The organism is Rheinheimera sp. KL1 (genome assembly GCF_001275035.1).
GTDB classification, from domain to species: Bacteria; Pseudomonadota; Gammaproteobacteria; order Enterobacterales; family Alteromonadaceae; genus Pararheinheimera; species Pararheinheimera tangshanensis.
Genome location: NZ_LAMX01000026.1, coordinates 229184 through 286854 on the forward strand (window position 1 = coordinate 229184; position 57671 = coordinate 286854).

Annotated in this window: 53 protein-coding genes and 2 pseudogenes (2 of these 55 running past the window's edge); 26 read left to right on the forward strand and 29 right to left on the reverse strand. The window is 45.5% G+C overall.

Annotated features, from left to right (window positions below):
* The 7 genes from WH43_RS15285 to yfcC form a co-directional block, all read right to left on the reverse strand.
* On the reverse strand, positions 1 to 717 hold the 5' portion of the coding sequence (locus WH43_RS15285) for a DUF2804 domain-containing protein (protein WP_082335814.1). It extends 324 nt beyond the left edge of the window; 717 of the gene's 1041 nt are visible here — the first part of the coding sequence; the start codon lies at positions 715 to 717; the stop codon falls past the left edge of the window.
* 29 nt (positions 718 to 746) lie between these two features.
* Positions 747 to 2657: a propionyl-CoA synthetase gene (locus WH43_RS15290; protein ID WP_053425451.1), complete on the reverse strand. Its 1911-nt coding sequence runs from the start codon at positions 2655 to 2657 to the stop codon at positions 747 to 749.
* 311 nt (positions 2658 to 2968) lie between these two features.
* The gene (locus WH43_RS15295) at positions 2969 to 4381 is read right to left on the reverse strand and encodes a glutamate synthase small subunit GltD family protein (RefSeq protein WP_053425452.1); all 1413 of its coding nucleotides are present in this window, start codon (positions 4379 to 4381) and stop codon (positions 2969 to 2971) included.
* Positions 4382 to 4392: 11 nt separating this feature from the next.
* Positions 4393 to 8859, reverse strand: coding sequence for a glutamate synthase large subunit (gene gltB, locus WH43_RS15300; protein WP_053425453.1), 4467 nt, complete (start codon positions 8857 to 8859; stop codon positions 4393 to 4395).
* Positions 8860 to 9290: 431 nt separating this feature from the next.
* On the reverse strand, positions 9291 to 10217 hold the full coding sequence (folE2, locus tag WH43_RS15305) for a GTP cyclohydrolase FolE2 (RefSeq protein WP_053425454.1): 927 nt from the start codon (positions 10215 to 10217) through the stop codon (positions 9291 to 9293).
* 228 nt (positions 10218 to 10445) lie between these two features.
* Complete coding sequence (gene iadA, locus WH43_RS15310) at positions 10446 to 11627, reverse strand: beta-aspartyl-peptidase (protein WP_053425455.1); 1182 nt, start codon at positions 11625 to 11627, stop codon at positions 10446 to 10448.
* Positions 11628 to 11646: 19 nt separating this feature from the next.
* Positions 11647 to 13128, reverse strand: coding sequence for a putative basic amino acid antiporter YfcC (gene yfcC / locus WH43_RS15315; RefSeq protein WP_082335815.1), 1482 nt, complete (start codon positions 13126 to 13128; stop codon positions 11647 to 11649).
* Between the two features lie 438 nt (positions 13129 to 13566).
* On the opposite strand from yfcC, the gene WH43_RS15320 reads away from it, so the two are divergent.
* Complete coding sequence (locus WH43_RS15320; protein WP_053425456.1) at positions 13567 to 15852, forward strand: ATP-binding protein; 2286 nt, start codon at positions 13567 to 13569, stop codon at positions 15850 to 15852.
* Positions 15853 to 15948: 96 nt separating this feature from the next.
* Here the strand turns inward: WH43_RS15320 and arcA are convergent, their stop codons facing one another.
* The 3 genes from arcA to WH43_RS20815 form a co-directional block, all read right to left on the reverse strand.
* Complete coding sequence (arcA, locus tag WH43_RS15325; protein WP_053425457.1) at positions 15949 to 16656, reverse strand: two-component system response regulator ArcA; 708 nt, start codon at positions 16654 to 16656, stop codon at positions 15949 to 15951.
* A 184-nt stretch (positions 16657 to 16840) separates the two neighbouring features.
* Positions 16841 to 18058, reverse strand: a complete 1218-nt coding sequence (locus WH43_RS15330; protein ID WP_286049813.1) for a HAMP domain-containing sensor histidine kinase — start codon at positions 18056 to 18058, stop codon at positions 16841 to 16843.
* 11 nt (positions 18059 to 18069) lie between these two features.
* Positions 18070 to 18468 (reverse strand): hypothetical protein, encoded by a 399-nt coding sequence (locus WH43_RS20815; RefSeq protein WP_286049814.1) that lies wholly within the window; start codon positions 18466 to 18468, stop codon positions 18070 to 18072.
* A gap of 127 nt (positions 18469 to 18595) precedes the next feature.
* Here WH43_RS20815 and WH43_RS15335 point away from each other — a divergent pair, with 127 nt between their 5' ends.
* Positions 18596 to 18991 carry a DUF3293 domain-containing protein gene (locus tag WH43_RS15335; protein ID WP_053425458.1) on the forward strand — a complete coding sequence of 132 codons (396 nt, stop codon included), beginning with the start codon at positions 18596 to 18598 and terminating at the stop codon, positions 18989 to 18991.
* Positions 18992 to 19006: 15 nt separating this feature from the next.
* On the opposite strand, the gene WH43_RS15340 is transcribed toward WH43_RS15335, so the two are convergent.
* From WH43_RS15340 to trmB, 3 genes are read right to left on the reverse strand one after another with little or no spacing between them, the layout of a single operon-like run.
* A complete protein-coding gene (locus WH43_RS15340) occupies positions 19007 to 19300 on the reverse strand; it encodes a hypothetical protein (RefSeq protein ID WP_053425459.1) in 294 nt (97 codons plus the stop codon).
* Between the two features lie 12 nt (positions 19301 to 19312).
* Complete coding sequence (locus WH43_RS15345; protein WP_053425460.1) at positions 19313 to 20341, reverse strand: class I SAM-dependent methyltransferase; 1029 nt, start codon at positions 20339 to 20341, stop codon at positions 19313 to 19315.
* Between the two features lies 1 nt (position 20342).
* The gene (gene trmB / locus WH43_RS15350; RefSeq protein ID WP_053425461.1) at positions 20343 to 21077 is read right to left on the reverse strand and encodes a tRNA (guanosine(46)-N7)-methyltransferase TrmB; all 735 of its coding nucleotides are present in this window, start codon (positions 21075 to 21077) and stop codon (positions 20343 to 20345) included.
* A 169-nt stretch (positions 21078 to 21246) separates the two neighbouring features.
* On the opposite strand from trmB, the gene mutY reads away from it, so the two are divergent.
* The 6 genes from mutY to rlmM all read left to right on the forward strand — a co-directional run bounded on the left by mutY (position 21247) and on the right by rlmM (position 25818).
* Positions 21247 to 22272 (forward strand): A/G-specific adenine glycosylase, encoded by a 1026-nt coding sequence (gene mutY, locus WH43_RS15355; RefSeq protein WP_286049817.1) that lies wholly within the window; start codon positions 21247 to 21249, stop codon positions 22270 to 22272.
* A 62-nt stretch (positions 22273 to 22334) separates the two neighbouring features.
* A complete protein-coding gene (locus tag WH43_RS15360; protein ID WP_053425462.1) occupies positions 22335 to 22607 on the forward strand; it encodes an oxidative damage protection protein in 273 nt (90 codons plus the stop codon).
* A gap of 105 nt (positions 22608 to 22712) precedes the next feature.
* Positions 22713 to 23645, forward strand: coding sequence for a transcriptional regulator GcvA (locus tag WH43_RS15365; RefSeq protein ID WP_053425463.1), 933 nt, complete (start codon positions 22713 to 22715; stop codon positions 23643 to 23645).
* A gap of 3 nt (positions 23646 to 23648) precedes the next feature.
* Positions 23649 to 24293, forward strand: coding sequence for an alpha/beta fold hydrolase (locus WH43_RS15370; RefSeq protein WP_053425464.1), 645 nt, complete (start codon positions 23649 to 23651; stop codon positions 24291 to 24293).
* Positions 24271 to 24666 carry a DUF423 domain-containing protein gene (locus tag WH43_RS15375; RefSeq protein ID WP_053425465.1) on the forward strand — a complete coding sequence of 132 codons (396 nt, stop codon included), beginning with the start codon at positions 24271 to 24273 and terminating at the stop codon, positions 24664 to 24666. Before WH43_RS15370 ends, WH43_RS15375 begins: the two co-directional genes overlap by 23 nt.
* 81 nt (positions 24667 to 24747) lie before the next feature.
* Complete coding sequence (gene rlmM / locus WH43_RS15380; RefSeq protein WP_053425466.1) at positions 24748 to 25818, forward strand: 23S rRNA (cytidine(2498)-2'-O)-methyltransferase RlmM; 1071 nt, start codon at positions 24748 to 24750, stop codon at positions 25816 to 25818.
* Positions 25819 to 25887: 69 nt separating this feature from the next.
* Here rlmM and WH43_RS15385 read toward each other — a convergent pair whose 3' ends face one another.
* The 7 genes from WH43_RS15385 to WH43_RS15415 all read right to left on the reverse strand — a co-directional run bounded on the left by WH43_RS15385 (position 25888) and on the right by WH43_RS15415 (position 33817).
* Complete coding sequence (locus tag WH43_RS15385) at positions 25888 to 26532, reverse strand: glutathione S-transferase family protein (RefSeq protein ID WP_053425467.1); 645 nt, start codon at positions 26530 to 26532, stop codon at positions 25888 to 25890.
* Positions 26533 to 26655: 123 nt separating this feature from the next.
* Positions 26656 to 27663, reverse strand: a complete 1008-nt coding sequence (locus WH43_RS15390; RefSeq protein WP_053425468.1) for an isocitrate dehydrogenase — start codon at positions 27661 to 27663, stop codon at positions 26656 to 26658.
* Positions 27664 to 27809: 146 nt separating this feature from the next.
* Positions 27810 to 29567: a hypothetical protein gene (locus tag WH43_RS15395; RefSeq protein ID WP_053425469.1), complete on the reverse strand. Its 1758-nt coding sequence runs from the start codon at positions 29565 to 29567 to the stop codon at positions 27810 to 27812.
* A gap of 1 nt (position 29568) precedes the next feature.
* Positions 29569 to 29955 (reverse strand): DUF3192 domain-containing protein, encoded by a 387-nt coding sequence (locus tag WH43_RS15400; RefSeq protein ID WP_229670287.1) that lies wholly within the window; start codon positions 29953 to 29955, stop codon positions 29569 to 29571.
* A 5-nt stretch (positions 29956 to 29960) separates the two neighbouring features.
* Positions 29961 to 30764, reverse strand: a complete 804-nt coding sequence (gene xni, locus WH43_RS15405; protein ID WP_053425470.1) for a flap endonuclease Xni — start codon at positions 30762 to 30764, stop codon at positions 29961 to 29963.
* Position 30765: 1 nt separating this feature from the next.
* Positions 30766 to 32121 (reverse strand): nucleotide 5'-monophosphate nucleosidase PpnN, encoded by a 1356-nt coding sequence (gene ppnN, locus WH43_RS15410; RefSeq protein WP_053425471.1) that lies wholly within the window; start codon positions 32119 to 32121, stop codon positions 30766 to 30768.
* Positions 32122 to 32263: 142 nt separating this feature from the next.
* Positions 32264 to 33817: a GGDEF domain-containing protein gene (locus tag WH43_RS15415; RefSeq protein WP_053425571.1), complete on the reverse strand. Its 1554-nt coding sequence runs from the start codon at positions 33815 to 33817 to the stop codon at positions 32264 to 32266.
* A gap of 463 nt (positions 33818 to 34280) precedes the next feature.
* On the opposite strand from WH43_RS15415, the gene WH43_RS15420 reads away from it, so the two are divergent.
* Complete coding sequence (locus WH43_RS15420) at positions 34281 to 36011, forward strand: M61 family metallopeptidase (RefSeq protein ID WP_152342876.1); 1731 nt, start codon at positions 34281 to 34283, stop codon at positions 36009 to 36011.
* 544 nt (positions 36012 to 36555) lie between these two features.
* A complete protein-coding gene (locus WH43_RS15425) occupies positions 36556 to 38649 on the forward strand; it encodes a TonB-dependent receptor (protein ID WP_053425472.1) in 2094 nt (697 codons plus the stop codon).
* A 117-nt stretch (positions 38650 to 38766) separates the two neighbouring features.
* Here the strand turns inward: WH43_RS15425 and queF are convergent, their stop codons facing one another.
* Positions 38767 to 39606 carry an NADPH-dependent 7-cyano-7-deazaguanine reductase QueF gene (gene queF / locus WH43_RS15430; protein ID WP_053425473.1) on the reverse strand — a complete coding sequence of 280 codons (840 nt, stop codon included), beginning with the start codon at positions 39604 to 39606 and terminating at the stop codon, positions 38767 to 38769.
* A 117-nt stretch (positions 39607 to 39723) separates the two neighbouring features.
* Here queF and syd point away from each other — a divergent pair, with 117 nt between their 5' ends.
* Complete coding sequence (syd, locus tag WH43_RS15435) at positions 39724 to 40251, forward strand: SecY-interacting protein (protein WP_053425474.1); 528 nt, start codon at positions 39724 to 39726, stop codon at positions 40249 to 40251.
* 8 nt (positions 40252 to 40259) lie between these two features.
* Here the strand turns inward: syd and WH43_RS15440 are convergent, their stop codons facing one another.
* Positions 40260 to 41036 (reverse strand): Zn-ribbon-containing protein, encoded by a 777-nt coding sequence (locus WH43_RS15440; RefSeq protein WP_053425475.1) that lies wholly within the window; start codon positions 41034 to 41036, stop codon positions 40260 to 40262.
* A complete protein-coding gene (locus WH43_RS15445) occupies positions 41036 to 41314 on the reverse strand; it encodes a hypothetical protein (protein WP_053425476.1) in 279 nt (92 codons plus the stop codon). The genes WH43_RS15440 and WH43_RS15445 overlap by 1 nt, the downstream gene beginning before the upstream one ends.
* Positions 41315 to 41471: 157 nt before the next feature.
* Between WH43_RS15445 and WH43_RS15450 the strand changes: the two genes are divergently transcribed.
* Complete coding sequence (locus WH43_RS15450; RefSeq protein ID WP_053425477.1) at positions 41472 to 41840, forward strand: DUF3192 domain-containing protein; 369 nt, start codon at positions 41472 to 41474, stop codon at positions 41838 to 41840.
* 57 nt (positions 41841 to 41897) lie between these two features.
* Here WH43_RS15450 and WH43_RS15455 read toward each other — a convergent pair whose 3' ends face one another.
* Positions 41898 to 42125 carry a DUF2789 domain-containing protein gene (locus WH43_RS15455; protein WP_053425478.1) on the reverse strand — a complete coding sequence of 76 codons (228 nt, stop codon included), beginning with the start codon at positions 42123 to 42125 and terminating at the stop codon, positions 41898 to 41900.
* Positions 42126 to 42250: 125 nt separating this feature from the next.
* On the opposite strand from WH43_RS15455, the gene WH43_RS15460 reads away from it, so the two are divergent.
* Entirely contained in the window at positions 42251 to 42910 is a 660-nt protein-coding gene (locus WH43_RS15460; protein WP_053425479.1) for a GNAT family N-acetyltransferase, read from the forward strand.
* Positions 42911 to 42913: 3 nt separating this feature from the next.
* Positions 42914 to 43234, forward strand: coding sequence for an Mpo1-like protein (locus WH43_RS15465; protein WP_053425480.1), 321 nt, complete (start codon positions 42914 to 42916; stop codon positions 43232 to 43234).
* On the opposite strand, the gene WH43_RS15470 is transcribed toward WH43_RS15465, so the two are convergent.
* Positions 43231 to 43527 carry a DUF3301 domain-containing protein gene (locus WH43_RS15470; protein WP_053425481.1) on the reverse strand — a complete coding sequence of 99 codons (297 nt, stop codon included), beginning with the start codon at positions 43525 to 43527 and terminating at the stop codon, positions 43231 to 43233. The genes WH43_RS15465 and WH43_RS15470 overlap by 4 nt on opposite strands.
* Before the next feature lie 114 nt (positions 43528 to 43641).
* On the opposite strand from WH43_RS15470, the pseudogene WH43_RS15475 reads away from it, so the two are divergent.
* The 3 genes and pseudogenes from WH43_RS15475 to WH43_RS15485 all read left to right on the forward strand — a co-directional run bounded on the left by WH43_RS15475 (position 43642) and on the right by WH43_RS15485 (position 45239).
* Positions 43642 to 43982 (forward strand): annotated as a pseudogene (locus WH43_RS15475) (YqcC family protein).
* On the forward strand, positions 43957 to 44772 hold the full coding sequence (gene truC, locus WH43_RS15480; RefSeq protein ID WP_286049821.1) for a tRNA pseudouridine(65) synthase TruC: 816 nt from the start codon (positions 43957 to 43959) through the stop codon (positions 44770 to 44772). The pseudogene WH43_RS15475 and the gene truC overlap by 26 nt, the downstream one beginning before the upstream one ends.
* Positions 44773 to 44798: 26 nt before the next feature.
* Positions 44799 to 45239, forward strand: a complete 441-nt coding sequence (locus WH43_RS15485; RefSeq protein WP_053425483.1) for a flavodoxin — start codon at positions 44799 to 44801, stop codon at positions 45237 to 45239.
* 163 nt (positions 45240 to 45402) lie between these two features.
* Here the strand turns inward: WH43_RS15485 and dapD are convergent, their stop codons facing one another.
* The 4 genes from dapD to map are packed head-to-tail and all read right to left on the reverse strand — an operon-like array spanning position 45403 to position 49694.
* Complete coding sequence (gene dapD / locus WH43_RS15490) at positions 45403 to 46227, reverse strand: 2,3,4,5-tetrahydropyridine-2,6-dicarboxylate N-succinyltransferase (RefSeq protein ID WP_053425484.1); 825 nt, start codon at positions 46225 to 46227, stop codon at positions 45403 to 45405.
* A gap of 4 nt (positions 46228 to 46231) precedes the next feature.
* On the reverse strand, positions 46232 to 47395 hold the full coding sequence (locus WH43_RS20820; protein WP_353504806.1) for an ACT domain-containing protein: 1164 nt from the start codon (positions 47393 to 47395) through the stop codon (positions 46232 to 46234).
* The gene (locus WH43_RS20825; RefSeq protein WP_286049822.1) at positions 47287 to 48855 is read right to left on the reverse strand and encodes a bifunctional uridylyltransferase/uridylyl-removing protein GlnD; all 1569 of its coding nucleotides are present in this window, start codon (positions 48853 to 48855) and stop codon (positions 47287 to 47289) included. The genes WH43_RS20820 and WH43_RS20825 overlap by 109 nt, the downstream gene beginning before the upstream one ends.
* 47 nt (positions 48856 to 48902) lie before the next feature.
* Positions 48903 to 49694, reverse strand: coding sequence for a type I methionyl aminopeptidase (gene map, locus WH43_RS15500; protein WP_053425485.1), 792 nt, complete (start codon positions 49692 to 49694; stop codon positions 48903 to 48905).
* A gap of 241 nt (positions 49695 to 49935) precedes the next feature.
* Here map and rpsB point away from each other — a divergent pair, with 241 nt between their 5' ends.
* The 9 genes and pseudogenes from rpsB to bamA all read left to right on the forward strand — a co-directional run.
* A complete protein-coding gene (rpsB, locus tag WH43_RS15505) occupies positions 49936 to 50664 on the forward strand; it encodes a 30S ribosomal protein S2 (protein ID WP_046519525.1) in 729 nt (242 codons plus the stop codon).
* A 112-nt stretch (positions 50665 to 50776) separates the two neighbouring features.
* Entirely contained in the window at positions 50777 to 51649 is an 873-nt protein-coding gene (gene tsf, locus WH43_RS15510; RefSeq protein WP_053425486.1) for a translation elongation factor Ts, read from the forward strand.
* Positions 51650 to 51869: 220 nt separating this feature from the next.
* Positions 51870 to 52606 (forward strand): annotated as a pseudogene (pyrH, locus tag WH43_RS15515) (UMP kinase).
* A 46-nt stretch (positions 52607 to 52652) separates the two neighbouring features.
* The gene (gene frr / locus WH43_RS15520) at positions 52653 to 53210 is read left to right on the forward strand and encodes a ribosome recycling factor (protein WP_053425487.1); all 558 of its coding nucleotides are present in this window, start codon (positions 52653 to 52655) and stop codon (positions 53208 to 53210) included.
* An 84-nt stretch (positions 53211 to 53294) separates the two neighbouring features.
* The gene (gene uppS / locus WH43_RS15525) at positions 53295 to 54062 is read left to right on the forward strand and encodes a polyprenyl diphosphate synthase (protein ID WP_008900627.1); all 768 of its coding nucleotides are present in this window, start codon (positions 53295 to 53297) and stop codon (positions 54060 to 54062) included.
* A gap of 5 nt (positions 54063 to 54067) precedes the next feature.
* Entirely contained in the window at positions 54068 to 54931 is an 864-nt protein-coding gene (locus WH43_RS15530) for a phosphatidate cytidylyltransferase (protein ID WP_053425488.1), read from the forward strand.
* Complete coding sequence (gene ispC / locus WH43_RS15535) at positions 54931 to 56124, forward strand: 1-deoxy-D-xylulose-5-phosphate reductoisomerase (RefSeq protein WP_053425489.1); 1194 nt, start codon at positions 54931 to 54933, stop codon at positions 56122 to 56124. Before WH43_RS15530 ends, ispC begins: the two co-directional genes overlap by 1 nt.
* A complete protein-coding gene (gene rseP, locus WH43_RS15540) occupies positions 56124 to 57476 on the forward strand; it encodes a sigma E protease regulator RseP (protein WP_053425490.1) in 1353 nt (450 codons plus the stop codon). The genes ispC and rseP overlap by 1 nt, the downstream gene beginning before the upstream one ends.
* 27 nt (positions 57477 to 57503) lie before the next feature.
* Positions 57504 to 57671 carry the start of an outer membrane protein assembly factor BamA gene (gene bamA / locus WH43_RS15545; protein WP_053425491.1) on the forward strand. 2325 nt of this gene lie beyond the right edge of the window, so only the first 168 of its 2493 coding nucleotides appear in the window; its start codon is at positions 57504 to 57506; its stop codon lies off the right edge, out of view.

Consider the following 57671-nt stretch of genomic DNA (forward strand, 5'->3'; position numbering starts at 1 on the left):
ATTCAGGCCAAAAGCCTGGCCTTCAATCACTGCATTGATACTGGCCCAGCGCCAACTGGTATGGCGGCGCATAAAACCTGCCGAGAAATCATAACCCGCTAAAGCCTGGGTTAAATCCAGCGACTTGCCCTGAAGTTCAAGCTTGCCTGATACCTTTAAAGCATTGGACTTTTCGGTGTAAGTGAAGCCGTTATAGCCTGTGGGCGCGCATAAAGCTAAAGGCATTTGGCCGGCTTTTTCTATGGTCAAAGTCGCCTTTAACTCTTTGGTATCAATAATTAACTGCCAGTGGGTGAGGCTGGCTTTTATCGCTACTTTATAAGCTCCAAAGTGTTGTTTGGCTTCGCCTTTCGATGGTGAGTCACTCATCTGGCAGCTCAAAGCACCCGGCAATAGCACGCCTTTGCTAATAGCCTGGTTAGTGTCAAAGCTATATAAATAGGCAAAACCTGAATTTGCATAACGGATATCGGCAATAGCTACAGCCAGTAACCAGTCAGTGCCCGTGATACAAATAAACTGAAACTGTTTGTAGTGAAAATAACGGGCCAGCGCATTGGCCTTTTTGTCCATCAGGTTGTGATAAACAAAATTCTGCAGATTAAAGTGAGCTACTGAACCATCAAACAAGCCAAAGGCCGGTTGGCCATTGGCTTGGATCAGGTCGGTTGGTGCTTTGCTAAGTGTCGGCTGGTAACTGCTCATCATGCTGTGCATTAAAGGGTTTGTTTTACTCTACTGCAAAGCTATTGCTCTTTACCAATTAAATCCTTCTGCTGCATCAGTTCGGCTAATTCAGGCAAACAGGCCGGGTCGTCTATAGTGGACGGCACAGAATAGTCGCTGCCGGTGGCGATTTGCCTTAACAGTTTACGTAAAATCTTGCCTGAGCGGGTTTTAGGTAAGCGTTTGACGATAATGGCTTTCTTAAAGCAGGCCAAAGCGCCTATTTCTTGTCGCACCATAGCCACAAGTTCTGCTTCCAGCTGGCTTTCACTGATATCCACGCCATTTTTCACCAACACCATAGCCAAAGGTTGTTGGCCCTTGATGGCCTCGTAAATACCTATGACACAACATTCGGCCACCGCAGGGTGGCTGGCAACTATTTGCTCCATCTCGCCAGTGGATAAACGATGGCCTGCGACGTTAATTACATCGTCAGTGCGGCCCATCACAAATAAATAGCCATCTTCATCTATATAACCGCCATCGCCACTGGCGTAGTAACCTGGGAAAGTGGATAAATACCCATCAACAAAACGTTCGTCATTGCCCCAGATACTGCTTAAACAGCCTGGTGGTAATGGCAGTTGTAGCGCTATATAACCTTGCTGATTGGCAGGCACAGGTAAGCCACTTTCATCCAGAATTTCTACATTAAAACCTGGCACTGGTACAGTGGAGGAACCTGCTTTGGCAGGCATTAATTCAAGCCCGGCTGGATTGGCGCTGATAGGCCAGCCGGTTTCAGTTTGCCACCAGTGATCGATCACTGGCTTGCCGATTTTATCGACCACCCAATGGTAAGTGGCGGGGTCCAGCCGCTCGCCAGCCATAAAAATATACTTCAGTGCTGATAAATCATAAGTTTGTAATGCGGCTTCCGGGTCTTCTTTGCGAATAGCACGAAAGGCCGTTGGCGCTGCAAAAAGCACATTGACTTTATGCTCGGCGCAGACTCGCCAGAATGCACTGGCGTCCGGCGTAAACACTGGTTTTCCTTCGTACAACACTGTAGTGCAGCCCGCAAGTAGTGGGGCATAGACAATGTAAGAGTGACCCACCACCCAGCCGACATCCGAGGCAGCCCAGAATACATCGCCTGGTTTGGTGTCATACACAGCCTGCATACTGTAATGCAGCGCCACCGCATGACCGCCATTGTCGCGCACTACACCTTTGGGTTTGCCGGTCGTGCCTGAGGTATACAGAATATAAAGCGGATCTGTCGCAGGTACGGGTACGCAGGCAGCAGGTTCAGCCGATTGCATTTGCTGCTGCCAGTCCAGATCCCGACCTGCCACTAATGCACAAGGCTGCTGCTCACGCTGATAGACAATGCTGCAATGCACCTTATGACTGGCTTTTTGCAAGGCTTCGTCCAACAAAGGTTTGTAGGCAATAATGCGGTTAATTTCGATACCACAGGAAGCGCTGATAATAAGTTTTGGTGCTGCATCATCAATCCGCATCGCCAGCTCATGCGAAGAAAAACCACCAAATACCACAGAGTGCACAGCCCCTAAACGAGCTACTGCCAGCATAGCTATGGCCGCTTCTGGGATCATCGGCATATAAATGACGGCCCGATCACCTTTTTCCAGACCATTGGCTTTAAGCACTCCGGCAAAAATTGCCACTTGATCCCAAAGCTGCAAGTAACTGTATTTTTTGCTGGTGCCGGTAACCGGAGAGTCGTAAATCAGTGCTGTTTGATTGCCACGGCCTTGCTCAATCTGATGATCCAGCGCCATATAGCAGGTATTCATTACGCCATCGCTAAACCATTGGTAATGATGTTGATCCAGCTTTTTTAACAGGCTGGCTGGCTTTTGATACCAGGCCAGTTTGTTGGCCTGCTCGCCCCAGAACTGCTCCGGGTTATCTTTTGCCATCTGCTTATGCTGCTGATACGGCGATGTAGTGTTTGTCATAGAGGTACCCTGTTCGTTTTAGCTGTGCTTTTGTTATCGCTTTACTTTAGCGAATTAGGATGCAAAGCGAACTTAGACTTAAGGTGCATAGACTTTAGGTGTAGCTCAGACAAACAAAAAATAAAACAGAAAACAAAAAGGGCATCAGTGTTAGCTGATGCCCTTTATTCAAAAATATTCTCAAAACCCCTAGCCAAAGTAATTGATGTTGCAGCTAGGCGACAAGTGCATCAGACCCCAGGAGCATAGTTGCCTATGTGACTGGGGCAGGTGTGCGCAGTCAACAACGCTGCGGCTTCAAGTACGAAGGCTTACACCTGCAGGTAATCCAATATCCCCTCAGCCGCCTTCCGGCCCTGAGCTATGGCTGTCACTACTAAGTCTGAGCCTAATACCATATCGCCACCTGCAAAGATTTTTTGCTGGTTGGTTTGAAGTGGGTAAGTGCTTTTTTCGCTGGCCACAACGCGGCCTTTGTCATCAAGCGCTACACCCATATCTTTTAACCACTGAGGTGGGCTTGGCTGGAAACCAAAAGCGACAATCACTGCGTCTGCTTCTAATACCTGCTCTGAGCCTGGTACTGCTTCGGCATTACGACGGCCTTTGGCATCGGCTGCACCCATAGCAGTGGTCACCACTTCAACACCACAAGCATGGCCTTCGTTATTCAACTTGATGCCAAGTGGCTGCAGGTTAAACATAAATTCCACACCTTCTTCGCGGGCATTTTGCACTTCTTTGCGCGAGCCCGGCATGCTGGCTTCGTCGCGTCTATAGGCTAATGTGACTTTGCTGGCACCCTGACGAATAGCAGTACGCACGCAGTCCATTGAGGTGTCACCACCGCCTAAGACCACTACTTTTTTACCAGCCAGGTTCACATAGGGGTGTTCTGTCTGCCAGCCCATCAGATTGTTGATATTACCAATCAGATAAGGCAGGGCTTCATACACACCAGGGGCTTTTTCGTTGACCAAACCACCTTGCATTGGGGTGTAAGTGCCTAAAGCTAAAAACACCGAGTCGTATTCCTGCAGCAGGCTGTCAAAGCTGACATCCACGCCCACTGTGGTATTTAAGCGGAACTCAATACCCATAGCGGTGAAGATTTCACGGCGTAATTTCAGGACGTCTTTTTCCAGTTTAAAAGGCGGAATACCAAAGGTTAATAAGCCACCAATTTCCGGATAACGGTCAAATACCACAGGGGTCACGCCATTACGAATTAGCACGTCAGCACAGGCTAAACCTGCAGGGCCTGCGCCTATTACCGCGACTTTTAAGCCGGTTTTGACCACTGCTGATAAGTCCGGCCGCCAGCCCATTTCAAAGGCTTTGTCGTTAATGTATTTTTCAATAGAACCTATGGTGACTGCGCCAAAACCTTCGTTCAGGGTACAGGCGCCTTCGCACAACCTGTCCTGCGGGCAAACCCGGCCACAGACTTCAGGTAAGCTATTGGTTTTATGCGACAATTCAGCCGCTTCAATAATCTTGCCTTCGTTCGCCAGCTTTAACCACTGCGGAATATAGTTATGCACAGGGCATTTCCATTCGCAGTAAGGGTTGCCACAGTCCAGACAACGGTCAGCCTGACCTGAGGCCTGAGTGTCTGTCATAGGCTGATAAATTTCTACGAACTCAATGGTCCGCTCACGGTGCGACTTCTTTGGTGGGTCAACCCGCTTTACGTCGATAAATTGATAAACATTCTGTGCCATAGTTTCCTCCCTTACATCGCCTGAACCCGCAGCTCATCAGAAGAGCGTGCGCGGTGACCAAGCAAGGTATTGACGTCACTTGTTTTGGGTTTAACCAGTTTGAACTTGCTTAAGTAGTTGTTGAAATCCGTCAGGATCCGGTGCGCTTTTTCGCTGCCGGTAGCCTCGACGTGTTGATGCAACAAGCTACGTAAGTGTTCCTGCAGAATTGGTGTGCTGACTTCCAGCGCTTCCACCAGTTCAGGGTTCACCCGCAGGCATAAGTCATCCTGTTCATCTAATAAATAAGCAAAACCGCCTGTCATACCAGCACCAAAGTTCACGCCGGTTTGACCTAATACCAGCACCACACCGCCAGTCATATATTCACAGCAGTTATCGCCAGTGCCTTCTACAACGACAATGGCGCCTGAGTTACGTACAGCAAAACGCTCACCGGCGCGGCCAGCAGCGTAGAAACGGCCACCTGTTGCACCGTATAAGCAGGTGTTGCCGGCAATAGTGGCGTCGTCTTTGGCATAGCTGACTCCCTTAGGCGGGAATATAGTAATTTGGCCACCAGTCATGCCTTTACCTACATAGTCGTTGGCATCACCTTGCAGGGATAAATGCAAACCACCAGCGTTCCAGACACCAAAACTCTGGCCTGCTGTACCAATGCAGTTGACCACTATAGGGTCGGTCGCCATACCCTGATTACCATGATGACGGGCAATAAAACCAGATAAAGCCGCGCCCACAGAACGGTCGGTATTGCGGATAGGCACAGTTAAGCGGCCACCGGTTTTATGCACAACCATATCTTTACAGCGTTTCACCAGTTCCTGGTTTAAATCGCCATTGTCAAACGGGTCATTGTTTTGTACACAGAACAAGGGTTTATCTGATTTGACACCTGAGGCCAATAAAATTGGGCTTAAGTCCAACTTCAATTGTTTTTGCGTCTCGGCGTCGCGCACAGAGAGTAAATCTGTACGACCAATCAGCTGCTCTAATGAAGTGACTCCCAGTTCTGCCATCAGCTCACGCACTTCATGCGATAAGAACTTAAAGTAGTTCATTACCATTTCTGGTAAGCCGTTGAAGTGATCGCGGCGTAAAGTCGCATCCTGAGTCGCTACACCTGTGGCGCAGTTGTTCAGGTGGCAAATCCGTAAGAATTTGCAGCCTAAAGCCACCATAGGGCCAGTACCAAAACCGAAACTTTCAGCGCCTAAAATAGCGGCTTTCACGACGTCTAAACCGGTTTTTAAACCACCGTCCACTTGCAGCCGAACCCGGTCACGTAAACCGTTTTCCACCAGCGCCTGATGCACTTCAGCTAAACCCAGCTCCCATGGCGAACCTGCGTATTTAACCGAAGTCAGCGGGCTTGCGCCTGTACCACCGTCATAACCGGATACGGTAATTAAATCGGCATAAGCTTTAGCCACACCAGTTGCAATAGTACCAACGCCTGGTTCTGATACCAGTTTCACGGAAATCAACGCTTCAGGGTTCACTTGTTTTAAGTCAAAAATCAGCTGAGCCAAATCTTCAATGGAATAAATATCGTGATGCGGTGGTGGTGAAATCAGCGTCACACCAGGCACTGAATAACGTAAACGCGCAATTTCAGCTGTGACTTTTTCACCAGGTAACTGACCGCCTTCGCCCGGCTTAGCGCCTTGGGCTACTTTGATCTGAATTACTTCAGCGTTTACCAGATAATGAGGTGTCACACCAAAACGACCCGAAGCTACCTGTTTGATTTTGCTGTTTTTCTCAGTACCAAAACGGCGTGGATCTTCACCACCTTCACCTGAGTTAGAACGGCCACCTAAACGGTTCATCGCTATAGCCAAAGCTTCATGAGCTTCAGGGCTTAATGCACCAATAGACATAGCTGCACTGTCAAAACGCGGATACAGCTGCTCAGCAGCCTGTACTTGCTCCAAATCGACCGGAGTAGCATTGGCTTTGTTTAAGCTGAATAAGTCGCGTAAATGCGCTACAGGGCGCTGATTCACAAAGTCGGAATAGACTTTGTAATCGGCATATTTGCCACTGCGTACAGCTTTTTGCAGGCTTTGCACTACATCAGGGTTATACGCATGGTATTCGCCATCATGCACGTACTTCAGCTGGCCACCGTGATTCAGAGGTTTACGTTTTAACCAGGCACTGTTGGCGCGGATTTGCACGTCTTGCTGGAAGTCAGCAAAGTCAGCACCCTGAATACGTGAAGGTAAATCAGGAAAACACAGCTTCATCACGTTCTGATTAATACCCACAGCCTCAAACAGGTTCGAACAGCGATAACTCGCTACAGTCGAAATACCCATTTTTGACATGATTTTATACAGGCCTTTGTTAATACCTTTGCGGTAATTCAGCACGGCCTGACGGGCGGTCAGATTCAGACTGCCTTTTTCTACCAACTGCTCGATAGTCTCATAAGCCAGGAACGGATAAATACCTGTAGCCCCTAAGCCTACCAGCACTGCAAAGTGATGCGGATCTCGGGTGGTTGCTGTTTCGATAATAATGTTCGAATCGCAGCGCAGCTGGTTATCCACCAAAGCATGATGCACTGCACCCACAGCCATAGCAGCTGGAATAGGGATCAGGCCTTGTTCGATACGGCGGTCAGTTAAAATCACCAGCACTACTTTGTCTTCACGCACCACACGCACAGCTTCAGCGCAAACACGGCGCACTGCGGTTTCCAGATCTTCGTCGTTAGGATCGAAGTTCAAAGAAATAATATGGTGTTTGTAGTATTTCTCGTCAGCAGCTTTTAACTGTTTTAAATCGCTGTACATCATCACAGGCGATTCAAATTGAATACGGCGGGCATAACCTGCAGTTTCACTGAAGACGTTGTGTTCGCGGCCTATGCTGGTCGCCAGCGACATCACATGCGCTTCACGTAATGGATCGATGGGCGGGTTGGTGACCTGCGCAAACAACTGCCGGAAATAGTCGTAGAAAGTACGGGTTTTTTGCGACAACACAGCCATTGGCGTATCGTCACCCATAGAACCTACAGCTTCCTGGCCGTCTTTCGCCAGCACTGTGACAACCTGTTCAATTTCTTCATAGCTGTAGTTAAACAGCTTATGGAACACCATCATCTGATCGTCAGTAAAGACACGTTTGCCTATTAAGTCAGTTTCAAACTGCTCGTAAGGCACCAAACGTTGCACATTGGTGGACAACCATTTGCGGTACGGATGGCGAACCATTAAATCCTGGTCAATTTCTTCTGAGCGCCAGATTTTTCCTGTCTGCGTATCCACAGCCAGCATTTCGCCCGGGCCAACGCGGCCTTTTTCCTGCACTTCATCAGGTGTGTAATCCCAGATGCCAACTTCAGAAGCCAGCGTGATTAATTTATCTTTGGTAATAACAAAGCGGGCAGGGCGCAAACCGTTGCGGTCTAAGTTACAGGCCACATGCTGACCATTGGTCATCACAATACCGGCAGGACCATCCCAGGGCTCCATATGCATGGAGTTAAACTCGTAGAAGGCCTTTAAGTTATCGTCCATTACCTTGTTGCCTTGCCATGCTGGTGGCACCAGCAAACGCATAGCACGGAATAAATCCATACCGCCTGCTAACAGCAATTCCAGCATATTGTCTAAAGAACTGGAGTCTGAACCCGACTGGCTGACAAAAGGTGCTGCAGTGGGCAAATCTGGTAACAAAGGCGAGGCAAACTTGTACTGACGGGCTCTAGCCCACTGTCTGTTGCCTGTAATGGTATTAATTTCGCCGTTATGCGCTAAAAAGCGGAATGGCTGAGCCAAAGCCCAACGTGGCATAGTGTTAGTAGAGAAGCGTTGGTGGAATACGCAAATGGCGGTTTCCATCCGAACGTCTGCTAAGTCCAGATAAAAGCGCGGCAAGTCTGCCGGCATCATCAGGCCTTTAAATACGGTCACCAGACAAGAAAAGCTTGGGATATAAAAATCTGTATCGCTGGTCAGCTGTTTTTCGATACGGCGTCTGACCATATAAAGCCTGCGCTCTAAATCGTGTTCGCTCCAGCCTGGCTGGGCACTGACAAAGGCCTGTTTAATCTGAGGCATAGAAGAGAGTGCTAAATCACCCAGCACTGACGAGTCTGTTGGCATATCACGCCAGCCGACCAGGGTCAGTGTCTCACGGGTAATTTCTTGTTCAATAATAGCGCGAGCCAGTTCGGCTTTGACCGGATCCTGACTGAAGAAGAAGATGCCCACCCCATACTTTTTGCCCAAAACCCAGCCTTTTTCCTCTGCAATAGCACGGAAAAAACTATCGGGTTTTTGCATTAACAGGCCACAACCATCACCTGTTTTCCCATCCGCTGAAATTCCACCTCTGTGCTGCATGCGGTCTAAACCGCTGATAGCAGTGCGCACAATACGGTGGCTGGCGACGCCTTCTAAATGAGCGATCAGACCAAAGCCACAGTTCTCTCTTGCCTGACTGTGGTGATACAACGCCATGACTCTTCCTCCAACTTGTCCTGAAAAATATCCCTGCTCAGTTGAAACCACAGCTATATAGTGTGCTGCAACCTCAATTTGAGTGGGTAAAAATGTTTATTTATTGAATTATTATTCTTTTATTTGGCGTTTTTATCCCTGAAAGAAAACAACAGCTCTGCTTTCAGTCAGTTAGGTGGTCCGCATAGTTGTTTTTATGGCGCTTAGACGTCTATCCATAAATAGACGATTAGATATACCCAGTTCGGACGGAAATTGCAAGACCAGTCTGACGCATTTAACCGACTATTTTGCCGAAGGCTGTTATGAAGTGGTTTTGTAATTAAATTACAGAAACAAGGCTTTTTTCTGGCTTTTAGAGGGCTGTTCAGAAAAAAAAGGCTGCACAAGCGGCCTTTTTTTGTAATTTAAACGATATTTTTATGCGAAACTTATGCGTGATAACCGTTCGCAATACCTTTGACTGTGACTGCGACTGCATCATGAGCATGTAGTGACTCATAATGGTTGACGCGCAACCAAAAATCGTCAAATTCAGACAACTGGTTCAGGCTGTGTTTTAAACGACGGGCTGCATCTTCACAGAACATCAGGTTTTGTCCGTTTAAGCGGGCAAACTCCTGCTCGTCGGCGCGTTTGACGGCGGCCTGCACCGGAGTTTGCAGCGCATCCTCAATTGCATCAATTAATGCAATCACCGGGAAGTCCGTGACTTTATGGTTCAGCTGTACTTTTATTTCAGCAATAGAACGCTGACTGTGCGGCGTAGCCACTATGCCCTGAGTGGTGCCTAACCAGTCTTTCACTTGTTCCGCATTGACCTGAGCGTGGCCTGCGAATTTAGCCACAAAAGCTTCCTGAATAAGCTGACGTGCTAAGGCGGCTGAACAAGGACAAGTGGAAGAGTAAGGCACGTCAACTTTCATTTCTACGCCTAACTTGCCATCTTTTAATTGGCCTGTGATAGTGACAGGGTAAGCTTTCCAGCCTTGTTTTTCAGTGATCAGTGCTTTGCGGCGCAAATGCAGTTCGAAATCAAACTTCACAAAAGCATGAGTACTTAATTCTTCATGGCTGCTGATAAAGCCGTGCAGTAGTTCGCTTAAGCTGGCAAAACTTAAACTGGATTCGGTCGATAGCTGATCCAATAACAGATAAAGCCGTGACATGTGAATGCCTTTAGCTTTTGGATCTTTTAAGTTTACAAAAGCTTCAACTTTAGCGCTGACCTGGCGTGGTGCTTCGCCTGCAACACTAAACATCAGTGGCAGTTCTATATTGCTCATGCCAACCCATTCCAACACACCTTCTGTGGTGGCGGATGAATGGTTAGCTACATCTGGCATAGTGGTCGGCATGAATACTCCAATGTCCATCAAATGCATAGATCATGCGCAGCATGATCTGGCTGAAAATTTGGCGCACTTTATACCATATTTTGCCGCCGGGGCCGGTATAAAATCTGTGCACTATAAGCTGATTTTTTTCGAATAGCTTAAACGAAAAAAGCGAATACCCGACTAAATCTGTCGGATATTCGCTAGATTGGGATGGTGGAACAGAAATTCAACTCTTTGTTTTTAAACCTACTGCTCAAAAGTGCCTTTCACTATGGCCTGACCGTTTTGAACTAATTGACGGCCTTTGGCAAAGACATCACGGATAGTTAAATCAGTTTTATGCAAAAGCACTAAGTCAGCATCCATTCCTGCGGCAACACGCCCCTTGTGTTTTAATCCAAGTGCAGCGGCTGGTGCGGCCGTAATAGCAGTGATGGCAGCAGTTAAAGGCACTTGATATTCAAGTACAGCCTGACGTGCGACTTGATACAAGCTTTGTACCTTACCAACCTCAAGCCCAACCAGCTCTCCATTGCCGTTATAAATAGGCAAGCTGGCATTACCGTCAGAGCTTAATGTTAAGTTCATTGTCGGTACTCCGCCTTGTAAGGCGCGGGCTAAAGCTTCTGCTGCTGCAACTTCACCATGTTGTAGATCATAAGCCGTGGTGCTGGTGGTAAAATCAATAACACCACCGGCTTTGGCAAACTCAATACCAGCCTGAAACAGCGCCTCATTGCGGTTCATATGAGTAGGGTAGAACTGAGATAATTTAAGTTCTGAGCCTGTTACAGCTTGCCACAACGGCTGTAGCAATGACTCACCACTGCCCACATGCACACTGACGACACCAGCTTTACCTGACAAAATGCCACCGACTTTAGCAGCAGCCGCCACTTTACGTATTTCTTCAACAGTCGGCTGAGAGGAGCGGAAATCACTGATAGCAATTTCGCCCACTCCAATAAACTTATCGATCAGGATCAGGTCATCCGTGATACTGCCCATTAAAGTACGGCATGGAATTTGGTAGGAACCTGTATGGCAATAGGTAGTAATGCCTTCGCTCTCCAGCGCATGTGCTTTAGCTAACAGATTGGTTAAAGTCCGGGTCGTTGCATCAGTGCCAAGCACACCAATAGCTGTAGTGACTCCGCCTAAAGTGGCATGGGTGAGTTGCATTTCTGGAGTGCGGCTGGCAAAACCACCTTCGCCACCACCGCCAATAAAATGAACTAACGAATCGACAAAACCCGGTACTAAATAACAATCACTGGCGTCTATCACTTCAACAGGTAGGTTTGAATTGCCAATGTCTAAATTCTCACCTAAAGCCGCGATCTGCTGGCCAGCGACCAGCAGATCCAACACACCTGTATCTTGTGGGTTTAAAATATGGGCATTTTTAAAAAGTTTGATGCTGCTCATTGATAGTCCTTTGTAATTCTTATTGGTAGCCAATAGCAACTGCCACTAAAACAGCGAGACTTGCCAGGGCAAAAAGCCAAAGCTGTAGACGCCAGGCAAATTTTGCCCATAACATCCAGTCCACCCGCACTACACCTAAGCAACCAATCAGGGATGCTGAAGTTGGGACTATGCAGTTAGTTAAGCCATCCCCTAATTGGAAGGCTAAAACTGCAATTTGACGGGATACTCCAACCAAATCGGACAAAGGCGCGACTAAAGGCATAGTTAAAGCGGCCTGGCCTGAACCTGAGGTGACAAAGAAGTTAAACACCGACTGAAATATCAGCATAAACCAGGCTGATAAATAAGTGGAAAAGCCATCAAAGCTACTGCCTGCATAATGCAATACGGTATTAAGCACTGATGGCTCTGTGGCTTTATCGCCGCCTAACAGCAGTACTATGCCTTTGGCCATACCTACTATCATGGCGGCTGGCAGCAACTCAGCTGCACCTTGTTTAAAGGCGTCCGCTGATTCATTCACCGTGATACGTTTTCCTACAATCGCCAACATAGCAGTGGCTATACCTAAAGCGAAAAACTGTGTGGCAATCTCTGGTATGTAGTAACCACGAGCGACCACTCCCCAAATCACCCAAACAATACCGGCGACAAACAGCAATAAAATAGCACCATCCAACTTGCCAAAAGAACTGCTTTGTTGTTCTTGCTGCTGGGCACGAAGTTTTTGATCTGAAGCAAAACTGACAGAAAGTTCTGGGTTCTTTTTAATTTTCGCCGCATAACGCATGGTAAAAACAATACCAAATAAGGTGAACAGCAGCCAAAGTACAATACGGTAATCGGCTCCTGACATCAGAGGTAAACCCGCTATACCCTGAGCTATAGCCACACTAAAAGGGTTCATCCAGGAGGTGGCAAAACCAATCTGAGTGGCAATGTACGTCACCAGCACAGTAGTGATAGCGTCGTAGCCTAAGGCCAGCATTAATGGCAGCAGCACTATACAAAAGGCGATGGCTTCTTCACCCATGCCAAAAACGGCGCCGCCCAAAGAAAACAGCAGAAACATCAGCGGGATAAATAAAAAGTCGATGTCTTTGGTTTTAGCTATTAACGCCAGAATGCCGTTATTAACAGCACCTGTTTTCATAATGATGCCAAAGGCACCGCCTGTCAGCAGAATAAAGGCAATCACGCCAATGGCGGCACCCATTTTGTCGCCGGACACCATACCTTCAAAGGCATAGTTTAAAAAGCCAACCTGGCCGCCTTCACCAAACAAGGGCACTGCTTTATTTTGTTCCGTTGCGAGCTGAAAGCTATTTGGATCAATACGGGCTTTGACTGTTTCGCCAGCGGCATTAACAGTTTCCGGTAACATCTGAAAATAACCGGCCGGAATAAGATGAGATGCAATAGCTGCAGCTATCATCACAAAAAAAAGTATGACAAAGGCATCCGGCATGCTGACCGGTTTTTTAGTTGTAACTTGCATGAGAATCTACCTGTTGAGTTGATATAACAGTGCCAACTTTGACTGGAAACCTGAGGTGTAACTCCGGTTTGTGCTGAAAAAGTTCGGCATAAATAACCAGAACCAGCAATGAACTGGTGGTTTGGCTACTCGTTAAACCACTCCGAAAGGTAGTAAGGCGAGTAGTAATATGTAGTCAGCGACAACGCATTCTTTAGCATATTACAGGTCAGGTTTAAAAAGCTAAGGTGCTTTAGAATGAACCTTTTAGTTAATTACTGTCAATCGAAGTTGTATTAGATTTCGCCTTTGTGGTTGAAAAGTGAGCGCTTTGCCTGGTTTCACGCTGATTTTGGTTGGCGGCTTACGAAAATTTACAGGACAAGCGCCAAGCGGATCTGGCAGACTTGATATTCTCTATTTAGTGTTTTTGCGCTCAGCTCTTTTAGCAGGCATTTAATGCAACAAAACGTTCATCCTTTAGTCAGGCGTCTGGCCGGGTTTTTAAAGCAATGGGGCTGGTTACAGTGTTTTTGCTTGTGTTTTATCCTGTTACAGGCTTTAACAGGGGTGATGACCGGCTTATACAGCTTGTTGCTGCATGATATGGTGCTGTGGTCCATGGTATTGGGCGCCTTATTGTTCTCCGCTTCTATCACACCGTTTTTTTTACTTTCTGGTTTTTACTTAGTTCGTCATTTAGATGAGGCCTTGTTTTATCTGCAGGATTCGATACGGCAAGAGAAGTTGCTGAATCAGAATATGCAGGAAACTATTCGCCAGCTGAACTTTGAAATTGAAGAGCGGAAAAAAGCCTTTCAGGCTAAACGCCGCGCTGTGGATGAATTACGTCGTGAAATTACTGAACGCCGTAAAACCCAACAGGAGCTGGAAGAACAAAGTTTGTTAATCCGCTCTATAGTCGACAGTTCGCCTGACTTATTCTACTACCGTGATGAGACTGGCCGTTTTGTCAGTTGCAATAAAATGTTTGAAGTCATTATGGGTAAATCGGCGAAAGAGCTGATAGGCCATTATCCGGCTGAGCTTTATGACGCTGAATCTACTCCTATTGCTATTCTGACCGATCAGGAAATCTCCGCCAGCCGTGAAGAACTCACCTTAGATGTGGATTATCAAACGCCGGATGGCCGCATGTTATGGTTTGAAATGCGTAAAGTGCCATTTTTCGATAAACAGGGCCGTTATATTGGTTTATTAGGTTTTGGCCGGGACATTACCTCGAGGAAACTGGCTGAGCAGGCACTGGAAAAAGCCTATCAGGACAAAGGTAAGTTTATTGCTACTTTAAGCCACGAACTGCGTACGCCGTTAAACGGTATTGTAGGTTTAACCCGTCGTTTGTTGGAAAGCCCTTTATCGGTTGAGCAGCGCAGCTGGAGCAATACTATTTTCAGCAGTGCTGAGACTTTAGGTAATATTTTTAACGATATTATCGACTTAGATAAAATCGACCGACAGGATTTAGACATAGTTTATCAATCAGTCCAGCTCAGTGATTTTGTGCATGATATCTGCAACTTTGCCCACTTAATTTGCCAGCAAAAAGGTTTGAACTTTATTGAGCCTGAAGCTGTAGCAGGCCAGTTGTATGTGCGGTTGGATCCAACCCGGGTGCGACAGGTATTGTGGAACCTGATTAATAATGCGGTGAAATTCACTGCCCGAGGTTCAGTACAGCTTGCTGTGTCTTTAAGTGCAGATGATCCGGCCGAACTTTGTTTTAGTGTGACTGATACAGGCATAGGTATTGTCGAGTCTGAGCAGCAACGTATCTTTGATATGTACTATAAATCCAGTGATGGCAGACGTTTAAGCATAGTTGGATCAGGTATTGGTTTGTCGGTATCCCGGGCTTTAGTGGAGGCTATGTCTGGTCAGCTCCGACTGGAAAGTACAGTAGGCAAGGGGAGTACTTTTATAGTTTCTTTACCCGCTGAACTTACATCAGCACCTGCAGTAGTGCCACAGGCTCAATATCCGGCTTTAACTATCTTGTTGATAGAGGACGTACCGTTAAATGCTGAGATAGCGACCAACTTACTGGAGCAACGTGGCCATCAGGTGATTCTGGCGGAAACAGGTGAAGATGCTTTAGCTTTGCTGGAAACTGAAGATGACATCGATCTGGTGCTGTTGGATATGCAGTTGCCCGATATGTCGGGTGATCAGGTGGCGCGTTTTATTCGCGCTGAGCCTTCGTTAAGCAAGTTACCTGTAGTGGTATTAAGTGCCAATGTACGCAAAGCTGAGCAGCAGTTAAATGATGTGCGGGTCGATGGTGCTTTAGCAAAACCCATCAATACCAATAAGTTGGATCAGATTTTACATCAACTCTTTGGCGCTCCTGCGCCAAAAGAAATCAATGCCGGAACTGCTCAGGATCAGCAAATCCTGGATCAGCAAACATTGGATGATTACCTGCAGTCTTTAGGCAAAACCACTATGTTACGCAGTGTGCAATTATTTGTGCAGTTGCTACCGGGTTATATCAATAAGATGATGGAAACTGCGGTGCAGCAGGATGTGACTGAGTTTCAGGAAGCCGCACACAAGCTCAAAGGCGCAGCTGCTTCTGTAGGCTTGTTGTGGGTGCAGCATCAGGCGAAATTAATGGAGCAAAGTACTGAGCTGATGGGGATGGAAAAACAGCTGATTAATTTCCACATAACAATAGAGCGACACTTAGCAGCTCTGGAGGAATATATCGAAGCCTGGGTTTGACCCGTCGTGATTAAAGCTAAAGCTTGGTTGACTGCGCTAGCTGCTTGATAGCTGTTTAGATAAACAAAGGGCGGGTACAGAACCCGCCCTTGTAAATTACTTCTCTAATTTACCAACGAAGCGATACCCTTCGCCGTGGATAGTGCTGATCAGCTCAGGACTATCTACATCAGACTCAAAATGCTTACGGATACGGCGAATAGTGACATCCACAGTTCTGTCATTGGCTCTGAGTTCACGGCCCGTCATATGACGGATAAGTTGTTCACGGGTGAAAATTTTGCCCGGGCTGTCCAGCATTAAGCGTAATGCACGGTATTCACCTTTAGGTAAACGGCGTGATACACCTTCTGGCGAGGTCAGGTTGCGGCTGTTTTCATCCAATACCCAACCATTAAATTTCACCACACTTTTATGCTCTTCCACTACAGGTTGAGATACAGTGCGGTTTAACAGGTTACGGGCACGAATAGTCAGTTCACGTGGGTTAAAAGGTTTAGTCAGGTAATCGTCGGCGCCAATTTCCAGACCTAAAATGCGATCGACTTCACTGTCACGTCCGGTCAGAAAAATCAGACCCACGTTTTCTTTCTGGCGTAATTCACGGGCCAGGATCAGGCCGTTTTTACCAGGCAGATTGATATCCATAACAATCAAATTGACTTTGTGTTCAGCCAGCTTCTGGTTCATTTCTTCGCCATTCACTGCTTCAACCACATCATAGCCTTCGCCTTCGAACAGGCTGACCAGATTCAGTCGTGTTACTTCTTCATCTTCAACAATCAGAATAACAGGGGTCTGCATTATGCTTAAACCTTATGTGAACGTAATTAAGTATTTGATTTATATATTTTTAGAATGAGAATGACCCATGGTCAATGTCTGCTCAATTATATAGATGGCAGAATTTGTTAACAAGTGCATTTGTTAACAATTAGAACGGGTTAGTGCAAGCTATTGAAAAGTATCACTTTGTTCAGTTTTTATCTTATTTAGGGATCACAGGAAAGTCGATCTGAATGTCGATACCGTGGTCCAACGAACTTTCCAGCTGTATTTTACCGTTTAAAGCTTGAGTTACTAAGTTATAGACTAAATGCATACCTAAACCACTACCGCCTTCGCCTCTTTTGGTCGTGACAAAGGGATCAAAAATACGTTTTTTAATATTCTCAGGCACACCTGCACCATTGTCCTGATAACGAAGGTAACAGCGGCTATCTGACAAAGTCACACTAATAGTCATAGTGCCTTGTTCTTTATGGTCAAAAGCATGGATAAGACTGTTCATAATCAGGTTGATTAAAATCTGGCTGATAGGGCCTGGTTTACTCTCCAGCTCAAGCGCTTCGTCACAATTGATGATCACCTGATGCTGCGCTTTTTTCAGGTTTGGACGTAGTGATAACAATACTTCATTCAGTAACTGGTACATATTGAAGTATCTTCTGTTGTCGTTGGATTGATCCACTGCCACTTGTTTAAAGCTACGGATCAGATTGGCTGCGCGCTCGAGGTTACGATAAATAATTCCAAGGTTTTCAGCGCTGTCGCTGAGGAATTTTGCCAGCTGACTTGAAGTTAACTTCTTGTCATCAAAAGCTTTTTGTATGTCTGCCAGCTTGTCCTGCATTAAAGTTGAAGCCGTAACACCAAGACCTATAGGTGTATTTACTTCATGAGCAACCCCGGCCACCATCTGACCTAAGCTGGCCATTTTTTCAGTCTCAACAATCTGATTCTGATATTGGTGCAAAGTGGATAAAGTGTTCAATAAGTCTTGATTTGAGGTTTTCAGCGCCAGTGTTCTGTCGTTGATTTTTTGCTCTAAGTCCTGGTTTAGCTGACGTATTTCACTTTCTGCTCCGCGCAGTTTTGTGATTTGTTGTTCGGTTCTGTCCAGCATGGTATTGACCGCCCGGCCTAAATTATGAAACTCCGAGATTTCCATGGCAGGAACACGAATTTGATAGTCCTTTTCTTTTGATACTTTTTGCACCAGAGTCAGCAGGCTGTAAAGGGGCTGAGTAAAACGCCGTTGTAATCTGTTGGCGATAATAAAAGCACCAATGAGAGAGCAGAGCGCAATTAAAATATCGAACAAGACTCTGTTTTGTACATAACGACTCAGTTCATCAAGACTGGCACGTATGTATACATAACCTATTAATTTACCGTCAGATTCTATTTTCTGTGTCAGCTCCATTACGCCATCCCCTATGGTGGCATTCTGATACTGCTCAACTTTATTAAATTGGGTCGGATAGGGGCCAACATCTCGTCTGTTGTAACTGGCAAAAAACTCAGCTCGCCGTTTTCCTGCAACTTATAAATATGGATATTGTGCAAACGTGATTCTGCGGCAAAAGAAGCCAGACGTCTGTCTTCTACTTCTGAATCATCTATTTCAATGGAGCCTACGGCATTAAAAGCGATAATGGCGGCATAAGAGTGCAGCTGTTCAGACAGGTTTTTCTTTTCAGCTTTGATGTCTTGCAAAGTGGCTATGGTGAGAGATACGCAAAGGGTGATGCTACAAATTAGCATGACCACCCAGATCAATGCGCCTTTGATGGAACTCGCTTTTAACGCTGGACCCATTAATACTTCCGCCATCCGTCAATCTGTTATCGAAGCTATAATATTGAAGTTACACGCATTTGCAAATTTTCACCAGTAAGCACACTGACAAAAAAATAAAACGGGTATATAGTTGTCGCACTTGTGGTCGTGAGGACAAACCATGGACTTATGGGATAACTACAAAACGAGTGTTTTTTTGTGCCATCAACCTCTTGGCGATCAAATTAACTTTGCAATTATCAGCGCTCAAAACCCTTGTGGTCATGTCCAAACCCCCTCCAGAAACTTATTACTCGATAACCACTTTGCCAATACCCTGGACAGGCTTAACGTACCTTATCGCGAAATCGTCGGTTGCTCACCGGATTTGAGATTTCAGGAAAAGAGCTGGGCTGTGCTTTGTGATAAATCTAAAGCCATAAAGCTGGCTATTATGTTTGAGCAACATGCGATTTATTGGGTAGAGCAGGGCAAGTTGTTTTTAGTACCTGCTTTATTGCAGCAAAAGGAAGAGTATTTAGGGGAATTTCACCCGCGCCAGATTGTAGTGGGTTAAGGGCATCGCAGCAGTTTAGTGCTTTAACACCTGCAATATAGGCTCAATTTTTTGACCTAAGGCGTATTCAAGCTTCAGGCGCTTCAATTTTTGTTTATGAGCTTCCTCTTCATCTGCGGGCACTATTAAAAATTCTTTAAAATCAGCAACGCAGATACATAACATGGCAGGTTTTGCCATGTTTTCCAATTGACCAAGCCGGTAGATCTGATGAGGACAAGCCTGAGTTCTTTCTGGCGACTGAATACAGTCAGCCAAAACAGCAGCACTGAAAATTAATCCAGCCAGCACAACCAAAACCAGTCTCATCAGCAGATCCTTTTATTTGCGGTCTTTTTTACAATAATAAACCACAAAACCGTCACGACGACCAAGCTCTTTTACCTGACCAAAAATTTCAGTTAATTGAGCCACATAAGGCAAGTGCACGTTAGCCACTAAAGTTAAAGTGCCACCAGGCTTTAACTCATTAAAAGCATCACGGAAAAACTGTTCACTGATATGGTAGTCAGTTTTTAAACCTGTATGAAAAGGCGGATTGCTGACGATATGGTCATAAGCAGCGCTGCGGGACGGAATACCATCAGCAGCTATAGTTTCACCTGGCAGCTTATTCGCTTTTAAAGTGGCAGCTGTAGAGCTGACAGCTAAAGTGCTGATATCAGAGGCTGTTAGTTTAATTTCTGGATGTCTTTTCACTAAAAAGGCACCGATAAAACCTGCACCACAAGCAAAATCCAATACTTTACCTTGCTGGATATGGCCTAGATGTTCCAGCAGTAAGTTAGTGCCTAAATCCAGTTTGCCATGGTTAAATACACCGGGCAGTGAACAGAGCTTTAAGCTGATACCGGCTTTTTCGATACTAAACTGATGAAAGTCTGCGGTCTTTAACTCGCTTTGTAACAAACCATCCAGTTCAAACCACAAACAGTGTTTGGCATTGTCGTGTTTAAAGGCTTTTAACCCCAGTTTTTCAGCCTGGTTGCCAAGGCTTTTAATGCCACCTTTGTTATCGCCAACCAGATACACTTCGGTTTTATCATGCAGTACAGTTTTGATCTGAGCTAAAGAGCTTTGCAGCTGGTCTTTGCTCTTCGGATAAAACAGCACCACTTTGTCGACTGTTAAATCGGCTGGCAAGGCATCTCCCAAATAACATGGGCTTTTGCTCTGCTGCTGCCAGTTGTTAGCAACAGCAATGTTTGAGGTTAAACAGAACAGTTCCAGTTCTGGTGCTTGTTGTTTTAATTCAGCAGCCAGACGGTCGGCCATAGGTTCTACCAGCAGCACTTTGCCTGATAAAAAATCAATATTACGCAGCAGCAGCTGACTGGTATTGTCGAGCATCTTAGTTTTCCTTCCTGAACATCAGATCCCAAACACCATGGCCTAAATTCACACCACGGTTTTCGAATTTAGTTAAAGGCCGATGCTCAGGACGCGGTACATAGTCATTGGTTTGTGACAGGTTGCTGTAACCTTCGGCTACTTTCATCACTTCCAGCATATGTTCAGCGTAGTTTTCCCAGTCGGTGGCCATATGAAATACACCACCGATCTTTAACTTACGGCGTAATAACTGGGCAAACTCGGCTTGTACTATACGTCTTTTATGGTGACGCTTTTTATGCCATGGATCAGGGAAAAACAGCTGCACTGTGCTCAAGCTGTTGTCTGCAATGGAGTCGTTTAAAATTTCGATGGCATCGTGCTCAAATACCCGCAGGTTTTTAACGCCTTCAGTTTCGGCTTCACCTAAACATGCGCCAACACCAGGTTTATGTACTTCGATGCCAATAAAGTCTTTTTCAGGCGCAGCTTTGGCCATTTGCACCAAAGATTTGCCCATACCAAAACCAATTTCCAGCACTAAGTCAGCTTCGCGGCCGAATACAGCTTGCATATCGTAAGGTGTGGTTTGGTATTCCAGGCCCATAGTAGGCCAGAATAAATCTAAGCTGCGCTGCTGGCCCTTGGTCAGACGACCTTCCCTTAAAACAAAGCTACGAATACGGCGCAGGTATTTGTTTTCCTGAAGCTCTTCGTTTTGAGGCTCTGTGTTTGGTTGTTCCGGGTGGGTCATCTTGGTCTCCAAAAAATGTGATGCAGCCTGTTGTTATACTGCTGCGAATGCGGCGCGTATTATCCTTGTTCTGCAGCTAATGCTCAACCGCTAATCTTGATTCAACAAAAACAGCAAAAATGCTAGGCTATGTATCGTTTTGAATTATTGAGCCTGAGTAGTGATAGCTGTGCTGACTTCTGAGTATTTAACCTGCCCTGAATTATTTGCCGATACAGTAGTCGACTGGCAAAAAACCGATGGCCGTAACGCCTTACCGTGGCAACAAGACCCAAGCCCCTACAGAGTGATGGTCAGCGAACTGATGTTGCAGCAAACTCAGGTCACTACAGTGATCCCTTATTTTCAGCGCTGGATGCAAAAGCTGCCTGATATTCATGCCCTGGCAGCCGCAGATACCGACACTGTAATGGCGTTATGGCAGGGCTTAGGTTATTACGCCAGAGCCCGCAATTTACACAAAGCAGCTAAATACATAGTTCATGATTTAGGTGAGTTTCCTTTTGAATTAAATGAGTTATTAACTATTCCTGGTATAGGTCGTTATACAGCAGGTGCTATCCGCTCTTTTGCTTATGATGCTTATGGCCCGATAGTGGACGGCAACGTCAGACGTTTATTTTGCCGCTTATTTGGTATCGAAGGTGTGCCAACCAGTTCTGCTGTAGATAAAAAACTCTGGGCTTTGGCCGATTTGTTAACGCCAAAACAAAACAACAGACGTTTTGCGCAAGCCTTACTGGATTTAGGTGCTACGGTTTGCAAACCCAAGCAAGCGGACTGTTTAAGTTGTCCGCTTAAAACTCAGTGTGTAGCTTTTAATACAGGCCGGGTCGCAGAGTTACCCACAGCTAAACCTAAAAAAACTACTCCAACCAAAGTAGGACATTTTTTATGGATAGAGCAGGGGGAGAAGCTTCTGCTGCAAAAAAGACCGGATTCTGGTATCTGGGCTGATTTATGGTCTTTGCCACAAGTTGATGAAAGTGAACAGCTATTGAAGCAAGCCAAACTACAAGGCCAGTTTCAGCATGTGTTTTCACATTACAAATTAGATGCTTCGGTTTGGCATCCGGTATCTGGAGTGGCAGAACCCGCAGGCAGCTGTTGGTATAGCAAAGAGCAAGTCATGGAAATTGGCTTACCTGCACCTATCCGTAGCTGGATTGAAAAAAACTGGCTGAATAAAAACTAACAGGCCGTGTTGAAGTCGTTTACAATATCGGCCTTTTTAAAAGCTAAGTGTTGAGGTGAAGCATGTCCCGTCAGGTATTTTGTGTGTATTTGCAAAAAGAAGCAGCAGGTTTAGATTTTCAGCTGTACCCGGGGGAGCTTGGCAAAAAAATCTTCGATAGCATCAGCAAAGAAGCCTGGGCTTTATGGCAAGCCAAACAAATTATGTTGATCAACGAAAAAAAGCTCAACATGATGAATCTGGAACACCGCAAATTGCTGGAAGAACAGATGCAGCAGTTTTTATTTGAAGGTAAAGAAGTTCAGATCGAAGGTTACGTACCTAAAGCCAATTAAATCTTCCAGATAGAGTGAACTGCTTCTGGTGCAGTTCACTGCCTTTCTTTATAATTCGCATTAGAAAAATTAATTCAATAACTGTCCTTTCTGAGGTTGCAGACTATGGCTCGGCGCTTACCCCCACTGAATGCGTTAAAGGCTTTTGAAACTGCTGCCCGTCATCTTAGTTTTACTAAAGCGGCTGAAGAGATGTTTGTCACTCAGGCTGCTATTAGTCACCAGATCAAAGCGCTGGAAGACCATCTAGGTTTAAAGCTGTTTATGCGGAAAAACCGCTCTTTGCTGTTAACGGAAGAAGGCCAGAGCTTCTTTTTAGATATTAAAGAAATTTTCCTGCAACTGCATGAAGCCACGGAAAAGTTATTAGCACGTGGGGCCAAAGGCTCTTTAACTGTCAGTTTACAGCCAAGTTTTGCTATTCAGTGGCTGGTGCCGCGTTTAAGTTTATTTAGTGAAGAGCATTCTGACATAGATGTGCGGATTAAAGCGGTCGACTCCGACGAAGGCTCGTTAACTGATGATGTCGATGTGGCTATTTATTATGGCCGTGGCAGCTGGCGTAATTTGCATGCAGATAAATTGCATACAGAATACTTGCTGCCGGTCTGTTCGCCTTTGTTATTAAACGGCATCAAGCCTTTAAAAGACGTCGCTGATTTACGGCATCACACCTTGTTGCATGATGGTTCGCGCCAGGCCTGGAAAGACTGGTTTGTCAGTCAGGGTATTAAAAACTTTAATGTGAACCAGGGGCCAATTTTTTCGCATACAGCCATGGTGTTGCAAGCCGCTATTCATGGGCAGGGTGTGGCGCTCGCGCACAATGTTATGGCCAGACCTGATATTAACTCTGGCCGCTTAATAGTGCCGTTTCACCATGTACTGCTGAGTAAAGACTCGCATTATCTGGTGTGCCGTGAAAACCAGACTGAACTTGGCAAAATTGTCGCGTTCAGGCAGTGGATGGCGAAACAAGTTGAGTTGGATCAACAGGATTTTGCCGAGCAACACTTTAATAATTCGACACCGGATTAATGCATGCCAGAGCAGTTAGCCTTATGTCTTCTTGTTGAAGCAGAAAAGCCTGTCGCCAGATTGCTGTTATCTCATGGCGCAGGAGCGCCAGTGCAATCAGAGTTTTGTCAGCTTTTGGCAGAGCAACTGGCAAAACAGCATATTGAAGTCTGGGGTTTTAATTTTGCTTATATGCAAAAGACGCTGGCAGGTTCCAGACAGCTACCGGCAAAAATGCCGGTGTTAATGGCTGAGCTGCTTGAACAGATACAGCAAATGCCAACGGACTTACCTTTGGTTATTGCAGGTAAATCGATGGGCGGCCGGGTTGCCACTCTGCTTGCTGCGTCTGATTTGTTACCGGCAGTAGTAAGAGGGGTGATAGCTTTTGGTTATCCTTTTCATCCGCCGAAAAAAGATAACTGGCGGACCGAACATTTTATCGATTTAAAAAGATCTGTTTTGGTGTTGCAAGGTGAGCGGGATCCTTTTGGTAGCAGTGAAGAGCTGGCCGGTAAAAGTTGGCCTTCAATAGATCTAAAGTGGTTACAAAGTGGCGACCATGATTTTGTGCCGTTAAAAAAATCAGGTTTAACCCAACAACAGCTTATCAGGCAGGCTGCTGTGATAAGCCGGAGCTTTATTAATGAATGTATTCTGGAAAATTAACACCAGTCTTGCCGCTTTTTATGGTGCTGTGACTGTAGGTTCTGCTGCAGCTCTTATGCATTTATGGCGTGGCACTATAGCTACAGAGCAACTGGCTGTGCTGTTAAGCGCGGGTTTTATTTTAGCTTTTCATGTTGTGGCTTTATTGGCTTTATTGGCTTTATCGGCCTTTGACAAGCTACATCAACAAAGCCCATGGCTAAGCCGCATTTGTGCTTGCGCCATGCACATAGGGCTTTGGTTATTTGTTTATACTCTGGTAGCTGGTGTATTTAAGCTGCCTTTACATTTTTCAGCTCTGGCACCTTTAGGTGGGCAGTTGCTAATTTTAAGCTGGTTGGCCTTGGCTATCAGCCCTTGGATCAGGAAATAACATGAAGATGAAAAATTGGCAGGATAGACAATTTTCACAGCCGCAGGCTGCCCGTCGAGGTGCGACACATGGAGGTGCCGTATGAACCAACTTTTGCTGTATTGCCGTTCAGGTTTTGAGAAAGAATGTGCCGGCGAAATTCAGGATAAAGCGTCGCAGCAAGGGGTATTTGGTTTTTGCAAACTGAGCAAAGACGCAGCTTTTGTCATTTTTGAAGCTTATGACAGTGAAGCATTAGCGACTTTTTATCGCGACTACGAGTTCACGAATTTAATCTTTGCTCGTCAGTGGTTTTTACTGGTAGATGATTTGCTGCAGTTAAACCCGGCTGACCGCATCAGTACTGTAGTGGAAACTGCATTGGCAGCCGAGTTGTCGGCTTTTGGCGAGCTGCGGGTGGAATACCCTGAAACTAATGATGGCAAAACCTTGTCGACTTTAGCTCGTAAACTGACAGTGCCTTTGCGTCAGTCGTTACGTAAAGCTGGTGTTTTGCTGCAAAAGGAAAACTCCCGCGCTGCTGTGCTGCACTTATTTATGTTATCCGGCAGCAGTGCTTATTTAGGTATTTCTTACCCTGAAAACAACAGCCCGCTGGAAAACGGCATTATGCGTTTAAAGTTCCCTGCTGATGCGCCAAGTCGCAGTACTTTAAAACTGGAAGAAGCTTTCCTGCAGTTTATTCCAAAAGATGAATGGGACACCCGTTTAACTTCCGGTATGAGAGCTGTGGATTTAGGAGCTTGCCCCGGAGGCTGGACTTATCAGTTGGTAAAACGCAGCATGATGGTGACCGCCATAGACAACGGCATGATGGCGCAGTCTTTAATGGACACAGGCCAGGTGAAGCACTTTCAGGTCGATGGTTTTAAATTCAGCCCGGATAAGAAAAACGTGTACTGGTTGGTTTGCGACATGATTGAAAAACCACAAAGGGTAGGCCAGTTAGTCTGTGACTGGTTGATTAATGAGTGGTGTCAGGAAAGTATTTTTAACCTGAAATTACCTATGAAAAAACGCTACGAAACTGTGGTTGAAGTGCTGGACATGATGCGGCAAAAACTGGACGAAGCTGGGCTGGACGTTGAATTTCAGGCGAAACATTTGTATCACGACCGCGAGGAAGTGACAGTGCATGTGCGAAAGTTTTAATACTACAGATTGAAGTTCAAATCACAGAGAGCAGCGCTAACACTGCTCTCTGTGCTAGCTCAACCCCTTTTAAACATAAGGCTTTACTAAGCCATCATAATCCATCACTTTTTGCACCGCAGGGCGAGCCAATACCTTTTGTACCCAGAGTGCGATAAAAGGGTAATCCCGGGCTTTTTTGTCATCGAAGTGACGGGTCCAGCGGCTTAACATCATGGCGTAAATATCTATTAGTGAAAACTCTTCGCCTAAAAACCATGGGCTGCAGTGGCTGGCTAAATGTTTGTCCATTTGCTCCAGCAGGCCCTGAGCTTTTTGCTGGGCGTGGAGTTTTACATCTGCGGCGTTTTGCTCGCCAGTCACCCAACGCTCCGGATAAAAATACACCACTAAAGTGCTTTGCAAGGTGGCTGACAACCAAATCAGCCATTTGTAGGCTTCAGCCCGTTTCAGGCTGCCTGGCGCTGGGAATAAGTTCTTTTCCGGATGACTGTCGACCAAATGCAGGCAAATAGCCGCCGTTTCAAAAATTACCTGACCACGGTCAAGCAGGGTTGGAATAGTGCCGTTAGGATTCAGCGCCAGATACTCAGCTTTTTTATGTGAACCTGTGGCTGTATCTGTTAAAACCAGCTCATAAGGAACAGCAAGTTCTTCCAGCAGAATATGCGGAGCCATACTGGCGGTGCTGGGTGAATAGTACAACTGATACATTGAATAACTCCCCTAAGTTTAAAAGTTTTAATCACAAAATCTAAGCTGAATACTCTGCGCTATTTTCTAAATTGAGCCAGTCGCAGCTATAAAAAAACCGCCCTGAGGCGGTTTTCAACGTGCTTATAAGCGTTCCAGCATGGCTGCTGTGAAGTCCGTGGTGCCGTGGCTGCCACCTAAATCTCGGGTGGTGCGGTCACCTGATGCAATCACATCAGTTAATGCGGCCAGAATTTTTTCTGCTTTATCTTTCATGCCCAAATATTCCAGCATCTGGATAGAAGCTAAAATCACTGAGCTTGGGTTGGCCAGGTTTTTGCCAGCTATGTCCGGCGCGCTGCCGTGTACTGCTTCAAAAATAGCGCAGTCTTTACCGATATTGGCCCCTGGTGCCATACCTAAACCGCCAACTAAACCAGCACATAAGTCAGATAAAATATCGCCAAACAGGTTGGTAGTAACAATGACATCAAACTGTTGTGGGTTCATCACCAGTTGCATACAAGCGTTATCAACGATCATCTCGCTTGCCTGAATATCCGGGTAACGTAATGCTACTTCACGGGCAGTTTTTAAGAACAGGCCAGAGGTAGATTTCAGGATATTAGCTTTGTGAACAATAGTTACTTTTTTGCGTTTTTCGCGACGAGCCAGTTCAAAGGCGAACTCAACAATACGTTCAGAACCTTCGCGGGTGACGACGCTCATCGCCTCAGCCAGCTCGCCCTCGTTTTTAACGATTTGGCCAGCGCCTGAGTACATACCTTCAGTATTTTCACGCACTGTGATGATGTCGATATTTTCGTAGCGTGCTTTGGTGCCTTTAAACGAAATCACCGGACGTACGTTCGAGTACAGATTGAATTTCTTACGTAAAGTCACGTTAATTGAAGTGAAGCCTTCGCCTACTGGTGTAGTTAACGGGCCTTTTAAAGTGATTTTGTTGCGGGCAATAGCGTCCAGCGTGTTCTGCGGCAGCAATTCACCTGTAGTTTCTAAAGCAGTTAAACCTGCTTCAACATATTCATAGTTAAAGTTACAGCCTACTTTATCCAGAACCTGGATCGCGGCTTCTACTATGCTTGGACCTATGCCATCACCTTTGATGACCGTAATAGTTTGTGAACTCATAACGTTCCTTAAGTAACTGATTCTTATCGGGACTGATTGTAATAAACACAAAGCTGGAGCTGGTTTATTTTTCTTATTGCTGCTGTTGTGTCAGAGCTTGCTGAAATTCGGCGAAAATATACCAGTTTTGGTGCTTATTTTCCAGTTTATGCCGACATCTGCGACAAATCTGTAGCTTCTTGCGGCGTAACTTTAAAAAATGGAGAAATAAAACTACAACTGGCGATAAGTTGGGTGACTGGCTGGCTTTGTTCCACCAGCAGCATTTGCCATTCTGCTGCGCTGCAAAGATGTGCTGCAAGCTGGGTTTCTACAAATTTATAACTATGCTTCAGCCTGTCGTTATCATCGCTGTCCGAAAACACCGAAGCGGTCAGATCAAAGGCAAAAGCTAAAACAAAAGCCATGGCATGGGAATGGCCTGAAGTAGGTAAAGCTCTGTAATGCAGGCAGGCATCCTGCCAGCTTTGATTAAACTGCAAATGTTTCAGAGTTTTAACTGCCAATTGTTGATAATGCTCACTTTGCCATAACTGCTGTTTTAACCAGTGGCTGATCAGGCTTCCAGCCTGAGTTGGATGAGATAAAGCCATAAAACGCAAATCCGATTGTTGCCATAAAGGCCAGCATAAACACCAGGCCAGAAGCTCTGCCTGTTGTACTGTTAATGCATAAAACTTTATCGGTTGTGTCAGCAGATACAAAGCTTTAGCTAACACGCGCCTGAACTCCAGCAGCCAGTCATGCAAAGGCTGATGTTGTTGCTGGCAATGCTGTTCAAGCCAGGCCTGTTTTAATAACGGCAGCAATTGTTCCTGCCCCAGCATAGCAATAGCATGTTGGGTTGAGTGGATTTTTTGTTGTTGCCTGCTTTGTGCTGAGGCTTTTTGCTGCAGTTGCTGCATCAGCCATGGATGCTGTTCAATTAACTCTGCTTGCTGACTGACTTTCGCTGCCTGGCTCAGTTGCTGTAGCCAGCTTAACGCAGGTAGATTGGTTGGCTCAGGCCAGAGTGGCAAATACTTATTCTCTTGTTGCCAGCCACTTAACCAGTTGTCCTGACTGTATTGCCTTGGGTTTAACAAGTGCCAGTCCGTAGCTGGCAGTATTCGCTGTGGTAACAGTTGTTTAGTGCTTTTGTCATAAGGCTGGACTAACAGTTGGATTTGCTCAGAGCTATGCATTTCGCAAAGCAGCAACGCCAGGTTGGCCTCAGAGTCGCGAATAAAACGTCCGGTGCTGTAACTGCAGCTATGTAAACAAGACAGAGCCTGCCAGAACTGCAGCTCAATGACTGTGGCTTGCGGCACCAGTTGAACCGATATTTTCTCAAGTGCTATCAAGCTGCCGGCACCCGGTAACATCAGCCGGGTTACTTGCCAACAAAAACTGATCAGCTGGCTGAAGTAGGGGCTTTGCCAGATGGCCAAACCTCTGTTTTTGCCATAACATTGGTGCAGCAGGTTCAGTACTCCGGCTTTTTCCACCAGTTCTTTATGCTGTTTAATAGTGAGTACCGCAGGAAACTTCAACTGCTGTTGCTCCAAAGCACTAAGTTCTTCTGCTTTTGCTGATTTTTCTATTAAGGTGCTGACCGCTAAAGGCTGTAATAAACAAGATTTTAGTAACTGAAACAGTAAGTCTTCAGGCCAACGACCCGCCAGAGCGATCACTGTTAATAAAGCAGCCTGTTTAATAAATAGTTTGCTTGAAACCAACCCTGAGGCAGGGGTAAGAGAGAGCTGGGATATCAGCAGAAAAGGAGTATTCACCGCCAGTTGCACTGTTTGCTGGCAGATCCTTTGCAGCAATTCCTGTTGCTGTGTCACGGATAACTGCTGTTTCTCCGTGTAAAAGACATCACAGTCCTGATAAAGCTCGGTCAAAGATCCCAAAGTTGCCATCTCAATCCAATTGGTTGTATTGCTCTACTGCAGTTTCACCTATAGCTATCAGTTGCTGATTCTTAAATAAAATAGCTGTGCATTCGTCACGTGTGGTAATGCCGTCAGTTTTAGTTCTGTGAGTGCGATAATACAGAACCTGATAAATCTGCTGCTGTTGGTTTTTAGCTTCAGTAATATCCGGTCCACCCAAATAATCAATCACCTGATCTCTGCTGATGGCTTTAGTTAAATCCAGTTTATAAATATATTTGGTGTTAAAAGCTTCTCTGTCCTGCCAGTTCATCTGATCAGGATCATCTTTGTAAAACAGCAAGGTAATACAGGTTAAACCTACATACAGCAGTAGTCCTGCCAGTAGGAAGGCTATGGTTTTTACTTTCATCATCTGCCTCAGCATGCTGTAAAACGTACTTGCTGTAAATTCAGCCCCAACTGCAAATCAGTTTTCAGGCTTAAGATCTGCATAAATAACTGCAGTTCAGCACGAGACGCCATAATCTTATCTTTTAGTTTGGCCGGACAATCCGGATGCGCCAGCGCAGTTTTAATATCTGGCCCAAGTTTTAACAGTTCAGTCGCAGTTTTTGGTCCTATACCTGTCAGGCCACTAATGTTATTCGTTTTATCCCCGACCAGGCTCCAATATCGGACTAACTGCTCTGGTAATACGCCAAACTTCTGCTGCACCGTATTCTGGCTGTGTTGCTGGCGATTAAAATGGTCATACACTGCCACGCCTTCAGCAAGCAAGGGCAGATAGCCTTTATCTGTCGAGACTATGGTGACTTGCTGCTGATGTTGGCGCATCGTCATCGCCAGGCTTGCTATCACATCATCAGCTTCCTGATCCGGCATTTGAAAGCTTTGGATACCTATGTCAGCTAGTTTTTGCTTTAGCACAGGCAAAGCGATTTGCAGATGCTCTGGCATAGGTAAACGATCTGCTTTATAAGCAGGGTAGAGTTTAGTGCGCCAGTTCAGATGAGTGACTTCAAATACTGCCACAGCATGACTGGGCTTAAATTGTCGGGTCAGTTTCACAGCAATTTGTTGCAGCTGCTCTGCTGTATTATGCAGCAGTTGCTGGCCTGTAGCGTCGCTGTAGGGGGCAGGGGAGTTATGGAAAGGCCTTTCCTGTGCAGCGTATAAACGACGGACTAAATTTAGTCCGTCGAGTAATAACAAATGTGCCATATCAGTTCAGAATTTGATAACAGGGCTCATACTTCGAACCTGGTAACTTCATCCGGCCCTGGGCAACAAAAGCCTGCAGCAATGTATCCATCAGATTCATTAATACAGGTTCACCCGATAGCTTAAATGGACCATGTTGTTTAATCGCTCTAATGCCTTCATCTTTGACATTACCAGCCACTATGCCGGAAAAAGCCCGACGCAGGTGAGCGGCCAGTTTGGCTTTATCTTGCTCCAGATGCAGATCCAAAGAAGCCATATTCTGGTGAGTAGGAGCAAATGGATGCTGGAAATCCGGGTCTATGTGTAAGGTCCAGTTAAAGTGATAAGCATCACCACAGCTCTTACGGTATTGACGTACTTCTGCACAACCTTGTTTCAGACGTCGTGCTACTTCGGCTGGATCATCGATAATGATTTCAATCAAATCCAGCGCTTCTTTTCCTAATGTTTGTTCAATAAAACTGGCCAGTTCAGCAAAATAAGCCGCGCTTTGTTGTGGCCCGGTCAGGATCACTGGTAGTTTCTGATCTTTGTTTTTTTCGTGCAGCATAATGCCAAGTAAATACAGCAGCTCTTCTGCCGTACCTGCGCCACCTGGGAAAATAATAATGCCATGAGCAACACGGATAAAAGCTTCCAGTCGTTTTTCGATATCAGGCAGAATCACCAGCTCGTTCACTATAGGGTTTGGTGGCTCTGCGGCGATAATACTTGGTTCTGTTAAGCCTAAATAACGGCCTTTGGTATTACGTTGTTTAGCATGACCAATAGTGGCGCCTTTCATTGGGCCTTTCATAGCACCAGGGCCACAACCAGTACAAATATCCAGACCACGTAAACCTAATTGGTAGCCCACTTCTTTGGTGTATTTGTATTCGGCTTCGTTAATCGAATGACCACCCCAACAAACGATCATATTAGGTTCTACGGCCGAATCTATCACGCGGGCGTTACGTAAAATGTCGTACACCGTATGAGTGATGTGATCGCTGTTTTGTAAATCCAGACGATTAGCGTGGGTCAGCTGAGTGTGGAAAAACAGAATGTCTCTAAGTACAGCAAATAAATGTTCATGAATACCACGGATGATCTGACCGTCAACAAAAGCGCTCTCTGGTGGATTAAACAGCTCAATCTTAATGCCACGTTCGCGAGCTAATAAGTTTACATCGAAGTCTTTAAACTGCTCGTAAATTTCGCTGGAGCTATCGGTGTGGCTGCCAACGTTTAATACTGCAAGGCAACAATTGCGAAACAAGGTAAAGGCATCTGAGCTGGTATTATTTTTCAGGCGGTCAACTTCAAGTTGGGATAAAAGCGCCATAGCGCCTAGAGGATTCAGTTGTACATGCATAGATTACTTCCTTATGACCTGGCCTTATGGCCGAAGCTTAACCTGAACCAGGGCTGATGAGTGACAAACACTCTATATTTAACCCGATAAATCAGATAGATAAACTAATTTATTCAAGCTGCTTATCCCAATTTCAGGTTAGTTAGCTTTTCAGTACGACTAAATCCCTGCCTGCACGTTTAGCTTCGTATAAAGCTTCGTCTGCACGGTCAAAAGCTGCTCTGTTATTGTCAGTACTTTTGAGTTCTGTCGCACCAAAAGAAATTGAAATAGGAACATTTTTGTCTTTGAATTTGAAGGGGATTTTTTTGATCCTGTCTTTCAGATTGTTCAAGGGCAATTTAAGTTCAGATAAATGTGTTTCCGGGAACAAAATAATAAACTCTTCGCCGCCATAACGGGCAATAAAGTCAGTTTCACGCAAGCTTTGTTTTAACGCTTGTGCTATCACTTTTAAAGTTTTATCACCTGCGCTGTGGCCATAGTTGTCGTTAATCTGCTTAAAGTGATCAACATCTGCTAGGGCGATAGAAAGAGGCTTGCCATAACGTTGAGAACGACGTATTTCCAGCTCAAAGCGCTCATCAAAAGCAGCTCTGTTCGGCAGTTCTGTTAAGGCATCCTGTAAGCTTCTGAATTTCTGCTCGGCCAAACGTTTTTTAAATTGAGCTGCTTCCTGCTCCAATTCTGCCAGACGGGATTCCATATGGCGTAAGGTGGTCAGCATCAGTTCACGCTCGTCTTTTTCTAGCTGTTCTTTTTCCCGTAACGAGCAGGTGATTGCACTAAGTTTGGTACCAACCAGAGACTGCAACTGTTCCAGTGAGGTGGCTGATTTGGTATCTGCTGTCAGGTTAGAAATTTGCTGCTCTATCTGTTGATTCAACAGCAGCATTTTTTCTTTGATGTTGTTTGAGGTATTTAAAGAAGAAACAACAGCTTGCTGTACCCCAGTCAGTGCTTCGTTGAGTTTAAGCAGGAAATGTTGCGCCGACTGACGCTCGTCTGTTACCGAGGCAATAATAATTTCTATAGTGCGCAAACAAGATTGCAACAGGGCTTCAATGCTGACATCAGATAACAAAGTTAAACGGATTTTTTCTATGTCCTGACCATATTTTCCTTCAAAGGCCAACTCACTGAGCAGGTTAGTCAGTTCAATAGATATTTGTTTACAAATGGCCTGATACTTGTCGTCATCCGCTGTATCACTTTGCTCATTTTGCTGTTTAGTCGCTAAAGCTGCCTGGTAGAGCTCTGTTAGATGAGTCAGATGAGGTAAAAACGCTTGTACCGTAGCTGATGGCTCTTCTACTTTGGTTAATAAGTCCCGCAAATCACGTCTTAATTGGTCCGGTAAACCACGTTGCTTTTGGAGTAATTTCCCCGCATCAGTTAAGGTGTTTTGAGCTTTTTTCAGATCAGAGAGCTGGCGCGATTCAAGAGCTTTTAGTGCTTCGACAGCGCTTTCTACTAAAGGCAGGATTTTTTCCAGATCGGTACCTTTGGCAAATTCCTGACGCAGGCGGGCCAGCTTGTTATCCAGATCAATATCTATACCTTTGCAGGCTAAAGACAGTCGGGAAACAAATTGAGACAGGATTTTAAACTGACTTTCGTAGGTATCTTCCAGCTGTTTACGCGCTTTTACAGCGTTTGCCAGCTGCTGTTTTACATCATTTTGCTGTTCAGCCACCAGAATTAGTCCCCAGGAAAAAAACCGTTCGGTTTGAGCTAAGTATATCTGCAATAATGATAAAAGCGACAGCATAATCTGGTAGGAAATGAAAAAAGCGGACTAAAAAGTCCGCTTTAGATCAGCAATTATGTAGGGTATTTTTTTGTGGTTACTTTTTGGTTAAGTAGTAAGGTAACCAGCTTTGTTCTTCAGCAGAGGTCAGATAGTTCATCTTTGTTCACTTTAGGTCTGAAGTTAATAAGAGTGTCCCTGTCAGGACGCTATGCATTAGAACAGAATTTGATTTAAAAGTAAAAGTCAAAATGTAATAGTACGAAGTGGGTTACATAAATACGGTCGCTTAAATTTAGCAGTTAGTAGAGTTTTATTCGCTATTTTATTGAATTTATGGTTGTTTTTGTTTTTTGTCTTTGGAGGTTGTAGCGTGAGATTTCTGAAAGTTTTTTTTGCATTGATCATAATGATCAATTCTGCATCCAGTTGGGCACAAGTGAACTACCAGATTAGTATCACTGAACCTGCGCATCACGTGGCGCAAGTTCGTGCTGAGTTTGAGGTTACAGAGGCAAAAGCTTTGACTTTAATGTTGCCTGCCTGGCGCAGCGGTAAATATCAAATTCTGGATTTAGCCAAAGGCGTGACAGCTTTTAGTGCTGTGGATGCTCAGGGGAAAGCTGTGCAGTGGCAAAAAACTGAAAAAAGCAGCTGGACTTTAGAGCCTGCAGCATCGGGCAAAGTGACAGTGCAATACAGTGTCTATGCCAACGAGCTGGGAGAACGCACCCGTCATATTGATGAAACTCATGCTTATATCAACTCCAGCGCCTTTTTAATGTTTAGCAACGAGCAAAAATCTGAAGCAGTGTCTGTGCAGTTGAACGTGCCACAAGGCTGGCGTTCATTCTCCGGTATGGCAAAAGGTGATAACGAACATCAATTTGTTGCCCCAAACTACGATGTGCTGGCGGACTCACCGATCGAGACTGGTATCAATCAGCATTTAACTTTTAGCGCTGATGGCCGTGATTATGACTTGGTGATTTGGGGCGAAGGCAATTATAACGCCGCTCAGATGCAAAAAGACTTAGCAAAACTAGTACAACAAACAGATGCTATCTGGCAGGGCTATCCTTATCAGCGTTACGTCTTTATTGTGCACGCCACTGATGGCGCCCGCGGTGCGACTGAGCACTTAAATTCAACAGTGATCCAAAGAGACAGATTCACCTTCGGTAAAAGAGAAGATTATCTGGCGTTTTTAAGCACAGCCTCACACGAGCTGGTGCATACCTGGAACGTAAAAGCCTACCGTCCTGCAGAATTAGTGCCTTATGACTACCTGAACCCTAACTACAGTAAATTGTTATGGATTTCAGAAGGTTCCACCAGTTATTTTCAGAATCAGCTGTTGTTGCGTGCAGGCCTGATGACTAAAGAGGAGTTTTACGCTGATCTTGCAAAACGGTTGGATAAGTTTGTGCATACACCGGGCCGTTTGGTGCAGTCTGTGTCAGAGAGCAGTTTTGATAGCTGGATCAGTTTAGGCGGCGATCATGGGACTAATTTTGGTGTGAATATTTACTCAGAGGGCTATATCGCCAGTTGGCTGATGGACGAGCTGATATTAAAACAGTCAGGCCGCAAAGCCAGCTACCGTGAACTGCATAATCAGCTGTATCAGCGTTTTGGTAAAACTACAGCTTTTACTGCCAAAGACGTGATAGCTATAGCATCTGAGCTGACCGGTGAAGATCAGAACCCATGGTGGCAACAGCAAGTAGAAAAACCACTGAACTTTGAGATCGATAAGCTGTTGGCCAGTTTTGGTTTGCAGTGGCAACAAAATAAAGAACGTGAAATTTTCTCTGGTGTAACAGCTGAAAACAAAGCAGGTTTTGCGCTGGTGAAAAAGGTCGAACGCGACAGCCCAGCCTGGAAAGCAGGTTTTACTACCGAAGATTTGATAGTGTCAGTCAACGGCTTACAACTCAAAGCCGATTTGGCTGAGCGCTTAAAAGATTTCAAAGCAGGCGACAAAGTACAAATCAGCTACTTCCGGCAGGGCCGTTTACAGCATCAAGTATTGGTGCTGGCCGATCAACCCAAAGGCGCAGGTAAGGTGGTGCCATTGTCTAAATCAAGTCGGCAACAAAAGGCGATGCATCAGGCATGGTTGGGTGTAGAACTGTAGCTGTTGTTGTAAATCAGTTCTAACAGCGGACCTTCACGGTTTTGCCCTGATAAACAGTTGTCTTGGCAAAAGGACCCGGTCTAATCCCAGATGCTGTCACAGACTTTTTTTATCGTCAGGTTTTTTAATTTCAGTAGTCCCTTGTACTTATCAAGCAATGAGGAAAACAAGGGATTTACGCAGATCCTTCCCTGCTGTAGTTCACCCCTTGGCTGCAGATTTTTGCTCGGTGAATAATTAAAAATCAAATAGTGAATCAAAGTCACAAAAATCTCTATTGCCCAAAAGTCATGGATACCATGATTCTTGCACGAAGCGCCTTAGATTGAACATTGCAAGTAACAGACTGATGGACAGAGCGGATATACCGCGACTCCTGGCGCTGTTGAGTGAAAACGATAGAGTGTTTTAACTGGTGATGCTGAGTAAATCGATGGCTCATCACATTTCTCTGATCTTTTGTCAGATATAACCGTACTAGCTAGCGTTTTAAATGCGAACTATTGGTGTTAATATCTCGAAAGTATTTTTTGGAGTTTTGTCGATGAGAATAAATGTTCGTTTAACAAAAATTGCGGTGTCTGTGGCATTAATGACAACTGCCTCGACTGTTCTGGCAGAAGATGTCCGAATTGAACACATAGAAGTGAAAGGTGAAAAGCTGAATTATAAAGTTCAGACTACGACAACCGCGACTAAAACCAACACGTTACTGCGAGATATCCCCCAGGCTATCACTGTTCTTACAGAACAACAGATCGCTGACCAAAGTATGCAAAGCATGGCAGACGTCGTTCGTTATGTACCTGGTGTACAAATGTCGCAGGGAGAGGGGCATCGTGATGCACCTATTTTCCGTGGAAATATCTCTACTGCAGATTTTTTTGTTAACGGTGTTCGTGACGATGTTCAGTATCTGCGTGATTTGTACAACGCAGAACGAATCGAAGTCCTGAAGGGGCCTTCAGGCATGATTTTCGGACGTGGTGGTGCAGGGGGGTTAATCAACAGGGTCAGTAAGCAAGCGAACTGGTTAGCTACAGGTGGACTTGATTTGTCTTATTCTGCGCAGCAACAAGGCCGTTTGGCTGCGGATTATAATCATGCAGTAAATGAAGACCTGGCTGTCCGTTTGACAGGCGTCTATGAAGACTCGGATAGTTTTCGCGATTATTTTTATGCGAAACGTAGTGGCCTTAATCCGACATTAACTTACAAACTAACTGAGCAAACAAGCTTAGCATTGAGTTATGAATATTTTGATGATGAGCGACTGACCGATCGAGGCGTGCCATCTGATCCGCGTACCAACAAACCACTTCAGACCAGACGCAGTTTGTATATAGGTAGTCCGGATAACAGTATTTCTACCGTAACAGTGGACGCATTTTCAGCTACATTAAGCCATGAATTTGATAACGGTGCCACGCTGATCAACCAGACGCGTTATGCCGACTATGATAAATACTACGATAACGTATTCGCAGGAGCCTACAACCCTGAGACAGACCTGGTTTCTATCTCGTCTTACAACAGTGCTACAGCACGTAAAAACCTGATTAATCAAACGGATTTAACATTCGAAATTAAAACGGGAAGTATCAACCACAAACTGTTGACTGGTGTTGAATACAGCGAGCAGGATACTGACAATAGACGTCTGACTGGCTATTTTAGCGATATTGGTGTGGGTACCAGCAACACCCTGGTTCCACTTAATAATCCGGTTTATAACGGTGTCATCACTTATCGTGCTGCAGGTAATGATGCAGACAACCATAGCGACGCTGTGGCAAAAGCAGTTTATGTACAAGATCAGATGGAATTGTCTGAACATTGGGTTGCTGTGATGGGCGTCCGTTATGATCAGTTCTCAGTTGATCTTTATAACAACAGAACAAACGTCGAGTTATCCAGCGATGATGATCTGTTATCTCCACGCGCTGGACTAATTTATAAACCTGTTACTGACGTCTCAGTTTACGTGAACTACAGTAAGTCCTACGTACCACGCGCAGGAGAACAACTGGCTGGTCTATCTGCAACTACCGCAGCTTTGGAGCCTGAGGCCTTTGTTAATCGTGAGTTAGGTTTGAAGTGGGATCTCAATGATAATTTAGCTTTAACCACTGCTGTGTACAAGCTTGAGCGGACCAACGTTGCGGTCACAGATCCTGCTGACCCTACAGCCCTGATATTGGTTGATGGACAGAATGTCAAAGGTGCTGAATTTGAGCTCAACGGTCAGTTTATTACAGGTTGGGATTACATATTCGGCTATTCTCATCAGGATAGCGAAATTGAAGCTCCGGCTGCGAGTCGCGGTAAGGTCTTGGCGCAAGTACCACGTAATAAAGTATCCATATGGAATAAATATCAGTTTAATGAAATGTGGGGAGTGGGTCTTGGTTTCGTTGCGCAATCTGATAGTTATATTGCAACCGACAATCTGGTGACCTTGCCGGGTTTTGGTCGCATTGACGCTGCTATTTTTGTCAACCCTGCAGATAAATTGCGGCTGCAATTAAATGTGGAAAACCTGACAGATAAGCGTTACTCAGCTTCAGCACATAACAATAACAATATTATGCCAGGTAGCCCGGTAAATGCCCGCCTGAGTATGAGTTATAAGTTCTGATCTTAAGGTGCGTAGACTGTAAGTCTTAGCAGTGTTACGAGGATATACAGGGTTAAGCGGAAGCCATCCGCTTAACCCTGCTATTTTTTTGGCTCAGTTTATACATCTGAGTAAGCCTTACTGCCGTGTTAACCGCAAATTCGGTTGGTCGCATGGTTCGCTGCTGCGTAGTGGGTTGATATCCAGACCGCCTCTTCTGGTGTAGCGGGCGTAGACCATTAAAAATTCTGGTTCACACAGCTTCCACAAATCCAGATAAATTCGCTCTACACATTGCTCGTGAAATTCATTGTGGCTTCTGAAGCTAATCAGGTATTTCAGCAAGGATGCGTGATCAATGGCCTTACCTTTGTAATGAATGTAAACACTGGCCCAGTCTGGCTGGGATGTGATTAAGCAGTTGGATTTCAGTAAATGCGAATGCAGTTTTTCGTCTACCAAAGCGCCAGTTGGGTTTAATTGCAGCAGCTCTGGTTTGTAGTCGTAATGCTCAACTTCGATATCTAAATCATCAATACAACGGCCCGGCAACCAGGTCGGTTGAAAGGCGGTCAGTTCATTCACATTGTGCAAAGTCACTTGTACAGGGCCACCAGCACAGGCCGATAAATCAGCTTTCATAGTGCGATACAGCTGACTGATATCGGCAAATTTGCTCTGATTTAAGCTATTTAAATACAGCTTAAACGACTTGGACTCAATCAGATTGGGTGTATTAAAAGGCACCACAAAAGTCGCCAAAGCCACCATAGGTTTACCTTTAGGCGTCAGCCATGACAGCTCGTAACCATGCCAGGTATCCTGACCAACAAAAGGCAATTCAGCGCCTAAACCTATAGCGGTGCGACCTAAAGTGCGTGGCACAGCCTGCAATAATTCAGGACTGTAGTGATCAATATAAGCAGTAGCCTGGCCTAAGGTCAGTCCTGCTAATTGCTCTGTCTGTATTTTTGTCATAGAGCCTTCTTACCCGAAGCAGTAGCGATGTTGATTGTGTCTGTCACAGCAATGACTTGGGAATACAGCCACAACCAAGTTAGAATGCCGGCAATTTTAGCACAGAAGCGAATCACCATGCCGGGCCAATTCCATCAGCAATTAATACAATTTGTAGAGTCTTATTACGAAAAACATCCAAAACTGATCAGTTGGCTTGACCCTGAGCAGGATTCGCCTTGTCAGTATGGTGATGTGGTGGATGGTGAAGTGCATTGGCGTCCGGTAAAAGCTGAACCTGCTTTGGATTTGTCCAAAACCCAGCAAGCTTTAGAGTTGGAATTTCCAGCGCAACTTAGTGAGTTTTACACCAGCTATTTTGGCGGCGGTTTAAAAGTTCAGCACGAAAGGGGAGAACTTGAACTCTTGATGAGCTGGCATCAGGCTGATTTTGAACGGCTGCAGCAAAATATCATTGCGCATATTCTGATGAAGCGACGCTTAAAACAGCGTGAAACTGTTTTTATTGCTGCTACCGATCACGACGATTATTTAATATCAGTGTTGGTGGCGACAGGCGAAGTGTATCTGGAAAAAGTAGGCATGGAAGTCAAAGATCTGCTGGCACCCGATCTCGCTACTTTTTTGCAGCAGCTAAGTTTCTGATCCAAGGTTCAGGGCTGACAGTCAAAGGCTATATTCGATACCAGTTGGCAAGGCTGACAACAAAAATCAAACAGGCCATGCCAGCTCTGACCTAGTTTCCAGTCCGCACCACAAGATGGGCATTGCTTCTGTGCTTCCAAAGCACAGTCTGCGCTGCTGCCACTGTACAGATAATAATAAACCGGCTTATTCAGCTCTTTACTCAAAGCTTTGGCTTGTTTATAACCTTGTTGGTTTAGACCACTATAAAAGCCCTGCACACTTTGCTCGGCACTTTTAAACAGCACTCTTGCTTCCTGCATCTGAATTTCATCCAGTGCCTGATACTGCAATTGCCAGCGCACTAAAGGCTCAAAATCTTCACTACTTGTTCTGCCCACTTTGTATAAAGGCACTGGGGCAAAATGTTCAGCGCAGTACAGCACTGAGTTAGTAGCGGAAAAACTACAAAATAAAATCAAAGCGGCATGAGAAGGGCAGGGATCGGTATGATTCGACATTAAATCATCGCCCAAAATGCTTAGCTTTGGATAACTTAAGCCTGCTTGCTGTAACTGCTCTAAAGCAGTCAGGCCAGCTTTGCTGTGTGAGGCTTTATCCAACGCGTCAGATTGGGGCAACACCACACGGCTGAAAAAACTATCTTTGGCCTGATAAGTCGGAAATTCCCGGCCTAAGATCTGGCCCTGAAAAATCAGCTTTTCCAGATAAAAACGAATACCCTTTTCGGCTTCATCAAAGCTGGTATCGGCAATAATTTTAAATTCCAGCTCTGCAACTAACATCAGATCCCCAGCTTTTTGATAATTAAATCAAGTTTGGCTTCGATACGGGCTAAATCTGCTTTGATATCAGAGCTGGGTTCCACATCTGGCTGGGCTGACAGTTCTGCCGCTGTTTGCACAACAACACCACCATTACGCCAGGCCTGATAGGCCTGCAACAAAGCAGGGCTCATCGTAGGAGCACCTAAACGTGCTTTAACTAAAGCCAGGCTAGGTTCTTTACCTTCTTGTTGCAGTTGAGCCGCAATTTTTGCGACTTGTTGGCTGAGTTGTTCCATAAGTATCTTTAAATTCACTAAAATTTAGTGAAATTTACCACCGAACTTATCTATATCACCAGTGTGATTTATTAAGTTGTTGTTATTTAAGGAGTTTAAAAGTTGGCCTCTGTTTTGCTTTTAAAAAACAACAAGTTAAAACTCTAAGGGAAAAGCAATGAATTATTTAAAGGTATTAACAGTCGCAACAGCCATGATGGCGTTATCTGGTTGTGTAGTCGCTATAGGTGATAAAGGTGAAAGTGACAGCGGCAATAACTCGTCATGGAAAAAAGCGCAAAAGTTAAATAATCAGGTGATCAGCCAGTTAAATCTGGGCGCAGAATTAGCCTCGGTGCGCGGCCAGTTGGGGACACCGGATTTCAGTGAATCGTTTCGTGAAGCAGGCAATGAAACCGTAGTGCTATTTTACCGCACCCATCATGAACACAGTGACGGCGAAACCAGTAAAGACGAATGTACTCCGTTGGTATTTAAAAACGGTGTATTAACTGGCTGGGGCGAAAAAGCCTATCGCCAGCTGTAACAATCCCCGGACCAGGGAAGTACTACCTTTGGTGGCGCTTCCCTTTATCGCTGCTGTTTATCTCAACATAACATTTAATTGGTCGATCACTTCGCTCCAATCTGCATCCTGTTTTAAATTTTCTGCTAAAAAACTAGCCTGAGCATCGGTCCAGAACGACGCCTGAGCTAACGACAAGTCTGCCGGAATTTTATGGCTGGCAACGAAGGCTTTAATCGCTGAAGGACTGTTATCCAAACCCAGCTGAGCAAATAAAGTGGGTATATCATGTGTGGTCATATCCATTTTAAGATCCCTTGATTACGAAGAGTGATGTCAAGTGTAGTCGTCTGAGAGGGCTGGTGCATTGGCAATCTGCCGCCCTGCTGCTATGTTGATAGTCAAACTACAATATAGAACAGGAACTTACCATGCCAAATCAACCCGCTCTTGATTTGAACCAGCTTAAAGCACAGTTGTTAACTCCTGATGAACTGAAATTAGCAGCGTCCTTGTTATACCAGTCTTATCATGATGATCCAGTGTTTATGGATATTTTCCAGTCTGAAAAAACAGATTATGAACAAAGGCTAAGGGCTGCAATACGGGAAGAGCTGAATGTGTTCTGGCAGGAAGAACAGCCTGTGATAGGAATTTTTATTGAGCAACAGCTGTTAGGTGTGGCTTGCGTTACCGAGCCGGGCTCTAAATTGAGTGGCGATAGATTCTGGCATTGGCGCTTAAAAATGTTACTGACCGCAGGTTATGTGTCTACAAAACAATTATTGGAAAAAGAGCAACGTATTCATGCGGCTATGCCGGTACAGCATTATCATATGTTGGCTTTTATCGCTATTTCGCCACAGTATCAACACTTGGGATTAGGGCATTATTTAATGCATGCGGTGGATTCAATTGTTGAACAAAGTCCTGCGTCTTTGGGCATTGGTGTTTTTGTGACACTGGAAAAAAATAAAGCTTTTTTTAGTGCCGATCATTATCAGCAAGTGACAGAGTTGAGTTTTAGCAAGGTCAAAGGTACGTTAATGTTCAGATCAAGACAAAGCAGTCCTTTAACCCTGGTGGAGTAACAGATGTCCGGCTTTCGCAGTTTTTCCGAGTCTTACCCTTATTACTTATCAGAGCATAAAGATCCTGTTTGTCGCCGCCTGCATTACATCGGCTCCACTTTGGTACTGGCTATTCTGACCACTTTGGTTGTCACAGGTTTATGGAGTTACTGGTGGCTGATGTTAGTAGCAGGTTATGGTTTTGCCTGGGTAGGGCACTTTAAATTTGAACACAACAAACCTGCCACCTTTAAATATCCGTTTTATAGTCTGGCGGCAGATTGGGTGATGTACAAAGATTTTCTGACCGGACAGTTGGAGCAGAAATTACAAAAACTGCCTTAAATTCTATAGGGCGGTAACTGAAAGCTTAAATAACGCAGGCCGGATAAACGCAGTTCGGCCTGATAACGGCTCTCACCATCACCACTAAAATCGACCTGATAGCTGGTAAACCAGCGCCATCTGTTGTCCAGTTTAGCAAACTGATGTTTGCCTCTAGCACATTCCAAAAACTGCAATTGCTGCTGTTTACACAAATGTTTGGCCAGCTTAATGGCTGTTTCATCCTGCTTACGCTGCAATAAGAATGCATAAACAAATGCCATACCTAACAATAATAACCAGACAAAATCCATTACTTCTCCTTTGTTTTGAATAAGCATAATGGCGATGCACTAGTGTTTTTGCAAGGCAGCTCAGGCCCATGCTGTGATAAAATCTTTGCAAGAAAGGGGAGGATCCAAACAAGCATGTACCTAAAAGTCACAGAGTTATTAAATCAGATTGAAAGCGAATTAAAAGTGGCAAAGCTCTGGACTGTAATAGCTCCAAGTGAAGAGGCGATGCAGAGTACTGCCCCTTTTTTTGCGATACCATGCCTTTGGAAAATTGGCTGCAGTTTGTGTTTTTACCGCGCATGCGTGCTTTGGTGGAGGGCCGCTTGCCGTTACCTCAGCAAATTGCAGTCTGCCCTATTGCCGAAGAGGCGTTTAAGCATTTAGGAAGTCACACTTTGTTACTGATTAATCGTATTGCGGATTTGGATGAATTATTAAGTGGTCAACGTGAGCAAAGTGTTGAACGAGCCTGAATTGAATGAAGCGCCGGTACTTGAGATTTTGTATCAGGACGAGTTTCTGGTGGCTATAGATAAACCTGCAGGCATGCTGGTGCATCGCTCTTTTTTAGATAGGCACGAAACAGTCTTTGTGATGCAAACCTTGCGTAATCAGCTAGGGCAGCATGTGTTTCCAGTGCACAGGCTTGACAGACCCACCTCTGGCGTCTTGTTATTTGCCTTATCTGCTGATGTCGCCCGTTTACTGACAGAGCAACTTACAGAGCAGCATTGGCGAAAATTCTACTTGGCTGTCTGTCGCGGTTTTGTCAAACAAGCCGGGATTTTGGATTATCCGCTGAAGGAGCAACTGGATAAGATTGCTGACAAACAGGCAAGTCAGGACAAAGACAAACAGGAAGCTATAACAGCCCTATGGCCTTTGGCACAGATCGAATTGCCACTTGCGGTAGGCAAATATCCGGTGGCCCGATACTCGCTAGTGGCTTTACAGCCTTTAACGGGTCGTAAGCACCAGCTGCGCCGGCATTTATCGCATTTACGCCACCCTATAGTGGGCGATACTACGCATGGCGAAGGTAAACATAACCGCTTGTTTGCAGAGCATTTGAGTAGCCATAGATTGTTATTAATTGCCAAAAGACTGGAATTAAAACATCCGGTCACTGGTGTCGATTTAGTGATCGAAGCACCACTGGGTGAAGTAGAAGTGTTATTTAAAGAATTCAGCTGGCCCACGGACGAGAGCTGGTATAACAGTTTTTTTGAGCGCTCAGAGTTAGCAGGCCTAATCTCTTTATAAAACGATAGTTATAACGTAGGGGTTTTATGAAAAAAGTATCTATTATGGTCGGCACTGTCTACGGCGGTGCACAGTTTGTCGCCGAAGAGGCTGAAAAAATTTTGCAAGCCAAGGGCTATCTGACTCAGTTGAATCTGGAGCCAAAACTGAATGACGTATTAGCGTTCTCAGCGGATATCTGGTTGGTGATTACTTCCACTACAGGTCAGGGCGATATTCCGGACAACTTGCTGCCATTTTTTGTTGATGTAAAAGACCGATTCCCGTTGTTAACAGGTAAAAGTTACGCTGTGATTTCTCTCGGAGACAGTGGGTATGGCGATACCTTTTGTGGTGCTGGTAAACAGTTCTCTGAGTTACTCTCTGAATTACAAGGCACAGCTATGGCACCGACTTTAGAGATAGATGCAGGCGAGATCTTGCAAGCTGAAGATCTGGCTTTACCCTGGATAGAACAGCAGTTTTAATAGGTTACTTTGGTGTCCGTCTATGCAAATTCTAAGTAATTGGAGTTGCAGCAAGGCGACAAACGAGCGAGACCCCAGGAGCATAGCGTACTATGCGACTGGGGCGAGAATCTTTCCTTAAAATCACTCGGTCAACAAAGCTGCAGCTTCAAGTACGACGGATTTAGTCGATGCTACGCAGCAGAGCGTTAATACCCACTTTAGCGCGGGTCTGGGCATCTACTTTTTTGACGATAATAGCGGCGTACAAGCTATGTGTACCATCTTTAGATGGAATAGAACCTGGTACTACTACTGCACCTGCAGGTACACGGCCATAAGTGATTTCGCCGGTTTCGCGGTCATAAATACGGGTTGACTGGCTGATATAGACACCCATAGAAAGCACTGCGCCTTCTTCGATGATGACACCTTCCACTACTTCAGAACGGGCGCCGATAAAGCAGTTGTCTTCAATAATAGTTGGGTTAGCCTGCAGCGGCTCTAATACACCACCAATGCCTACGCCACCGGATAAGTGGACGTTTTTACCAATTTGAGCACAGGAGCCCACAGTGGCCCAGGTGTCCACCATAGTGCCTTCACCGACATAAGCGCCGATATTGACGTAGGATGGCATCAGCACCACGTTTTTATCGATAAAACTGCCTTTACGCACTGCTGCAGGAGGCACAACACGCACACCTTCAGCGACAAAACGCTCGTGTGTGTAGTCAGCAAATTTCATCGGTACTTTATCGAAGAAACGGTTTTCAGCGCCGTCCATCACCTGATTGTCATTGATACGAAAAGACAATAACACCGCCTTTTTCAGCCATTGGTGAGTGACCCATTCGCCAGCGATTTTTTCCGCAACACGGGCTTTTCCGCTGTCCAGAAGTTCAATAGCTGCAGTGACGGCAGCTTTGACTTCAGCAGTTACAGTGGCTGGAGTAATGGACGCACGTTGTTCAAACGCGGCTTCGATAACGGATTTTAAATCTGACAAAACTTTATCCCTCTGTCACATGAGTTAATTGTTCGACAAGAACACGACGCAGCTGTGATTGTTGATCGGCATCGAGCGCCTGATCTTGTCTCGTAGAAATCATAAAAAAGTCTTCGGCTTTCTCGCCTATGGTAGTGATTTTGGCGGCGTGAATACTAATCTCACATTGCTGGAATACCGAACCTATATCAGCCAGTAAACCCGGCATATCCAGCGCAGTAATTTCCACCATGGTGCGGTGTTTATTGGCGCCCGGAATAAACACTACTTTCGGCGCTATATTAAAGGGGCGCATCTGGCGGGATAAACGTTGTTTACCGCGCGACAGATCTGGTTTGCCGCTAATATAAGTTTCCAGTGCACGTTTGAGGCTCTGTAAACGGGAGGGCGAGGTGACTGGTTCGCCGTTTTGCTCCAATACTACAAAGGTATCCATGGCATAACCGTCTTTGTTGGTCATGATCTGGGCATCAAAAATATTGACTTTTTTGCTGTCTAGCGCTGCCACTAAATGGGCAAATAAGTTGTCCTGATCCGGTGTATAGATAAAGACCTGAGTACTGCCGCGGTAAGGAGTTTTATCCACCAGCACCAAAGGCTCATTGGGGTCTTTGTGGCGCAAAATATGTTCGCAGTGCCAGACGATTTGCTTTGGGTTGTAGCGAGCGAAATAATCTGCTTTGATCCGCCCCCACAACTGCAACACTTCGTGTTCGGTAAATCCTTGTTTTTGTAATAACTTCATGGCTTCGGCCTGATTTTCGCGAATGAGATCTCGTAGATCCATTGGCTTCTCAAGGCCACGGCGGAAGGCTTTTTGGGTGCCTAAATACAGCTCCCGTAATAACGAGCCTTTCCAGTCATTCCATAAATTGTCGTTGGTGGCGCGAATATCGGCCAGCGTCAGGCAATAGAGGTAGTTGAGCCGGGTTTCGTCGCGCACTTTGTCAGCAAATTCAGCAATCACAGCCGGGTCGTGAATATCGCGACGCTGCGCTGTGACCGACATCAATAAATGACTTTCGACTAACCAGGCCAGCAATTTGCTGTCAAAGTCACTTAACTTATGCAGTTTGCCAAATTCACGTGCATCCAGCGAACCCAGCTCTGAGTGATCGCCGCCTCTGCCTTTGGCGATGTCATGGAAAATACCGGCCAGATATAAAATCTCCGGTTTTCCATACGTTTGACTATGTCAGTGCAAAGCGGAAACTCGTTCTCAAAACCTGCCTGTGAGTAGCGGTATAAGTTTTTCAGCACACGGTGAGTATGTTCATCCACAGTGTAAGCATGGAATAAGTCAAACTGCATCTGACCGACAATATTACGCCAGGCTGGCAGATAAGAGGCTAAGATGCCGTGGCGGTGCATTAACGTTATAGCTCTGTCCATACCGCGCGGGTGACGCATAATACTCATAAAAAGCTGACGGCAGGCTTCATAATCCTGCAAGTCACCCATCAGACGACGCCGGACCAAACGTAATAGACGAATGGTGTCGGAGTGAATGCCAGTGATATTGGAATTATTGGCGATATGCCAGAACAGCCGCAGAATATTTTCACGTCGGGCAAAGACTGCATTATCGGTAGCGCGAATTAAATGACCGGTCAGTTCAAAAAAATCATCCAGCTTTTGCTGTTTCAGTTTGCTTTGGCTATTGAGAATACTGCCGTCAAAATGCTGCAGCAGCATATCGTTCAGCTCAGCCACCCGTTGCACCGTCTGGAAAAACCGTTTCATCATACGTTCGACAGAGGCTTTGCCATCATCACCAAAACCCAGGCGTTTAGCGACAGCAGGCTGATAATCAAACAAAATACGGTTTTCGTTACGGCCAGATTCGACATGCAGGGCAAAACGCATTTGCCATAAATAAGCCTCACACTCCATCAGCTCCTGATATTCATCTTCCGTCAGGTACTGATAAGCCACCAGTTCACGCATAGTTCTGGTATTAAAGTGCTTTTTCGCCACCCAGCCTATGGTCTGAATATCACGCAGACCTCCGGGGTTGGCTTTTAAATTCGGCTCTAAGTTATAGGCTGTGCCGTGATACTGGGCATGACGCTGTTGTTGTTCATCCCTTTTGGCCTGGAAAAATGCCTGAGAAGTCCAGAAGTTGTCTTTACAGACCTGAGCCTGCAACTCATCAAACAAGTCTTTGCTGCCGGTGAGCAAGCGCATTTCCATCAGGTTAGTGGCAATGGTGATGTCTTCTTTACCGAGCGTGACAGACTCTTTGACGCTGCGCACACTGTGACCGACCTCTAAACGTAAATCCCACAGCAAGGTAATAAATTGACTGATTTGTTCTTTTTGCTGGGCGTCGAGTTTGCTGTCGGTTAATAACAATAAATCGATGTCGGAGCAGGGGTGTAATTCACCCCGGCCATAGCCACCGACCGCTATCAGACTGATTTTTTTGTGTGTATGCAGGTCAAAATGTTGCCATAAAGACACCAGCACTTCGTCGATAAAACGAGCGCGGGCTTTGACTAAATTGCCAACAGTTTGATGTTCAAAAGCATTTTTCAGCCAGTCATTAAACTCAGCAAAATATTTTTTGTAACTATCCAGAGTGCATAAACCAGGTAAAGACTTATTAAACGCCAGCGCCATGTTCATTTGCTTTACCTCAGGTCTTAGGCGGCCGCCTTCAGTCTGGTTTCGACTCAGTCGGCCGTGACTATTCGTTCTATGGTGTCGTCAGATCGTAACGTTAAAATTTCGCAGCCTGTGTCTGTCACAACAATAGTGTGTTCAAACTGCGCTGATAAACTACGATCTTTAGTCACAACCGTCCAGCCGTCTTTTAACAATTTACTGTGACGCTCTCCTGCGTTGATCATCGGTTCTATCGTCAAACACATACCGGTTTTTAAGGTATCGCCAGTGCCAGGGCGGCCATAATGCAAAACTTGCGGGTCTTCGTGGAAGACCTGGCCTATGCCATGACCACAGTATTCACGCACTACTGAGTAGCTGTGCTGCTCTGCGTGTTGCTGGATCACAAAACCTATATCCCCTAAACGGGCACCGTTTTTCACTTTACGGATACCTTTGTACAGACATTCCTGAGTCACACGTATTAAACGCTCAGCCATAATGCTGGGTTTGCCAATGACAAACATTTTTGACGTATCGCCGTGAAAACCATCTTTAATCACAGTGATATCGATATTGATAATGTCGCCGTCTTTGAGTTTTTTCTCCGCTGACGGAATACCATGGCAAATCACCTGATTGACTGATGTACAAATGGATTTTGGAAAGCCGTGGTAATTCAAAGGGGCAGGGATAGCCTGCTGCACATCGACAATATAATTATGGCAAATGGTATTGAGCTCTTCGGTGGTGACACCGGCTTTGACGTATGGCTCAATCATCTCTAATACTTCGGCAGCCAACTTACCTGCTACACGCATTTTTTCGATCTGATCTGCTGTTTTAATAATCGCGGCCATGCCATCTCTCTCTGCTGTAAAAATACACATTTCATTGTGTTTCAAGGGTGCTTATGGTATAAAGCGCGCCGCGATTTGGCAAATCAGATTCTGCTAAAAACGCAAAACGCAGATTAAAACTGCAATTAACTAAACAACACACATACATCGACACATAAGCCGGGGTGCTGCAACTCATTGAGTTACAGTCGGTTTTATGGGATGTATGGAGGCCCAACCCCATTACTAAGGAATATTTATAATGGCAAAAGTTTCTATGCGCGATATGCTCCAGGCGGGCGTACATTTCGGTCACCAAACACGTTACTGGAACCCAAAAATGAAGCCATTCATTTTCGGCGCTCGTAACCGTGTTCATATCATCAACCTGGAACAAACTGTTCCAATGATGAACGATGCTTTAGCTTTCATTCAGTCTGTTGCTGCTAAAAAAGGCAAAATCCTGTTTGTTGGTACTAAGCGCGCTGCCTCTGAAGCAATCAAAGAAGCTGCTTTGCAAGTTGACCAGTACTATGTAAACCACCGTTGGTTAGGTGGCATGCTGACTAACTGGAAAACTGTTCGCCAGTCTATCAAGCGTTTAAAAGATCTGGAATCTCAAAGCCAGGACGGTACTTTCGACAAGCTGACTAAAAAAGAAGCTTTAGACCGTACCCGTGAAATGGACAAGCTGGAAAAAAGCTTAGGTGGTATCAAAGACATGGGCGGCTTGCCTGATGTTCTGTTTGTGATCGACGCCGACCACGAACACATTGCAATTAAAGAAGCCAACAACCTGGGTATCCCAGTTGTATCTATCGTTGATACTAACTCAGATCCTAAAGGTGTTGACTTTGTGATCCCTGGTAACGATGACGCTATCCGCGCTATCCAGTTATACCTGGGCGCAGTCAATCAGGCCATCACTGAAGGCCGCAGCAAAAACATCGAAGTTCAGGCTGAATCTGAAAACTTCGTCGCTGCTGAGTAATTGCATTGTCTCTGTAGCCTTGTAACCAAGGCTACATAAAGCAAGTTTAAACTTACAGGGGCAGTTTAATTGCCCCTGTTTGTCCACGAAAAAATTTTGCGAGGAACTCCCCATGGCTGTAACTGCTGGTATGGTAAAAGAATTACGCGAGCGCACTGGCGCTGGCATGATGGACTGCAAAAAAGCTTTAGAAGAAACTGCAGGTGACATCGAAGGCGCAATCGAATTAATGCGTAAAAATGGTCAGGCTAAAGCTGCTAAGAAAGCTGGCCGTATTGCTGCTGAAGGTACTGTGATCACTCGCGTTGGTAACGGTTACGCTGTTGCAATCGAATTTAACTGTGAAACAGATTTCGTAGGTCGTGACGCTAGCTTCCTGGCTTTCTCTAACGCTGCTGCTGACCTGGCTCATGCCAACAAGCTGTTCACTGTTGAAGAATTGTCTGCTGCCAAGCTGGGCGACGCTACAGTTGAAGAAGCCCGCGCCACACTGGTCACTAAAATCGGTGAAAATATCGCAATCCGTCGTATCTCTGTAGTACAGGGTGACGTGATTGGTCAGTACACTCACTCAGGCCGTATCGGTGTGTTAGTGGTACTGGAAGGCGGTAACGAAGATATCGCTAAAGACGTTGCTATGCACGTTGCTGCTAACAACCCTTCATTCCTGACTCCAGAGTCAGTGCCAGCTGAAGTTGTTGCTAAAGAGCAGGAAATCCAGATCGAAATCGCTATCAACAGCGGCAAGCCAAAAGAAATCGCTGAGAAAATGGTTGCTGGTCGTATGACCAAGTTCACTGGCGAAGTTTCTTTAACTGGCCAACCTTTCGTGAAAGATCCTTCAATCACGACTGGTGACTTCCTGAAACAAAACGGTGCTAAAGCTGTTAGCTTCATCCGTTTAGAAGTAGGTGAAGGCATCGAAAAAGCAGAAACTGATTTCGCTGCTGAAGTTGCTGCTCAAATCGCTGCTGCTAAGAAGTAATTTACGCTTTAGCAATGCTTTGAAACCAGCTAGAATAACCGCGACCTGACCTTCGTCTGTCGCGGTTTTTTTATGTACAGGATGTACGGTACGTCGAAAATGCAGGAGCAATTTTTCGACGATGTACAGGATGTACGGTACGTTTGGCTTGTTATACAAACCCATGTATATAAAAATGACCCACAGCAAGGTTGCACCTTCCAGATATAAAGAGGACCACATGAGCAATCCAAAACTCGCCTACAGAAGAATTTTATTAAAACTCAGTGGTGAAGCCTGATGGGTGAAGAAGGCTTTGGTATAGACCCTAAAGTGTTGGATCGGATGGCTCAGGAAATCAAAGAGCTGGTTGAATTAGGTATTCAGGTTGCGATTGTGATTGGTGGCGGCAATATTTTTCGTGGCGAAGGCTTAGCCAAAGCTGGCATGAACCGTGTGGTCGGTGACCATATGGGTATGTTAGCCACAGTGATGAATGGTCTGGCGATGCGTGACGCGCTGCACCGTGCTTTTGTCAATGCCCGCCTGATGTCTGCCATTCCATTAAACGGCGTCTGTGATAATTACAGCTGGGCAGAAGCTATTAGCCTGTTAAAATCTGGCCGTGTAGTGATTTTCTCTGCCGGTACTGGTAATCCATTTTTTACCACAGATTCAGCAGCCTGTTTACGTGGTATTGAAATTGAAGCCGATGCGGTATTAAAAGCCACTAAAGTAGATGGTGTCTATTCTGCCGACCCGGTCAAAGACCCAACAGCCACTCTGTACAGCAAATTAAGCTACACAGAAGTGCTGGAAAAAGAATTAAAAGTGATGGATTTAGCGGCCTTTACTTTGGCCCGTGATCATAATATGCAAATTCGTGTCTTTAATATGAATACGCCTGGTGCACTGAAACGTGTAGTGCTGGGTGAAGAAGAAGGCACATTGATCGACCACGCCGAAAAATTACAGTAAACTAACTGCCACTTTTTTGGTGTAGCAAAAAAAAGGAATAGCCAAAGTGATTAACGATATTCTTAAAGACAGTAAAACCCGGATGGAAAAGAGCGTTGAAGCGCTGAAAAGCCAATTGTCAAAAATCCGTACCGGCCGTGCTCACCCAAGTTTATTAGACGGTATTCAGGTGTCTTATTATGGTGCCAATACACCATTACGTCAGGTTGCCAACGTGTCGGTAGAAGATGCCCGCACTCTGACCATCAGCGTATTTGATAAAACTCTGATCCAGCCTGTAGAAAAAGCTATTTTGCAATCAGATTTGGGCTTAAACCCAATGAGCGCAGGTACTACTATTCGTGTACCTTTGCCTCCACTGACTGAAGAACGTCGTCGTGATTTAGTCAAAGTCGTTCGTAACGAAGCTGAAGGTGCCCGTGTTGCTGTGCGTAACATACGTCGTGACGCAAACGCTGATCTGAAGACTTTATTAAAAGATAAAGAAATTGGTGAAGACGACGAGCGTAAAGCGGCAGACGAAGTTCAGAAGCTGACCGATGCCTTTGTAAAGAAGGTGGATGAGGTTTTAGCGGACAAAGAAAAAGAGTTGATGGAAGTTTAATCAACCCAACCCTGATTAGGGAAATAGCGCCGTGTAGGGTATACTTCGCGGCGTTTTTTATTATTGTGACAAGGTCAGATTCAGATGACAGAAGTGCAAACCGCGTTACAAAACGCGTTGCCACAACATGTCGCCATTATCATGGACGGCAACGGACGCTGGGCTGAACGGCAGGGCAGACCTCGGGTATGGGGTCATAAAAAAGGTGTCGATGCAGTGCGTCGCGCCGTGAGCTTTTGCCGTAAATTAGGCATCCAGTCTCTTACCTTATTTGCCTTTAGCAGTGAAAACTGGCGTCGACCTGAAGACGAAGTCAGCGGTTTGATGCAGCTGTTTTTACTGGTATTACAGCAGGAAGTGAAAACCCTGCACAAAAACAATGTACGGCTGAATATTATCGGAGACTTGTCTCCTTTTAGCGACAAACTAAAACAACATATTAAAGAGGCGCAACAGCTTACAGCTCAGAATACAGCTTTGACCCTGAATGTGGCTGCTAATTATGGCGGACGCTGGGACATAGTGCAGGCAGCACAACAATTAGCGCAAAAAGTCGCTGATGGTGAGATGACTGCAGCACAAATTGACGAACAATTGTTATCAGGTTGCATGCAAATGCATGACCAGCCCGAGTTGGATCTAATGATCCGTACCGGTGGTGATGTACGCATCAGTAACTTTTTGTTGTGGCAAGCTGCTTATGCTGAGTTATGGTTTACCGAAACCTTATGGCCTGACTTTGATGATCAGGTGTTTTCGGAAGCTTTGGCAACCTACGCCAGTCGGGAGAGGCGTTTTGGTTGTACCGGAGCACAGATCCGTGAGCTGGCAATGCGTCCGATACAAGGATAACCAATTTGTTTAAGCAACGAGTAATTACAGCCCTGATCATGGCGCCTTTGGCGCTAGCCGCAGTTTTTTTCCTACCTCTACACTATTTCGCCATTTTTATCGCTGCCGCTTTTTTGATTGGGGCCTGGGAGTGGAGTTTATTCTGCGGCTACAGAACCAAACCCAGCCAATATAGTTTTATAGCCATTGTGGCCCTGAGTATGGCGTTGATTTATTGGCAATTGCCAGATACGGCCTATTGGCCTGTACAGCTGGATCATTTAAGCAACAGCTTATTAGCCATGGGTGTGGTGTGGTGGTTGATAGCGGTCCTGCTGGTATTAAGTTATCCGCGTAGCAGCCAAAGTTGGGCTCAGGGCCATTTACGCCGGGCTTTAATGGGCTGGTTCACCTTGGTACCAGCCTGGACAGCTTTACTTTTGATCCGCTCTGTCGATTTTCACCAGTCCAGTTACACAGGAGCCTGGTTGATTTGTTTACTGTTAGGTATTGTTTGGGCTGCTGATATAGGCGGTTATTTTATTGGTAAGCCTTTTGGTAAACGCAAATTATTGCCAGCTGTCAGTCCGGGTAAAACGCTCGAAGGTATGCTCGGTGGTGTCGGTTTTGTGATGCTGCTGGTTACAGCTGTGGCTTATTACCAAGGCTTTCCGGAAGAAACCGTCACCTGGTATCTGGCCGCTTTAGTGCTGACTATTTTGTCGGTATTTGGTGATCTAAGCGAAAGTATGTTTAAACGTGTGGCTGGCTTAAAAGACAGTGGCAGCATTATCCCGGGTCATGGCGGTATTTTGGATCGTATCGACAGCCTGACGGCCACAGCACCGTTATACGCTGTGTTGGTTGCCTTGATCGGAGGCTTCGCGTAATGCGGACTTTAGTGATCCTGGGCGCTACAGGCTCTATAGGCTGCAATACACTGGATGTTGTGGCTATGCACCCCGATGACTATCAGGTGTTAGGGGTAACAGCTGCCACTCAGGTGGATAAGCTGTTTGTGCAAATTCAGCAGTTTAAGCCTCGTTATGCGGTGATGACAGACCCATTAGCCGCAGACCAATTACGTCAATTGGTGAAAGAGGCTAATCTTCCGACTGAAGTTTGGGCTGGCGCTGAGGCCCTTTGTGATTTAGCTGCTCATCCTGATGTCGACATAGTGATGGCTGCTATTGTTGGCGCAGCGGGTTTATTACCTACTTTAGCTGCTGTTGAACAAGGCAAAACTGTATTACTGGCTAATAAAGAAGCACTGGTGATGAGTGGTGAGTTGTTTATCAATAAAGTGCAGCACTATGGTGCGACTTTATTGCCGATAGACAGCGAACACAACGCTATTTTTCAGTGTTTGCCCGCCGCTTTACAGCAAAATACCGCCACACAACAATTATCTGATTACGGTATTAGTAAACTGTTGCTGACTGGCAGTGGTGGCCCATTTTTACGCAAAGACCTGCACGAATTCTCAAGCATTACGCCCGCTCAGGCTGTAGCTCATCCGAACTGGGTGATGGGGCAAAAAATCTCTGTCGACAGCGCCACCATGATGAATAAAGGCCTGGAATTTATTGAAGCGCGCTGGTTATTTAATTGTGCGGCCGACGACATTCAGGTGGTGATCCATCCACAAAGTATTATCCATTCGATGGTGCAATACACAGACGGCTCTGTGCTGGCGCAATTGGGGCAGCCCGATATGCGTACTCCTATAGCTCATGCGCTGGCTTACCCAAAACGTATTCAGACTCATGTCAAACCGCTGAATTTTTTTGAATTAGCCGATTTCAGCTTCTCTAAACCAGAACCAGCGCGATACCCGAATTTATATCTGGCGATAGCTGCCTGTAGTTATGGTCAGGGCGCTACCACGGCGCTGAACGCTGCCAATGAGATGACAGTCGCGGCATTTTTAGCTGGTCAGATCCGTTTTACCGATATCGCTGTGTTAAATGAGCAAGCTCTGGAGCGTTTTGCCTCTATAAAAGCGCCTGATTTAGAAAGTATTCTGAGCCTTGACCAAGAGGCCAGAATTTATGTGCACGATCAATTGAAAAAGGTGAGTTAATGTCGGGTTTTATCTGGAATTTAATCAGCTTTGTCATTGCTATTGGCCTGCTGGTGACTGTGCATGAGTTTGGTCATTTTTGGGTGGCTCGAAAAAATAATGTGCTGGTGAAACGTTTTTCTATAGGTTTTGGTAAAGCTATTTACCGTTGGCGCGACAAACAAGGCACTGAATTTGTAATTGCGATGATCCCATTGGGTGGTTATGTCCGGATGCTGGATGAGCGGGTAGACCCTGTATTACCGCAATTTAAAGACTTAAGCTTTAACAGCAAAACGGTTTGGCAACGTATGGCCATTATTGCCGCAGGTCCTGTGGCAAATTTTCTGTTCGCTATTGTGTTGCTGTGGGGCATGTATTTAATTGGTGTGCCGAATATCAAGCCTGTGATAGGGCAGGTAACTGCCGAATCTATTGCTGCTAAAGCAGGTGTGCCAGCCAATGCCCAAATCACGGCAATTAATGGTGAGTCTGTGGAAGACTGGCGCGCTATCAGCTTATTGCTGGTTGAGCAAGTCGGTAGTCGGGCTGTGGACATTACAGTGCAGCAACTTGAGGGCAGCGACCAAAGTTATCAGCTGGATTTAACAGATTGGGCCTTTGACCCGGACAAACAAAGCGTTTTTGGTAGTTTAGGCCTGGAGCCACTGCGACCAGAGGTTCTCAATGAGATCAGCCAGATCCAGCCAGGTTCAGCAGCTGAAACTGCGGGTTTGCAGTTGGGTGATAAACTGGTTTCTGTGGATGGAAAAGCTGTAGCTGACTGGAACTCCGTGGTCACTTTGGTGCAAAACAGCCCTGATAAGCCTCTGCTTTTTGGTATCGAACGTAACGGGCAGAGCATGGATATTCTGGTCACTCCTCAAAGCCGTGAAACTGCTGATGGTTTTCATCAGGGGTATTTGGGGGTCAGTCCAAAAGTTTTACCCTGGCCTGAGCATTTATTGTTCACTCAGCAATATGGCCCTGTACAGGCGGTTGTTGTTGGGGTAGAAAAGACATGGCAATTGGTGCGGTTAAGCTTCTCAATGATTGGAAAATTCATTTTTGGTGATATTTCTGTCAAACATTTAAGTGGACCAATTTCGATAGCACAAGGCGCTGGAAGCAGCGCAGATATTGGCTTGATTGCCTTTATTTCCTTTTTAGCACTGATCAGTGTCAACCTTGGGGTGATAAATTTACTGCCCCTGCCTATTTTGGATGGTGGCCATTTAATGTATCTTGTGCTGGAACTAATACGCGGCAAACCTGTCTCTGAGAAGGCGCAGGAGCTGGGTTTCCGGATCGGAGCTCTGTTGCTGCTGACATTAATGGGAATTGCGCTGCTCAACGATATTTCTCGTTTGTAATAAACTAATCAAAAGTAGTCCAAAACAATGACAATTAAACGATTAGTAGCCGCGATGTTACTTGCTGGTTTAAGTAACTCGGTGCTCGCTGAACAATCATTTACTGTGCAAGACATTCAGGTCGAAGGCTTGCAACGTGTTGCGCTTGGTGCAGCATTAAATAATCTGCCGTTTAACATTGGCGATACCATCACA

What these genes read in the sequence shown, in the direction of transcription:
- WH43_RS15335 (WP_053425458.1), top strand. Translation starts at nt 18,596, where the DNA reads ATGGACTTATGGGATAACTACAAAACGAGTGTTTTTTTGTGCCATCAA.
- WH43_RS15330 (WP_286049813.1), bottom strand. Translation starts at nt 18,058, where the DNA reads ATGGAGCTGACACAGAAAATAGAATCTGACGGTAAATTAATAGGTTAT.
- WH43_RS15385 (WP_053425467.1), bottom strand. Translation starts at nt 26,532, where the DNA reads ATGTATCAGTTGTACTATTCACCCAGCACCGCCAGTATGGCTCCGCAT.
- WH43_RS15420 (WP_152342876.1), top strand. Translation starts at nt 34,281, where the DNA reads ATGATCAATTCTGCATCCAGTTGGGCACAAGTGAACTACCAGATTAGT.
- arcA (WP_053425457.1), bottom strand. Translation starts at nt 16,656, where the DNA reads ATGCAGACCCCTGTTATTCTGATTGTTGAAGATGAAGAAGTAACACGA.
- WH43_RS15345 (WP_053425460.1), bottom strand. Translation starts at nt 20,341, where the DNA reads ATGCTCGACAATACCAGTCAGCTGCTGCTGCGTAATATTGATTTTTTA.
- WH43_RS15370 (WP_053425464.1), top strand. Translation starts at nt 23,649, where the DNA reads ATGCCAGAGCAGTTAGCCTTATGTCTTCTTGTTGAAGCAGAAAAGCCT.
- WH43_RS15390 (WP_053425468.1), bottom strand. Translation starts at nt 27,663, where the DNA reads ATGAGTTCACAAACTATTACGGTCATCAAAGGTGATGGCATAGGTCCA.
- folE2 (WP_053425454.1), bottom strand. Translation starts at nt 10,217, where the DNA reads ATGCCGACCACTATGCCAGATGTAGCTAACCATTCATCCGCCACCACA.
- WH43_RS15485 (WP_053425483.1), top strand. Translation starts at nt 44,799, where the DNA reads ATGAAAAAAGTATCTATTATGGTCGGCACTGTCTACGGCGGTGCACAG.
- map (WP_053425485.1), bottom strand. Translation starts at nt 49,694, where the DNA reads ATGGCCGCGATTATTAAAACAGCAGATCAGATCGAAAAAATGCGTGTA.
- iadA (WP_053425455.1), bottom strand. Translation starts at nt 11,627, where the DNA reads ATGAGCAGCATCAAACTTTTTAAAAATGCCCATATTTTAAACCCACAA.
- rpsB (WP_046519525.1), top strand. Translation starts at nt 49,936, where the DNA reads ATGGCAAAAGTTTCTATGCGCGATATGCTCCAGGCGGGCGTACATTTC.
- WH43_RS15440 (WP_053425475.1), bottom strand. Translation starts at nt 41,036, where the DNA reads ATGTTAGTTGCAGAGCTGGAATTTAAAATTATTGCCGATACCAGCTTT.
- WH43_RS20825 (WP_286049822.1), bottom strand. Translation starts at nt 48,855, where the DNA reads ATGAACATGGCGCTGGCGTTTAATAAGTCTTTACCTGGTTTATGCACT.
- trmB (WP_053425461.1), bottom strand. Translation starts at nt 21,077, where the DNA reads ATGACCCACCCGGAACAACCAAACACAGAGCCTCAAAACGAAGAGCTT.
- WH43_RS20815 (WP_286049814.1), bottom strand. Translation starts at nt 18,468, where the DNA reads ATGGCGGAAGTATTAATGGGTCCAGCGTTAAAAGCGAGTTCCATCAAA.
- uppS (WP_008900627.1), top strand. Translation starts at nt 53,295, where the DNA reads ATGACAGAAGTGCAAACCGCGTTACAAAACGCGTTGCCACAACATGTC.
- WH43_RS15470 (WP_053425481.1), bottom strand. Translation starts at nt 43,527, where the DNA reads ATGGATTTTGTCTGGTTATTATTGTTAGGTATGGCATTTGTTTATGCA.
- syd (WP_053425474.1), top strand. Translation starts at nt 39,724, where the DNA reads ATGCCGGGCCAATTCCATCAGCAATTAATACAATTTGTAGAGTCTTAT.
- WH43_RS15425 (WP_053425472.1), top strand. Translation starts at nt 36,556, where the DNA reads ATGAGAATAAATGTTCGTTTAACAAAAATTGCGGTGTCTGTGGCATTA.
- WH43_RS15365 (WP_053425463.1), top strand. Translation starts at nt 22,713, where the DNA reads ATGGCTCGGCGCTTACCCCCACTGAATGCGTTAAAGGCTTTTGAAACT.
- WH43_RS15460 (WP_053425479.1), top strand. Translation starts at nt 42,251, where the DNA reads ATGCCAAATCAACCCGCTCTTGATTTGAACCAGCTTAAAGCACAGTTG.
- rlmM (WP_053425466.1), top strand. Translation starts at nt 24,748, where the DNA reads ATGAACCAACTTTTGCTGTATTGCCGTTCAGGTTTTGAGAAAGAATGT.
- WH43_RS15445 (WP_053425476.1), bottom strand. Translation starts at nt 41,314, where the DNA reads ATGGAACAACTCAGCCAACAAGTCGCAAAAATTGCGGCTCAACTGCAA.
- xni (WP_053425470.1), bottom strand. Translation starts at nt 30,764, where the DNA reads ATGGCACATTTGTTATTACTCGACGGACTAAATTTAGTCCGTCGTTTA.
- WH43_RS15320 (WP_053425456.1), top strand. Translation starts at nt 13,567, where the DNA reads ATGCAACAAAACGTTCATCCTTTAGTCAGGCGTCTGGCCGGGTTTTTA.
- WH43_RS15465 (WP_053425480.1), top strand. Translation starts at nt 42,914, where the DNA reads ATGTCCGGCTTTCGCAGTTTTTCCGAGTCTTACCCTTATTACTTATCA.
- yfcC (WP_082335815.1), bottom strand. Translation starts at nt 13,128, where the DNA reads ATGCAAGTTACAACTAAAAAACCGGTCAGCATGCCGGATGCCTTTGTC.
- WH43_RS15450 (WP_053425477.1), top strand. Translation starts at nt 41,472, where the DNA reads ATGAATTATTTAAAGGTATTAACAGTCGCAACAGCCATGATGGCGTTA.
- WH43_RS15340 (WP_053425459.1), bottom strand. Translation starts at nt 19,300, where the DNA reads ATGAGACTGGTTTTGGTTGTGCTGGCTGGATTAATTTTCAGTGCTGCT.
- WH43_RS15395 (WP_053425469.1), bottom strand. Translation starts at nt 29,567, where the DNA reads ATGGCAACTTTGGGATCTTTGACCGAGCTTTATCAGGACTGTGATGTC.
- WH43_RS15360 (WP_053425462.1), top strand. Translation starts at nt 22,335, where the DNA reads ATGTCCCGTCAGGTATTTTGTGTGTATTTGCAAAAAGAAGCAGCAGGT.
- rseP (WP_053425490.1), top strand. Translation starts at nt 56,124, where the DNA reads ATGTCGGGTTTTATCTGGAATTTAATCAGCTTTGTCATTGCTATTGGC.
- tsf (WP_053425486.1), top strand. Translation starts at nt 50,777, where the DNA reads ATGGCTGTAACTGCTGGTATGGTAAAAGAATTACGCGAGCGCACTGGC.
- WH43_RS15295 (WP_053425452.1), bottom strand. Translation starts at nt 4,381, where the DNA reads ATGGCACAGAATGTTTATCAATTTATCGACGTAAAGCGGGTTGACCCA.
- gltB (WP_053425453.1), bottom strand. Translation starts at nt 8,859, where the DNA reads ATGGCGTTGTATCACCACAGTCAGGCAAGAGAGAACTGTGGCTTTGGT.
- WH43_RS15290 (WP_053425451.1), bottom strand. Translation starts at nt 2,657, where the DNA reads ATGACAAACACTACATCGCCGTATCAGCAGCATAAGCAGATGGCAAAA.
- WH43_RS15375 (WP_053425465.1), top strand. Translation starts at nt 24,271, where the DNA reads ATGAATGTATTCTGGAAAATTAACACCAGTCTTGCCGCTTTTTATGGT.
- queF (WP_053425473.1), bottom strand. Translation starts at nt 39,606, where the DNA reads ATGACAAAAATACAGACAGAGCAATTAGCAGGACTGACCTTAGGCCAG.
- WH43_RS15455 (WP_053425478.1), bottom strand. Translation starts at nt 42,125, where the DNA reads ATGGATATGACCACACATGATATACCCACTTTATTTGCTCAGCTGGGT.
- ppnN (WP_053425471.1), bottom strand. Translation starts at nt 32,121, where the DNA reads ATGCATGTACAACTGAATCCTCTAGGCGCTATGGCGCTTTTATCCCAA.
- ispC (WP_053425489.1), top strand. Translation starts at nt 54,931, where the DNA reads ATGCGGACTTTAGTGATCCTGGGCGCTACAGGCTCTATAGGCTGCAAT.
- WH43_RS15400 (WP_229670287.1), bottom strand. Translation starts at nt 29,955, where the DNA reads ATGATGAAAGTAAAAACCATAGCCTTCCTACTGGCAGGACTACTGCTG.